58 protein-coding genes, 1 pseudogene and 1 other annotated feature (1 of these 60 running past the window's edge) are annotated in these 57671 nt (G+C 45.5%); of the genes and pseudogenes, 48 read left to right on the forward strand and 11 right to left on the reverse strand.

What is annotated here, in order from left to right:
* Positions 1–271, forward strand: a pseudogene (locus ACMN7X_RS01620) (hypothetical protein); the annotation flags it as partial.
* A 54-nt stretch (positions 272–325) separates the two neighbouring features.
* Here the strand turns inward: ACMN7X_RS01620 and aroA are convergent.
* Positions 326–1603: a 3-phosphoshikimate 1-carboxyvinyltransferase gene (aroA, locus tag ACMN7X_RS01625; protein ID WP_418745760.1), complete on the reverse strand. Its 1278-nt coding sequence runs from the start codon at positions 1601–1603 to the stop codon at positions 326–328.
* Positions 1604–1642: 39 nt separating this feature from the next.
* On the reverse strand, positions 1643–2896 hold the full coding sequence (locus ACMN7X_RS01630; RefSeq protein WP_418745761.1) for a prephenate dehydrogenase: 1254 nt from the start codon (positions 2894–2896) through the stop codon (positions 1643–1645).
* Positions 2852–3107: a binding site (T-box leader), on the reverse strand. (Overlaps the previous gene by 45 nt.)
* Positions 3108–3301: 194 nt before the next feature.
* Here ACMN7X_RS01630 and fusA point away from each other — a divergent pair.
* The 8 genes from fusA (at position 3302) to ACMN7X_RS01670 (ending at position 12790) form a co-directional block, all read left to right on the forward strand.
* A complete protein-coding gene (gene fusA / locus ACMN7X_RS01635; RefSeq protein WP_418745762.1) occupies positions 3302–5383 on the forward strand; it encodes an elongation factor G in 2082 nt (693 codons plus the stop codon).
* Positions 5384–5472: 89 nt separating this feature from the next.
* Positions 5473–6357 carry an ABC transporter ATP-binding protein gene (locus tag ACMN7X_RS01640; protein ID WP_418745763.1) on the forward strand — a complete coding sequence of 295 codons (885 nt, stop codon included), beginning with the start codon at positions 5473–5475 and terminating at the stop codon, positions 6355–6357.
* A gap of 19 nt (positions 6358–6376) precedes the next feature.
* Entirely contained in the window at positions 6377–7618 is a 1242-nt protein-coding gene (locus ACMN7X_RS01645) for an ABC transporter permease (RefSeq protein WP_418745764.1), read from the forward strand.
* 84 nt (positions 7619–7702) lie between these two features.
* Complete coding sequence (leuS, locus tag ACMN7X_RS01650) at positions 7703–10114, forward strand: leucine--tRNA ligase (RefSeq protein ID WP_418745765.1); 2412 nt, start codon at positions 7703–7705, stop codon at positions 10112–10114.
* Between the two features lie 152 nt (positions 10115–10266).
* Entirely contained in the window at positions 10267–10734 is a 468-nt protein-coding gene (locus tag ACMN7X_RS01655; RefSeq protein ID WP_418745766.1) for a VOC family protein, read from the forward strand.
* Positions 10727–11548, forward strand: a complete 822-nt coding sequence (locus ACMN7X_RS01660; protein ID WP_418745767.1) for a DUF4241 domain-containing protein — start codon at positions 10727–10729, stop codon at positions 11546–11548. Before ACMN7X_RS01655 ends, ACMN7X_RS01660 begins: the two co-directional genes overlap by 8 nt.
* 1 nt (position 11549) lies before the next feature.
* Complete coding sequence (locus ACMN7X_RS01665) at positions 11550–12530, forward strand: GNAT family N-acetyltransferase (RefSeq protein WP_418745768.1); 981 nt, start codon at positions 11550–11552, stop codon at positions 12528–12530.
* Positions 12531–12559: 29 nt separating this feature from the next.
* Complete coding sequence (locus ACMN7X_RS01670; protein WP_418745769.1) at positions 12560–12790, forward strand: hypothetical protein; 231 nt, start codon at positions 12560–12562, stop codon at positions 12788–12790.
* Between the two features lie 77 nt (positions 12791–12867).
* On the opposite strand, the gene ACMN7X_RS01675 is transcribed toward ACMN7X_RS01670, so the two are convergent.
* Positions 12868–13185: an LPS biosynthesis protein gene (locus ACMN7X_RS01675; protein ID WP_418745770.1), complete on the reverse strand. Its 318-nt coding sequence runs from the start codon at positions 13183–13185 to the stop codon at positions 12868–12870.
* Between the two features lie 125 nt (positions 13186–13310).
* On the opposite strand from ACMN7X_RS01675, the gene ACMN7X_RS01680 reads away from it, so the two are divergent.
* The 6 genes from ACMN7X_RS01680 (at position 13311) to ACMN7X_RS01705 (ending at position 18997) form a co-directional block, all read left to right on the forward strand.
* Positions 13311–14192 (forward strand): AraC family transcriptional regulator, encoded by an 882-nt coding sequence (locus ACMN7X_RS01680; RefSeq protein ID WP_418745771.1) that lies wholly within the window; start codon positions 13311–13313, stop codon positions 14190–14192.
* 202 nt (positions 14193–14394) lie between these two features.
* Complete coding sequence (locus tag ACMN7X_RS01685) at positions 14395–15135, forward strand: LytR/AlgR family response regulator transcription factor (protein WP_418745772.1); 741 nt, start codon at positions 14395–14397, stop codon at positions 15133–15135.
* The gene (locus tag ACMN7X_RS01690) at positions 15116–16471 is read left to right on the forward strand and encodes a sensor histidine kinase (RefSeq protein WP_418745773.1); all 1356 of its coding nucleotides are present in this window, start codon (positions 15116–15118) and stop codon (positions 16469–16471) included. Before ACMN7X_RS01685 ends, ACMN7X_RS01690 begins: the two co-directional genes overlap by 20 nt.
* A gap of 123 nt (positions 16472–16594) precedes the next feature.
* Entirely contained in the window at positions 16595–17323 is a 729-nt protein-coding gene (gene nagB, locus ACMN7X_RS01695; RefSeq protein ID WP_418745774.1) for a glucosamine-6-phosphate deaminase, read from the forward strand.
* A 16-nt stretch (positions 17324–17339) separates the two neighbouring features.
* The gene (locus tag ACMN7X_RS01700) at positions 17340–18044 is read left to right on the forward strand and encodes an N-acetylmannosamine-6-phosphate 2-epimerase (RefSeq protein ID WP_418745775.1); all 705 of its coding nucleotides are present in this window, start codon (positions 17340–17342) and stop codon (positions 18042–18044) included.
* Positions 18044–18997 (forward strand): ROK family protein, encoded by a 954-nt coding sequence (locus ACMN7X_RS01705; RefSeq protein ID WP_418745860.1) that lies wholly within the window; start codon positions 18044–18046, stop codon positions 18995–18997. Before ACMN7X_RS01700 ends, ACMN7X_RS01705 begins: the two co-directional genes overlap by 1 nt.
* Before the next feature lie 73 nt (positions 18998–19070).
* Here the strand turns inward: ACMN7X_RS01705 and ACMN7X_RS01710 are convergent, their stop codons facing one another.
* On the reverse strand, positions 19071–19928 hold the full coding sequence (locus tag ACMN7X_RS01710; RefSeq protein ID WP_418745776.1) for a MurR/RpiR family transcriptional regulator: 858 nt from the start codon (positions 19926–19928) through the stop codon (positions 19071–19073).
* Between the two features lie 318 nt (positions 19929–20246).
* Here ACMN7X_RS01710 and ACMN7X_RS01715 point away from each other — a divergent pair, with 318 nt between their 5' ends.
* The 9 genes from ACMN7X_RS01715 (at position 20247) to nagA (ending at position 29922) form a co-directional block, all read left to right on the forward strand.
* Positions 20247–21854 (forward strand): ABC transporter substrate-binding protein, encoded by a 1608-nt coding sequence (locus ACMN7X_RS01715; protein WP_418745777.1) that lies wholly within the window; start codon positions 20247–20249, stop codon positions 21852–21854.
* A 133-nt stretch (positions 21855–21987) separates the two neighbouring features.
* Positions 21988–22947 carry an ABC transporter permease gene (locus ACMN7X_RS01720; RefSeq protein ID WP_418745778.1) on the forward strand — a complete coding sequence of 320 codons (960 nt, stop codon included), beginning with the start codon at positions 21988–21990 and terminating at the stop codon, positions 22945–22947.
* 17 nt (positions 22948–22964) lie between these two features.
* On the forward strand, positions 22965–23852 hold the full coding sequence (locus tag ACMN7X_RS01725) for an ABC transporter permease (protein WP_418745779.1): 888 nt from the start codon (positions 22965–22967) through the stop codon (positions 23850–23852).
* 10 nt (positions 23853–23862) lie between these two features.
* Positions 23863–24891: an ABC transporter ATP-binding protein gene (locus ACMN7X_RS01730; RefSeq protein WP_418745780.1), complete on the forward strand. Its 1029-nt coding sequence runs from the start codon at positions 23863–23865 to the stop codon at positions 24889–24891.
* A gap of 1 nt (position 24892) precedes the next feature.
* Entirely contained in the window at positions 24893–25912 is a 1020-nt protein-coding gene (locus tag ACMN7X_RS01735) for an ABC transporter ATP-binding protein (protein ID WP_418745781.1), read from the forward strand.
* Complete coding sequence (locus ACMN7X_RS01740) at positions 25909–26361, forward strand: YhcH/YjgK/YiaL family protein (protein WP_418745782.1); 453 nt, start codon at positions 25909–25911, stop codon at positions 26359–26361. Before ACMN7X_RS01735 ends, ACMN7X_RS01740 begins: the two co-directional genes overlap by 4 nt.
* 29 nt (positions 26362–26390) lie before the next feature.
* On the forward strand, positions 26391–27308 hold the full coding sequence (locus ACMN7X_RS01745) for a dihydrodipicolinate synthase family protein (RefSeq protein ID WP_418745783.1): 918 nt from the start codon (positions 26391–26393) through the stop codon (positions 27306–27308).
* Between the two features lie 8 nt (positions 27309–27316).
* Positions 27317–28780 carry a hypothetical protein gene (locus tag ACMN7X_RS01750; protein WP_418745784.1) on the forward strand — a complete coding sequence of 488 codons (1464 nt, stop codon included), beginning with the start codon at positions 27317–27319 and terminating at the stop codon, positions 28778–28780.
* On the forward strand, positions 28780–29922 hold the full coding sequence (gene nagA / locus ACMN7X_RS01755; RefSeq protein ID WP_418745785.1) for an N-acetylglucosamine-6-phosphate deacetylase: 1143 nt from the start codon (positions 28780–28782) through the stop codon (positions 29920–29922). Before ACMN7X_RS01750 ends, nagA begins: the two co-directional genes overlap by 1 nt.
* Positions 29923–29990: 68 nt before the next feature.
* Here the strand turns inward: nagA and ACMN7X_RS01760 are convergent, their stop codons facing one another.
* Together ACMN7X_RS01760 and ACMN7X_RS01765 are read right to left on the reverse strand one after the other, a co-directional pair.
* Positions 29991–30722, reverse strand: a complete 732-nt coding sequence (locus ACMN7X_RS01760) for an MgtC/SapB family protein (protein WP_418745786.1) — start codon at positions 30720–30722, stop codon at positions 29991–29993.
* A gap of 18 nt (positions 30723–30740) precedes the next feature.
* Positions 30741–32210: a cation:proton antiporter gene (locus tag ACMN7X_RS01765; protein ID WP_418745787.1), complete on the reverse strand. Its 1470-nt coding sequence runs from the start codon at positions 32208–32210 to the stop codon at positions 30741–30743.
* Positions 32211–32326: 116 nt separating this feature from the next.
* Here ACMN7X_RS01765 and ACMN7X_RS01770 point away from each other — a divergent pair, with 116 nt between their 5' ends.
* From ACMN7X_RS01770 to ACMN7X_RS01790, 5 genes are all read left to right on the forward strand, one after another.
* Entirely contained in the window at positions 32327–33238 is a 912-nt protein-coding gene (locus ACMN7X_RS01770; protein ID WP_418745788.1) for a LysR family transcriptional regulator, read from the forward strand.
* A gap of 47 nt (positions 33239–33285) precedes the next feature.
* The gene (locus ACMN7X_RS01775; RefSeq protein ID WP_418745789.1) at positions 33286–33957 is read left to right on the forward strand and encodes a response regulator transcription factor; all 672 of its coding nucleotides are present in this window, start codon (positions 33286–33288) and stop codon (positions 33955–33957) included.
* Positions 33958–33973: 16 nt separating this feature from the next.
* Complete coding sequence (locus tag ACMN7X_RS01780; protein WP_418745790.1) at positions 33974–34957, forward strand: sensor histidine kinase; 984 nt, start codon at positions 33974–33976, stop codon at positions 34955–34957.
* 113 nt (positions 34958–35070) lie between these two features.
* Positions 35071–35835, forward strand: a complete 765-nt coding sequence (locus ACMN7X_RS01785) for an ABC transporter ATP-binding protein (RefSeq protein WP_418745791.1) — start codon at positions 35071–35073, stop codon at positions 35833–35835.
* Entirely contained in the window at positions 35832–37874 is a 2043-nt protein-coding gene (locus tag ACMN7X_RS01790; RefSeq protein ID WP_418745792.1) for an ABC transporter permease, read from the forward strand. The genes ACMN7X_RS01785 and ACMN7X_RS01790 overlap by 4 nt, the downstream gene beginning before the upstream one ends.
* A gap of 81 nt (positions 37875–37955) precedes the next feature.
* Here the strand turns inward: ACMN7X_RS01790 and pdaA are convergent, their stop codons facing one another.
* Positions 37956–38780: a delta-lactam-biosynthetic de-N-acetylase gene (gene pdaA, locus ACMN7X_RS01795; protein WP_418745793.1), complete on the reverse strand. Its 825-nt coding sequence runs from the start codon at positions 38778–38780 to the stop codon at positions 37956–37958.
* Positions 38781–38940: 160 nt separating this feature from the next.
* On the opposite strand from pdaA, the gene ACMN7X_RS01800 reads away from it, so the two are divergent.
* Together ACMN7X_RS01800 and ACMN7X_RS01805 are read left to right on the forward strand one after the other, a co-directional pair.
* Positions 38941–39426 carry an AAA family ATPase gene (locus ACMN7X_RS01800; RefSeq protein WP_418745794.1) on the forward strand — a complete coding sequence of 162 codons (486 nt, stop codon included), beginning with the start codon at positions 38941–38943 and terminating at the stop codon, positions 39424–39426.
* A 40-nt stretch (positions 39427–39466) separates the two neighbouring features.
* Positions 39467–39673: a hypothetical protein gene (locus ACMN7X_RS01805; RefSeq protein ID WP_418745795.1), complete on the forward strand. Its 207-nt coding sequence runs from the start codon at positions 39467–39469 to the stop codon at positions 39671–39673.
* Between the two features lie 40 nt (positions 39674–39713).
* Here ACMN7X_RS01805 and ACMN7X_RS01810 read toward each other — a convergent pair whose 3' ends face one another.
* Together ACMN7X_RS01810 and ACMN7X_RS01815 are read right to left on the reverse strand one after the other, a co-directional pair.
* Positions 39714–40190, reverse strand: coding sequence for a hypothetical protein (locus ACMN7X_RS01810; protein WP_418745796.1), 477 nt, complete (start codon positions 40188–40190; stop codon positions 39714–39716).
* A 99-nt stretch (positions 40191–40289) separates the two neighbouring features.
* Entirely contained in the window at positions 40290–40550 is a 261-nt protein-coding gene (locus ACMN7X_RS01815; protein WP_418745797.1) for a hypothetical protein, read from the reverse strand.
* Positions 40551–40654: 104 nt separating this feature from the next.
* On the opposite strand from ACMN7X_RS01815, the gene ACMN7X_RS01820 reads away from it, so the two are divergent.
* The 7 genes from ACMN7X_RS01820 (at position 40655) to ACMN7X_RS01850 (ending at position 45430) form a co-directional block, all read left to right on the forward strand.
* Positions 40655–41206 carry a class I SAM-dependent methyltransferase gene (locus ACMN7X_RS01820; protein ID WP_418745798.1) on the forward strand — a complete coding sequence of 184 codons (552 nt, stop codon included), beginning with the start codon at positions 40655–40657 and terminating at the stop codon, positions 41204–41206.
* 87 nt (positions 41207–41293) lie between these two features.
* Positions 41294–41527, forward strand: coding sequence for a helix-turn-helix transcriptional regulator (locus ACMN7X_RS01825; RefSeq protein WP_132087634.1), 234 nt, complete (start codon positions 41294–41296; stop codon positions 41525–41527).
* A 91-nt stretch (positions 41528–41618) separates the two neighbouring features.
* The gene (locus ACMN7X_RS01830; RefSeq protein ID WP_418745799.1) at positions 41619–41957 is read left to right on the forward strand and encodes a type II toxin-antitoxin system RelE/ParE family toxin; all 339 of its coding nucleotides are present in this window, start codon (positions 41619–41621) and stop codon (positions 41955–41957) included.
* An 11-nt stretch (positions 41958–41968) separates the two neighbouring features.
* On the forward strand, positions 41969–42265 hold the full coding sequence (locus tag ACMN7X_RS01835) for a helix-turn-helix domain-containing protein (protein WP_418745800.1): 297 nt from the start codon (positions 41969–41971) through the stop codon (positions 42263–42265).
* Between the two features lie 155 nt (positions 42266–42420).
* Complete coding sequence (galE, locus tag ACMN7X_RS01840; protein WP_418745801.1) at positions 42421–43440, forward strand: UDP-glucose 4-epimerase GalE; 1020 nt, start codon at positions 42421–42423, stop codon at positions 43438–43440.
* A 221-nt stretch (positions 43441–43661) separates the two neighbouring features.
* Entirely contained in the window at positions 43662–44105 is a 444-nt protein-coding gene (locus tag ACMN7X_RS01845; protein WP_418745802.1) for a MarR family winged helix-turn-helix transcriptional regulator, read from the forward strand.
* Entirely contained in the window at positions 44102–45430 is a 1329-nt protein-coding gene (locus ACMN7X_RS01850) for an MATE family efflux transporter (RefSeq protein ID WP_418745803.1), read from the forward strand. Before ACMN7X_RS01845 ends, ACMN7X_RS01850 begins: the two co-directional genes overlap by 4 nt.
* 79 nt (positions 45431–45509) lie before the next feature.
* On the opposite strand, the gene ACMN7X_RS01855 is transcribed toward ACMN7X_RS01850, so the two are convergent.
* The gene (locus ACMN7X_RS01855; RefSeq protein ID WP_418745804.1) at positions 45510–46433 is read right to left on the reverse strand and encodes a S8 family peptidase; all 924 of its coding nucleotides are present in this window, start codon (positions 46431–46433) and stop codon (positions 45510–45512) included.
* A 130-nt stretch (positions 46434–46563) separates the two neighbouring features.
* Here ACMN7X_RS01855 and ACMN7X_RS01860 point away from each other — a divergent pair, with 130 nt between their 5' ends.
* From ACMN7X_RS01860 to ACMN7X_RS01870, 3 genes are all read left to right on the forward strand, one after another.
* The gene (locus ACMN7X_RS01860) at positions 46564–47772 is read left to right on the forward strand and encodes an NADP-dependent isocitrate dehydrogenase (protein ID WP_418745805.1); all 1209 of its coding nucleotides are present in this window, start codon (positions 46564–46566) and stop codon (positions 47770–47772) included.
* A 166-nt stretch (positions 47773–47938) separates the two neighbouring features.
* Entirely contained in the window at positions 47939–49333 is a 1395-nt protein-coding gene (locus ACMN7X_RS01865; protein ID WP_418745806.1) for a 2-isopropylmalate synthase, read from the forward strand.
* An 11-nt stretch (positions 49334–49344) separates the two neighbouring features.
* Positions 49345–50004 (forward strand): GntR family transcriptional regulator, encoded by a 660-nt coding sequence (locus tag ACMN7X_RS01870; protein WP_418745807.1) that lies wholly within the window; start codon positions 49345–49347, stop codon positions 50002–50004.
* 91 nt (positions 50005–50095) lie between these two features.
* Here the strand turns inward: ACMN7X_RS01870 and ACMN7X_RS01875 are convergent, their stop codons facing one another.
* Complete coding sequence (locus tag ACMN7X_RS01875) at positions 50096–52063, reverse strand: ABC-F family ATP-binding cassette domain-containing protein (protein ID WP_418745808.1); 1968 nt, start codon at positions 52061–52063, stop codon at positions 50096–50098.
* 234 nt (positions 52064–52297) lie between these two features.
* Between ACMN7X_RS01875 and ACMN7X_RS01880 the strand changes: the two genes are divergently transcribed.
* The 7 genes from ACMN7X_RS01880 to ACMN7X_RS01910 form a co-directional block, all read left to right on the forward strand.
* Complete coding sequence (locus ACMN7X_RS01880) at positions 52298–52951, forward strand: redox-sensing transcriptional repressor Rex (protein ID WP_418745809.1); 654 nt, start codon at positions 52298–52300, stop codon at positions 52949–52951.
* A gap of 10 nt (positions 52952–52961) precedes the next feature.
* On the forward strand, positions 52962–53330 hold the full coding sequence (gene acpS, locus ACMN7X_RS01885) for a holo-ACP synthase (RefSeq protein ID WP_418745810.1): 369 nt from the start codon (positions 52962–52964) through the stop codon (positions 53328–53330).
* On the forward strand, positions 53327–54826 hold the full coding sequence (locus ACMN7X_RS01890; protein WP_418745811.1) for an NAD(P)H-hydrate dehydratase: 1500 nt from the start codon (positions 53327–53329) through the stop codon (positions 54824–54826). The genes acpS and ACMN7X_RS01890 overlap by 4 nt, the downstream gene beginning before the upstream one ends.
* Positions 54827–54847: 21 nt before the next feature.
* Positions 54848–56026 carry an alanine racemase gene (alr, locus tag ACMN7X_RS01895; RefSeq protein ID WP_418745812.1) on the forward strand — a complete coding sequence of 393 codons (1179 nt, stop codon included), beginning with the start codon at positions 54848–54850 and terminating at the stop codon, positions 56024–56026.
* 95 nt (positions 56027–56121) lie between these two features.
* A complete protein-coding gene (locus ACMN7X_RS01900; protein ID WP_418745813.1) occupies positions 56122–56463 on the forward strand; it encodes a type II toxin-antitoxin system PemK/MazF family toxin in 342 nt (113 codons plus the stop codon).
* Between the two features lie 31 nt (positions 56464–56494).
* Positions 56495–57352, forward strand: coding sequence for a hemolysin family protein (locus ACMN7X_RS01905; protein ID WP_418745814.1), 858 nt, complete (start codon positions 56495–56497; stop codon positions 57350–57352).
* 57 nt (positions 57353–57409) lie between these two features.
* On the forward strand, positions 57410–57671 hold the 5' end (the start) of the coding sequence (locus ACMN7X_RS01910) for a YebC/PmpR family DNA-binding transcriptional regulator (protein WP_418745815.1). The gene runs 467 nt beyond the window's last position; 262 of the gene's 729 nt are visible here — the first part of the coding sequence; the start codon lies at positions 57410–57412; its stop codon lies beyond the right edge, outside the window.

Genomic DNA, 57671 nt, shown 5'->3' on the forward strand with positions numbered 1-57671 from the left:
ACATAGTGTACGGATTCACAGGCTCCATCAGCGTGTGTGTAAGGTGAAGGCCAGCGAGAAAGTGGGTGTGCGTTATATGCAGGCATGGGAAGAACGCTATTATGACCGGGAAGAAGGCAGAATCGAAGGCAGAATCGAAGGCAGAAACGAGGGCCGTAAACAAGCAAAACAGGAATTGATTGCCAATATGCGCAAAGAAGGTCTTTCGGATGAGCTCATACTGCGCGTCACAAAGCTTACAAAAGAGGAATTAGAAAAGATAAATGAGTAAAAAAGTATTCTCCGGGAGTGTCGTTTTAAGGCATCCCCGGAGAATACTTTTTATTTAGTCGGCTAATCTGAGTAAATCCTGATAAAATGTCGGATAGGAAATGTTTACACAGTCGCTGCCAATAATTTTTGTTTCACCGTCGCTGGCCAGGGCGGCCACTGCAAAGGACATGGCAATGCGGTGATCGAGGTGGCTTTGAATGACTGCTCCATGGGGCATTTTTCCGCCATTGATGATCATGCCGTCTTCGGTTGGAGTGATATCTACACCCATGGCGCTGAGATTTTCAGCCATGACAGCGATGCGGTCCGATTCTTTAACCTTCAGTTCGGCAGCATCGCGGATAATGGTCTGCCCTTCGGCGAAAGCTGCCATGACGGCGATGATCGGAAGTTCATCGATAAGGGACGGTATGATGGCTCCTTCTACAATTGTCCCATGGAGGGCAGAATTGCGAACGACAATGTCGGCCACCGGTTCTCCGCAGACATCATGGATATTTTCAAGAGAAATATTTCCGCCCATGGCCCGGCAGACTTTCACCATGCCGTCGCGGGTCGGATTGATCCCCACATTTTCGATACAAATTTCTGAACCGGGTACAATAAGTCCGGCAGCCATAAAGTAGGCAGCGGAAGAAATGTCTCCGGGAACAATAATTTTCTGGGCCTCCAACCGGTTGACCGGGCGGAGAGTGGCAGTTGTTCCTTCCGAGCGGATATCGCCGCCGCAGGCGCCGAGCATTAATTCCGTATGGTTTCGAGAAAGCACCGGTTCAGTGACACTTGTTTCGCCGTCGGCATAGAGGCCGGCCAAAAGAATGGCGGATTTGACCTGGGCGGATGAGACCGGTGAATCATAATGAATCCCGTGAAGCTTTTGCCCTGTGATTTTCAGAGGCGCGCAGTCATTGCCGCGAAGACTTTCAATCGAAGCGCCCATCAGAGACAGCGGTGTCATGATCCGCCGCATCGGGCGGGATTGGATGGAAGCATCTCCATTAATGACACAGTCAAAATTTTGTCCGGCAAGGATACCGGACATCAATCGGGTGGTTGTTCCGCTGTTCCCGGTATCCAGGGTGCTTTCCGGGCGTTTTAAGCCATGAAGGCCCCGTCCGTGGATGCGGACGATATCACCGTTGTTCTCGATATCAATGCCCATCTGACGGAAGCAGGCGATGGAAGAGAGGCAGTCGGCCCCCTGAAGAAAATTATGGACTTCCGTTGTTCCCTCTGCGATCGAACCGAGCATGACGCTGCGGTGGGAAATGGATTTATCTCCCGGGATGGAAACCCTTCCCTTTAATCCTTTGATTCGTTTTATTTTCATTGAAACATCTCTCCTGTGTATATGTAATTAAATGGTCATCTATTTGCGAAGATGAATGACATAATGGAAACGATTTAAGAGTTCAGTGGCCTTTTCGGCGGACTCTCCGTCATAAAATTCAATGTGAAGCACGCCTTCCTGAAATTCACGGTTATGGACAATGCCTATATTTCGGATACTGATGCCGTTTGTTGCAAGAATGGTAGCAATCGTAGCAATGGCGCCGGATTCGTCGACTAAATCCACAAACATTTCGTAAGATGGAGGCAGAAGGCTTTTTGCATGGCTTTGAGGAATATCATCTCTGTATTCTTTCGCTGAAGCAAAGGTTTTTAAAAGCTTTTGCTCATCATTGCTTTGGATGGCTTCGCCGATTTCATTCATTCGTTTAATATAAAGATGAAGTATATTTAAAATCTGAGTCTGATTTTCAGCACAGATCTGCTGCCACATTTCCGGCGATGAAGAGGCGATTCGAGTGATATCCTTAAAACCTCCGGCGGCCAGCATCCGCATCATCCCATCCGGGTTGTCCGAATCTTTAACCAGATTTACCAGTGTGTAGGCAATAATGTGGGGCAGATGAGAAATGGCAGCGGTGACACGGTCATGCTCATGATAATCCAGGGTTACGGGAATTGCGTGAATATCCTTTGCGATCTGAACCATTTTTTCGAGCATTTCATCTGTTGTTCCTTCGCCGGGCGTTAAAATATAGTAGGCATTTTCGAGTAAATGGATTTTAGCGCTGCTGTATTTTGTTTTTTCGGAACCCGCCATTGGGTGGCCGCCGATAAAATGCTCAGCCATGCCGAGACGGGTGACGGCTTCGTGAATCGTTGTTTTGACACTGCCGACATCGGTTAAAATGCAGCCGGGTTTAATAATAGGCTTTAATTGTTCCAGACAGCGTATGTTCACGCTGACCGGCGCGCATAAAAAGATAATATCGCATTCGGAAAATCCCGGACCGATGGTGTCCATGGCATGATTGATGGTTCCATCAGCCATAGCTTCGATCAGGCTGTCCTTGCTGCGGTTATATGCGATCAGAGTAATCTCCGGGTGCTTAGCACGCAGAGCTTTGGCAATGGAACCGCCGATTAAGCCCAATCCGATAAATCCTATAGTTTGTTTATTCATTGCTGTGTCCTCCTGAAACTTTTGTCTTATTATGAATGTGGGACATTTCCGCAAATATTTCCGCTTGGCTCGTGCCTTCGCGAAAAAAAAGCTTTCGTCCCTGCTGTAAAGGACGAAAGCGAAATCTTCCGTGGTACCACCTTTATTCACCTGCACATCACTGTACAAATCTTATAGAGTACGTCAATCCGATTGATTATACTCCGGCAATATAACGGTTGCAACCGGCACAGCCTACTGTCAAAGAGTTCAGCCTGCAGCTCAGGGATGTATTCGGGAATCTGTTTTATGCACCTCTCATCAGCCGGTAACTTTCTGTATAAACAAAAGAATCCTTACTGGTTCCCATCATAGCTTTTTCGTTAGTCCTAATAATAGCATTGTTGAAAAAAAAAATCAAGCTTTTTTTCAAAGCCTTCTTTTTCCGAAGAAAATTGAGAAAAAACAGGAAAAACTTGTATATTTTCTATAAAACTCTTGAAGATGGAAAGATTTTTTAGTAAAATATATCCATACCCATGCGGGCGAGTAAAAACGTAATTGGAGGAATAAGACATGAAGGTTTACAAAACACAGGACATACGTAACGTCGCAATTTTAGGCCATGGCGGCTGTGGAAAAACATCTCTTGTAGAAGCGATGGCGCATGTTACAGGAGTTACAACACGTCAGGGACGCATTGAGGATGGAAATACCATCAGCGATTATGATAAAGAAGAAATCCGTCGTAAATTCTCAATCAGCACATCCGTTATTCCGATTGAGTGGAAATTCTGGAAAATTAATCTTCTGGATACACCGGGATATCTGGATTTTGCCGGTGAAGTGGATGAAGCTCTGGCTGCGGCTGACGGCGCTATTATTGTGATCAATGGTAAAGCGGGCGTTGAGGCAGGTACGGAAAAAGCCTGGGATTACTGTGAAAAGTATGGTATTCCGAGAGTTTTCTTTGTAACAAACATGGATGATGAGCATGCAGATTACATGAAGGTTGTTGAACAGCTTCGTGAACTCTATGGCAAACGTATTGCACCGTTCCATCTGCCGATTCGTGAAGACCATAAGTTTACCGGCGTTGTCAATGTAGTTACCTTAAAGGGCCGCCGTTTTATCGGCGATGGTAAATGGGAAGAAAGAGATGTTCCGGAAGATGTACAGGATGATCTGGAGCCATGTCGTGAAGCGTTGATGGAAGCGGTTGCTGAAACAAGCGAAGAATATATGGAGCGCTATTTTGACGGTGATGAATTTACCGTGGATGAGATCATTGATGCTCTCCGTGTAAATGTCAATGAAGGTTCGGTTGTTCCGGTACAGTGCGGTTCCGGCACGATGGCCTACGGTATTGAAGGCCTGATTGAAACATGTGTGGAATTTCTTCCTTCACCGATTCGTGATCATATTAAGATTTTTGGTAAAGACCCTCGGACAGATAAAGAATACAATGTGGATTATGATTCCCGTCGTCCATTTTCCGCTTATGTATTTAAGACGATCGTTGACCCGTTCATCGGCCGTTATTCTTTGATCAAAGTATGCTCCGGCGAATTAAAGTCGGATTCTGTGATTTATAATTATGAGAAAGAGACGGAAGAGAAACTCTCCAGAATTTATATTTTGAGAGGAAAAGAAGCCATTGAAATGCCGGAATTGAAGGCCGGCGATATCGGTGCGATCGCCAAATTATCCAATACAGCCACGGGCGATACCCTTTCCTTAAAGGCAGACCCGCTGGTATTTGATAAATTTGAGGTTGAATCTCCATATACATATAAGCGTTATGAAGCTGAAAATAAAGGGGATGAAGATAAAGTATCCCAGGCTCTTCAGAAGATGATGGAAGAGGATTTGACCCTGAGAGCTTTCAATGATAAAGAAAACCGTCAGTCGCTCCTTTATGGTATGGGCGATCAGCATTTGGATGTTGTTGTCAGCAAGCTGGAAGCAAAATATAAAGTAAAAATCAATCTCTCCAAACCGAGAGTTCCATATCGTGAAACCATTCGCAAGAAAGTTTCCGTTCGCGAAAAATATAAAAAACAGTCCGGCGGACATGGACAGTATGGCGATGTCGCTATGGAATTTGAACCATCCGGCGATCTGGAAACACCTTATGTATTTGAAGAACGAGTTGTCGGCGGTGCCGTACCGAAGAACTACTTCCCGGCAGTTGAAAAAGGTATTCAGGACTCCGTTCTTAAAGGACCTATGGCCGGATATCCGGTTGTCGGCGTGAAAGCAACATTGTTTGATGGTTCCTATCATCCGGTAGACTCTTCCGAAATGGCGTTTAAGACCGCAGCGCGTCAGGCTTTCAAGAGTGCATTTATGCAGGCAAATCCTGTGATCCTTGAGCCGATCGTTTCTCTGAGTGTCATTGTTCCGGACAGCTATACCGGTGATATCATGGGCGATCTGAATAAAAAACGCGGCCGTGTACTTGGTATGAATCCAACGGAAGGCGGAAAGACAGAAATCATTGCAGATATTCCGTTGTCCGAACTTTATGGTTATTCCACAAACCTCCGTTCTATGACCGGCGGACGCGGAAGCTACGCTTATTCCTTCAGCAGATATGAGCAGGCGCCAAGCGATGTTCAGGAGAAGGTTATTGCGGATAACGAAAAAGCAGAATAAGCACTTAATATTGAAGGTGAATGTTGTATCGAAAGCAGTCAGTCTTTTACAGGGCTGGCTGCTTTATCAATATATTAAAGGAGAAATAAATGGAACTTTCAATACATGAAATTCAAAAAAGTTTTGGCGAGAAAAGAGTTTTGAAGGGGATATCTTTTCGTGCCGCCGGAGGCAAAGCCTTTGGGCTGCTTGGCCGCAACGGCGCCGGAAAAACGACGACAATCCGCATTTTGATGGATGTATTTCCGGCGGACAGCGGGGAAATACTGCTTGATAATGAACCGATAAATTATGAAAAGGTGAAAATCGGGTATTTGCCGGAAGAAAGAGGCTTATATCCGAAAAAGAAGATTTTCGACCAGCTGATTTATTTTGCCATGCTGAAAGGAATGGGCAAAAAAGAGGCCGTGAAAGCGGTGGATTACTGGTTGGAGCATCTTGGAATGGCCGAATATCGGAATAAACGGCTGGATACACTTTCAAAGGGAAATCAGCAGAAAATCCAGTTGATCACCGCCCTGGCCCATGATCCTCAGATAGTGATCTTGGATGAGCCCTTTTCCGGGCTGGACCCGGTGAACGCAATGCTTCTGAAAAATGTTGTCAAGGAAGAGATTGCGAAGGGGAAGATTGTTCTGTTTTCCAGCCATCAGATGAATTATATTGAAGAATTCTGTGATTATATCGCCATTTTGAATCATGGAGAAATCGTTTTGCAGGGAAATCTAAGTGAAATAAAGAAAAACCACGGGCGGGACAGTCTGGCGGTGCGTTCCGATCAAAGAGAAGCGATTCAAAGAGATTTTGGGGAGACCTGTATGGAAAGTGACGGGGGAGAACTTATTATAAGGTTAAAAACTCCGGAAGAGAAGCAGAAGGTGATGCGTCAGCTTGTTGAAAATTATGATGTGGATGAAATAAGGCTGTATGAACCATCATTGAATGATATTTTTGTCCGATATGCAGGACAATAAATTAAGAAAGGACAAAATCATGAATCAGTTTTTTATCATATTGAAATTTGAACTGCAGCATTATTTTAAAAATAAAATTTTTGTGGGCATTACTATTTTTCTTGTGTTGGCCATTGGCATTGTTATGTTTTTCCCGAGAATATCCGGGCTTTTTGAAAGGGGATCGGAACCGGTCGGAGAGGAAGATAAAAAGGTGATGCTGGTAACGGCGGACACAGAGGAAGAGGCCGAAGTGTTGGGACAGGTTTTTTCGGCGGCCTTTGAGAATTATGATGTTCAGGCGACAACGGAGGGTGTGGACGTGATTAAAGAACAGATACTGTCCGGCGAGGCGGAGTGCGCATTTGTTATTACGGGGCCTGTATCCTATACTTATTATGTGAATAACCTTTCGATGTATGATGGTAATACGGCAACAGCCGATGAGCTTTTTCAGAACATTTATCGAATGAGTGCGATGATTGAAAAGGGTATTGATCCGATGGAGGCCGGAACGATTTTAAATGTGCAGATTGAGCATGAGATTCAAAATCTGGGAAAAGACCAGATGCAGAATTTCTTCTATACATATATCATGATTTTTGCATTATATATGGTGATTTTGCTTTACGGCCAGATGGTGGCCACAAATGTTGCTACGGAAAAAAGCTCCAGGGCTATGGAACTGCTCATTACCAGCGCGAAACCGTCGAGCATGATGTTTGGAAAGGTGATCGGGTCGGGACTGGCCGGGCTGACCCAGCTTGTTCTTGTTTTTGGAGCTTCTGCATTCTTTTATAATATAAATGCAGGTTATTGGGGCGGCAATGAGCTTATAAAATCCATCTTTAATGTTCCTCTGGGCCTTCTGATCTATATGCTTATTTTCTTTGTGTTGGGCTTTTTTATCTATGCCTTTTTGTTTGGGGCCATCGGTTCGACGGCATCCAAGGTGGAAGACATCAATACTTCCGTCATGCCTTTGACATTTTTATTTATTGCGGCCTTTGTTGTCGTGGTGTTTTCCATGTCCAGCGGCAACATAGATAATATGGCTATGAAAATTTGTTCTTTTGTGCCGTTTACTTCTCCGATGGCGATGTTTACACGGATTGCCATGAGCACGGTGCCGATGTATGAGATTATTCTCTCTATCGCCATTTTAATTATTTCAGCCTTCGGCATCGGCATTTTTTCGGCAAAAATTTATCGCGTCGGCGTGCTTCTTTATGGCACGACGCCGAAGATAGGTACGATATTGAAGTCGATGAAAAATGCTTAAATTCAAACAAAAGCGTTGAATTTTAGGCGGAATGTTGGTACAATAAAGGTTAGTTTAAATGAGATACAGAGAGGATGTTTAATTATGGCAACGCCTTATAATCATAAGGAGATTGAAAAAAAATGGCGTCAGAACTGGGAGAAAAATCCAATCAACGTCAATGATGGTAAAAAACCGAAATATTATTGCCTGGACATGTTTCCATATCCGTCAGGGAATGGTCTGCATGTCGGTCATTGGAGAGGCTATGTTATTTCTGATGTATGGAGCCGTTATAAAATGCTTCAGGGCTACTATCTGATTCATCCGATGGGATGGGATGCTTTTGGTCTTCCGGCGGAAAATTATGCGATTAAGATGGGGATTCATCCGGCAAAGTCTACGGCGGAGAATGTGGCAAATATTAAACGCCAGATTAATGAAATCGCAGCGATTTATGACTGGGATATGGAAGTTAATACAACGGATCCGAATTTTTATAAATGGACTCAGTGGATTTTTGTAAAAATGTTTAAAGAAGGTCTGGCCTATGAAAAGGAGATGCCGATCAACTGGTGTCCTTCCTGTAAGACAGGCCTGGCCAATGAAGAGGTTGTCAACGGAAACTGCGAGCGCTGCGGTTCCCCTGTCACAAAGAAGAATCTGAAACAGTGGATGCTGCGTATTACAAAATATGCGGACCGTCTGCTGGAGGATTTGAATAAACTGGATTGGCCGGAAAAGGTTAAAAAAATGCAGACGGACTGGATCGGCAAATCCTACGGTGCGGAAGTCGATTTCCCGGTTGACGGAAGAGATGAGAAGATTACGGTTTATACGACCCGTCCGGATACACTTTACGGCGCAACCTTTATGGTATTAGCGCCGGAACATGCTTTGGCCGCATCTCTGGCTACACCTGAAAACAAGGAAGCTGTGGATAAATATATTTATGAGGCTTCTATGAAGTCAAATGTGGACCGTCTTCAGGATAAAGAGAAGACCGGTGTATTTACCGGCAGCTATGCGGTTAATCCGCTGAATGGCGCAAAGACGCCGATCTGGATTTCTGATTATGTATTGGCGGATTATGGTACAGGGGCAATCATGTGTGTACCGGCCCATGATGATCGAGACTTTGAATTTGCTACAAAATTCAATATTCCGATCATTCAGGTCATCGCAAAAGACGGCAAAGAAATTGAAAATATGACGGAAGCTTATACGGAAGCAGCGGGAACGATGATCAATTCCGGCGAATGGAACGGCATGGAATCTGCAGTGCTCAAAAAAGAAGCTCCGATGATTATTGAAGAAAAAGGTTTTGGACGCAAGACAGTGAATTATAAGCTGCGTGACTGGGTATTCAGCCGTCAGCGTTATTGGGGTGAACCGATTCCGATCGTGCATTGTCCGAAGTGCGGCTGTGTTCCTGTGCCGGAGGAAGAACTTCCGTTATTGCTGCCGGAGGTTGAATCCTATCAGCCGACAGGCACCGGCGAGTCTCCATTGGCGGCCATTGAATCCTGGGTGAATACGACCTGCCCTGTCTGCGGCGCACCGGCGAAGAGAGAAACCAATACAATGCCTCAGTGGGCCGGTTCTTCCTGGTATTTCCTGCGTTATGTGGATTCTCATAATAATGAGGAACTTGTATCCAGAGAAAAAGCAGATAAATATTTACCGGTAGATATGTATATCGGCGGTGTGGAACATGCGGTACTTCATTTGCTCTACTCCCGTTTCTATACAAAATTCCTCTATGATATCGGCGTGATCGACTTTGATGAACCGTTCCATAAACTGTTCAATCAGGGCATGATCACCGGTAAAAACGGTATCAAAATGAGTAAATCCAAAGGAAATGTTATTTCGCCGGATGATCTGGTGCGCGACTATGGCTGCGATTCTCTGAGAATGTACGAGCTGTTTGTTGGTCCGCCGGAACTGGATTCCGAATGGGATGACCGTGGTATCGACGGTGTATATCGTTTCCTTAACCGTTTCTGGAATATGGTTCTTCAGAATAAGGATAAGAATGTGAAAGAAACGAAGGAACTTGTCAAGCTCCGTCATAAGATGGTTTATGATATTACAAGCCGTCTGGAATCCTTCAGCCTGAACACTGTTATTTCCGGTTTTATGGAATATAACAATAAGTTGATAGAAATGACAAAGAAGGGCGGCGTTGATAAGGAGACACTGGAAATGGCTGTCATCCTGATTGCTCCGTTTGCCCCACATGTTGCGGAGGAACTGTGGGAACAGCTCGGGCATGACACTTCTGTATTTAAAAACACATGGCCGTCCGCTGATGAGGAAGCCATGAAAGATGATGAAGTGGAAATTCCGGTTCAGATTAACGGAAAGACAAAGGCTGTCATGAGCATTTCCGCCGATGAAGCGAAAGACGCAGTGATTGCCAAAGCCAAAGAAGTTCTCGGCGATCGCCTGAACGGCACAATTGTCAAAGAAATTTATGTACCGGGCAAGATTGTCAATATTGTGCAGAAATAATTTTAAATATTGAATTATTTAAAAGCGGTTAATCCGGAGTGGGTTAGCCGCTTTTTCAGTGGTATGGCGAATATGGTTTCGAAAGTTTGAAATGACAGTTCAGGGCGTAAATGATATAATAAAAGAAATCAGAAGATACGGAGGGTGGCTGTATGCATCTTAAAAATATTTTAATTGTTGTTGAAGATATTGAGATATCAAAAAAGTTTTATAAGGAGCTTTTCGGCCTGGAGGTTGTCGCGGATTTTGGCGAAAATGTGGTTCTCACGGAGGGGCTTGCCCTTCAGCAAAGGAAACTTTGGGAGACATTTATCGATAAAAAAGTTATCAGGGGCGGCAATGATGCGGAACTATATTTTGAGGAAAATCATATCGATGCTTTTCTGGAAAGGCTGGACAACAGTACATTTGATATAGAATATTTGAACCGATGCAAGGAGCATGACTGGGGGCAGAGAGTTATCCGGCTTTACGACCCGGACAGGCATGTGATCGAAGTCGGAGAAGAGATGGAATATGTTGCCCGCAGATTTTTAAAACAGGGAATGACGGCGGAGCAGACGGCAAAGAAGACCCAGCTGCCGTTGTCCAAGGTGGAGGCGTTGATTGAAAATGTTTGATTTTTTTAAGAAAAATAAAAAGAAATCTTCGGAGGCCGAAGAGAAAAAAACGGTAGAATCTAAAACAAATGAACCTAAAACAGTTGAAACAAAACCGCCGATCCAACTGGCCTTTGAGAAGAATCTCTCATTTCTTCGGAAAGATACATTGGAGAAGGAAACAGTTCAGAATCTTTTTACAAACAGGGAATTAATAGAAGTTATTCAGATTGGAAAGACAACCTTTCCAACGGGAGAGATTGTGATTGCGGATCCACTGGTCTATCTGGGAAATGACAGATATACGGATTTGCTGAATCGGCAGATTCCTGTCGGAGAATATCCGGTGGAACTGTCCATTTGTTATTCGCCGATTGCCGGAGTGCGGATCGCAGCGGCCAGGCTGAAGGTGAGAGAGGAAACTCCAGCCCGCTATGAAATCACCATGCCGAAGGGAAAAACGGTTAAAGATTATAATACGCCGGGGGTTTTGACCGGCTTTGGAGTGGATGCGGGGTTAGCTTGTTTTTGTGATGGGATAGTGGCGAAGGAATTTGATGCTTTTCAATCAAAATGGCAGCAGGAGCATCCGGGAGGAAATTTATATGACGATTATTTTGCGGAGATTTTCGCTCAAAGCTATGAGCAGCATCCGGAGGTACAGCGCGAGGGCGGCGATTTTATAACATGGAGGATTCCGGGAACAGAGCACATTTTTTCAATGTTTGCCAGCGGATTGGGCGATGGCTTTTATACCGGTTTCTGGGGATTGAATTCAGCGGATGAAGTGTGCGAACTCGTAGTTCCTTTTATGAATCCGGAGTATTTTATTTGATATGGCGATGACTGAGAAAGAAAAAATGCTGGCAGGTCTGCTCTATGATGCCAATTATAATGAGTCTTTAATGGAGGAACGATTAAAATGTAAAGATTTGTGCTATGAATTTAACCAATTGCGGCCATCAGAAATTGAGGCCCAAAAAACGTTGATTCGCAAAATATTCGGAAAGACGAAAAAATCATTTTATGTGTTGTCACCTTTTTGGTGTGATTACGGATATAATATTGAAATTGGTGAAAATTTTTTTATGAATCATAACTGTGTCATTCTGGATTGTGCGAAGGTCTGTTTTGGTGACAACGTGTTTATTGCGCCGGATTGCGGATTTTATACGGCGGGTCATCCGTTGGATGCAGAGCAGAGAAACAGAGGGCTGGAATATGCGCGGCCGATAAGCATCGGAGATAATGTTTGGATTGGCGGCGGTGTACAAGTAATGCCGGGAGTGACCATTGGTGATAACACGGTGATTGCCGGTGGAAGCGTTGTCACTAAGGATATTCCCTCCTATGTGCTGGCCGGTGGAAATCCATGCCGGGTGATTCGGCCGCTGGTGCAAAAATTCTGTGCCGATGATTTGGAGCAGATTATGGGAATATGGGTTCAGACAAATATCCGGGCCCATAGCTTTATTTCAGAGGATTATTGGAAATCCAATGTGGAAGCTGTGCGCCGGATGATGCCGGAGGCAGAAATTTATGTCTGCAAAGAGCATCAGCGGGTGACGGCATTTATCGGCTTGATTGATGATTATATTGCCGGAATTTTTGTCGAAGAAGGAAAACAGTCTAAGGGACTCGGAAAAATACTTTTAAATCATGTGAAACAGATAAAAGAACGATTAACTTTACATGTGTACAAAAAGAATGAAAGAGCTGTCAGTTTTTATATCAGGGAAGGTTTTCAGATAACAGACAGCCAGATTGACGAAAATACCGGCGAGGCCGAACTGTTGATGGTGTGGGAAAAAATATGACGTTTATAAAAACAAGGTGAAAAGGCAAAATGAGGAATAGAAAGGGAATGGATATGAACGAAGAATATGTGATGACTCCCTATGAGACACGGGAAATCCTGTTTTATAAAACGGATAATGGCGAGTTGGTGGAAAAAGCAGTTATTTCCAAAATGGAAACAACTGCAGCGAACGCCGATTCTATCAAAAAAATACAGATATCTATTCCCAATGTAGAAAAAATATCTGTCAATGCAAGCGATTATTCTGATAAAATATAGTAAGTTACATTTATGCTATTGACCATAGAAGAATCCAGCGAAAACATCGGTGATATCCGGTGCCTTCGCTGGATTTTTTAAAGCGCCTCTTTTGGCGGTTTGATTTCATAAGCAAGAGTATGCTCCGTGAGCTCAGATAAAAGCTTAAGTTTCCGGTTGATCAGAGGCCGCATGCAGTTTGGAACATGTTCGCCGTGGGCCCGATGGATGGCCACACATTCTTTGCAGTTTCCGTGATAACGGCAGGCTTTTTTGCAGGGACAATGGTCCTTTTCTTTATATTCCCGGCGAAATTCGGAGGCAAATTCCTCCTGAATTTTTAATCCTTCAGCCTGGCGTCCGGCGTGGAATGCTTTCATAGCCTCTTTTTCTGTTGGGTTACCGTCAATAATCATCAAGATTTCCTCCTTTACTATACACAAATAGAATCATATGACAGAAAAACATTGAATAATAGCTAAATCCTACCTATAATTTATAAATAAATAACCAAATGAGGAAGAAAGGATATGAATTCACTATGGAAAATGCAATGCCGATTTATTCTCATAATCCCTTTGATGCCACAAAATTTCCGCTTCTGGTTTTAGATGTGGAGCAGCAGATATGCAGGCCGGAAAATGAAGGATTCCGGGTATTTCATTGGCATGAGGAAGTTCAGTTTGTCTATATATTAAAGGGGATTGTTCATTTTCGAATTTATGATGATGAGGTTGACCTGAAAGCAGGTGATGGCATGTTTATCAATCAGGCTGCTCTTCATCAAATTATGGAAAAGGAAGATTGTCATTATCACAGTTATATTGTCCCGATAAGAATGTTCTCTTTTTTCTCAGGAAGTATCATGGAGGAGAGGGATGTTATGGCGGTGGTGAAACATCCGTCTTTTACCTGTTTCCCAATGAGAAGCGGGGATGGCAGGTGCCGGCAGGCGTTGGAAGCCCTTCAGAAATTGGATAGCCTTTATTTTAAAAAGGAGGTTGTAAAGTGTTCGGAATACCGGATATCCATCCAATTAGCAAGAGTATGGCTGGAATTGATATCTATTCTTCCGGAATTCCCGAAAAGTATGCCGGTGTTGGGACATGAGCGGATACGCAGGCTTATTTCCTTTGTCCATCAAAATTATGATAAGGATATTTCATTAAAAGATATTGCCGGTGCAGCCAATATCAGTCAAACGGAATGCCAGAGGTGTTTCCGTACTTATGTCCAATGTTCTCCTTATCAGTATTTAATGAGGTATCGGCTGGAGCAGAGCGCAGTCATGCTAAAATCTTTAAACCGTACAATTACAGAGATTGCCGTCAATGTCGGCTTCAATTCTGTCAGCGCTTATATTAAATACTTCAAAAAATTTTATGGAGTGACGCCGTCGAAATTTCGGCACAATAAATTTTAATGTACAAACGTAATTTCTTTGATCAGAATCTCAAAAAATTGTGCAATAATACCAATAAGAGCAGCATAAATGGAAATTGAGATTGACAGGATAGACTGAAATGCAGAAAAAAGACACGGAAAATTAAGCGTACAGATTTTAGATAGGTTATAATTAATATATACAATTGTGCGTAATTTGAGATGACTGGAGGAAAAATAAAATGCAGTTGATTTTATGTGAGGATAATATAGCGGATGCAAAACAGATTGTGAATTATCTGTATGCGGAAGGCCAGTCATTAAATGTGGAGGTTTGTGTGGAGGTTTGTACCCGGTCGGACGATTTATTAGAGAAACTGAAAAATGGACGACGGTATGATGCCTATATATTGGATATATATTTGCAGGAGATGAATGGGGTAGAGTTGGCAAAAAAGATACGGTTAATGGATGTATTAGCCCAAATTGCTTTTGTGACGGCCAGCCGTGAATTTGCGGTGGAAGCTTTTTCCCTTCGGGCGGTTCATTATCTTGTAAAACCCTTGACAGAGGCTGAGGTGCGGGAACTTTTGGTACGAATACTGTCCAGGTCAGATAAAGAAACACCGATGTTTACTCTTTACAGTGGAAAAAATCCGATACAGTTTAAGCAGGAGGAGATTACAAAGATAGAAAGTTATCGGCATGGTGTTCTTATTTATAAGCGGGGCAGAGAAGAGCCTTATTGGTTTCGGATGCTGTTTATCGATGTTGAAGAACAGGCTTCCGAAAAATATTTTGCAAAAGCCAGTCGGGGAGTGATAGTAAATTTCGCGGATATTGATAAGGTGGAAAAGAACTCCTGCTATCTGAAAGACGGGGCTTATGTATCCATTAGCCGTAATCATATACAAAATTTTAAAAAGGGATATATGAATTATTTGTTTTCAGAGATAGATGGTGATGTCGATGACAATGTTTGAGGCTATCATACAGTTTTGCGGATATATTAGTCAGACATTTCCAATCTTGTTTCTTATTATTGCTTCTGTGCCGGAATCCTGTTGGAAAAAGCCGATGTCTTACATATGGAAACGTTTCACAATAATTAATGTGACAATGGGAATTGTGTTCGTCGGAGTTTTGTATTTTATTTGCAGAGATATGACGAATGTAAGCGTGATTCAGATGATTGCCAATACGGTGGTGTTGGCAGCAGTCATCATTGTATTTATAGAATATTCACGTTTTACAAAATTAAATGCAGTTATCAAGGCGTTTCTTGTGGTTATGAACATACATTATGCGGCGATGGTTGTTGCAGTAAACGCCTTTATATGCACTTATTATTTGAAGGTCAGACTGATTCAGTGGGAGATGGTATGGCCGTATCAGGTATGGAATTTAATCGGAGTGTTGTGCATTTATTTGGTGACGATTCCTTTAATTTATTTTTTTATAAAAAAGAAAGTCATTCCTGTGATTCCTTTGATGGAAAAAGATATGGCTTCTAACGGCCTGGTGGTTACCAGCATTGCTTTGTGCGTTTTTTGCGTATGCGCCTTTATATTTAATGTAACCTGTTTGAATAGCATCCTGTCTCTTTTCATGGCCGGATTATTGGTAAGCGATCTGATTGTTTACTATTTTTTCTTCTCGCAGATTCGCATTATGAAACGGCAGGAGGAAATAAAACATCAGGATAGATTAAGCCAGATGAGGTATCAGAATTTGATTCAGAATATGGAAGAAACACGCCGGATCCGGCATGATATGCGTCATCATTTGAATACAATCAGTGTTCTTTTAAAGGAAGAAAAGTATGAAGAAATGTCTGAATATCTGGAGGCTAATCAGACAATATATGATGCGTTGGATATGGAAGTATATTCTAAAAATCTGATGATTGACAGTGTTTTGAAATACTATATAAACAAGGCAAAGAGGTTGCATATTGATGTTCGAAGTCGGATAGAAGTCGGTGACGTGGATATTGATAAGACAGACTTGGTGGTTATTTTGGGAAATTGTATTGAAAATGCCATTCAGGCTTGTGAGGAAACAGATAATCATCCGGAGATTGAGATAAAAATGTCGGTAGTACAGCAGATGTTGTTGATACAGGTAAAAAATACCTGCGTTGACACATCGCGGGTTTCCGACGAATTTGTCAGCTACAAAGCATTTCCATCGACTAAAGGAGGTGGTGAGGGCCTGAAAAGTATTCATATTTCAGCTCATAAATACGGCGGTAGTGCATTGTTCAGACAGTCAAAGGGTTACTTCACAGCCAGAATTATGTTAAAGATTAAAAATTAAAAATGTATATTTTTTTGAATTTAAATATATGTTGAAAATTATTTTCACTATGGTATAATGAGGGTAGAAAGTATCAATGTCTGGTTGAAATTCTGCGGTATAGCAGAAAAGGGGGAGTTGCATATGCGTATTTATCGGGCAAAAGATTATCAGGATATGAGTCGGAAAGCGGCAAATATTATTTCAGCGCAGGTGATCATGAAGCCGAACTGTGTATTGGGTCTGGCGACAGGGTCAACGCCGATCGGAGTATACAAACAGTTGATCGAGTGGTACCGCAAGGGGGATCTGGATTTTTCTGAGGTAAGAACAGTGAATCTGGATGAGTATAAAGGACTCCCGAAAAGCCATGACCAGAGTTACTATTATTTTATGTACACAAATTTTTTCAAGGATATCAACATCGATATGGCGAATACAAATATTCCTGATGGCATGGAGATGGATAGTGATAAGGAATGTGAACGTTATAACCATGTGATTGAAAAAGTCGGCGGCATTGATATGCAGCTTTTGGGACTCGGGCATAACGGACATATTGGTTTTAATGAGCCGGGTGCCGTTTTTGAGAAGACGACCCACTGTGTGGATTTGACGGAAAGCACCATAGAGGCTAATAAGCGCTTTTTTGCCTCTGCAGAGGATGTGCCGCGTCAGGCCTATACGATGGGGATTAAGACAATTATGCAGGCAAAGAAAATATTGCTTGTCGTCAGCGGAGAAGACAAAGCGCAGATTTTAAAAGATTCTCTCTATGGCGCAGTAACTTCCGCCGTACCGGCTTCCATATTGCAGATGCACAATGATGTGACGGTTGTGGCAGACGAGGCGGCTCTGAGTTTGATTAAATAAAAGGAGTGTGGCGATTGTGACAAAGCAGGAGATACTGGATGCAATCCATGGTAAAATGATCGTATCATGTCAGGCAATCCCGGGTGAACCTTTATATATGGAAGATGATTCGGTGATGTATCTGATGGCCCGGGCTGCAAAGAGGGCCGGAACTCCGGCGATTCGTACAAGCAGTATCCGTGATGTTGCGGCTGTAAAAAAAGAAACCGGGCTTCCGGTTATAGGGCTTGTAAAGATTAATTATCCGGGGTATGACAGCTATATCACCCCAACAATGAAAGAAGTCGATGACCTGGTGGTTGTTGGCTCGGATGTGGTGGCACTGGACTGTACTCTCCGTAGGCGGGGTGACGGTACAACCATCAATGAATTTATTGCTCAGATTAAAGAAAAATATCCGGACATCATTTTGATGGCTGACATTTCCAACTATGAGGAAGGTGTCAACGCATGGAAATGCGGCGTGGACATTGTGGGAACAACGATGAGCGGTTATACCGATTATACGTCCAAAAAGGATGAGCCGGATTATGAATTGATGCGCCGGTTGTCGGCGGATTTGGATATCCCGGTGATTGGCGAGGGGAAGATTCATTATCCGGAGCAGGCGGTCAAAGCGCTTCAGACGGGCGTGTGGGCCATCGTTGTCGGCGGGGCTATCACCCGTCCGATGGAAATTGCACAGCGTTTTATAAAAGCCATTGATGAGGGTGTGAAATGATGAGAATTGCAGTACTGGATATTGGAGGAACTTCGATCAAATCGGGTATCTGGGATGGAAATCGGCTTGATGAGTTCAAAGAGTGGGATACAAATGCAAGCCGGGGCGGCGGCTATCTGATGGAGCGCGCAAAAGAAATCCTGCATATCTATGGGGCATTTGATGCCATTGGGATTAGTACTGCCGGACAGGTGGATGATCAGGCAGGAAAGATTTATTATGCCAATGACAATATTCCATATTATACAGGGATGGAAATTCGTGCTGTTTTGGAAAATGAATTCGGAGTTCCTGTTGCCGTGGAAAATGATGTCAATGCGGCGGCTATTGGGGAGCTTTATTTTGGAGCGGCCCGGGGCAGGGAGAATTTTCTGTGTCTGACTTATGGAACCGGAGTCGGCGGGGCCCTTGTTTTGGAGGGCAGTATATATAGAGGCGATACCTTTTCAGGGGCGAGTTTTGGCGGAATTGTCGTTCATCCTGAGGCAATTCAGGAAAATGTAGAATTCAGCGGGTGCTATGAAAAATATGCCTCCACGACAGCCCTTGTTCGGAGAGTTATGGCAGTGGATGCATCGCTGGATAACGGACGGAAGATTTTTGAAGCTTTCGAACGTCCGGAGATTCGGGCGGAAATTGACGGTTGGATTGATGAAATTGTTTATGGATTGATCACGCTGATACATATTTTCAATCCTTCAGATATTTTGCTTGGCGGCGGTATTCTGGAACAAAAGTATATTATCAGAGAGGTTCGCCGGCGTGTGAATAAAAATTTGTCCGACGGTTTCCGAGGGACGGAGATCCGTCAGGCAAGGCTTGGAAATCAGGCAGGACTTTTGGGGGCGGCGTGGCTTGCATCGAACCTTATACCTTGTCGCGCGGAGCCTGACGAAGCGCGCCCATGCGGAGCATCTGACATACGGGATGCCCGAATGGGTGGGGAAAAATAAAGAGAAATAAAAAACAGTCGTTTTGATCGATCGCTTTTTGCGGTAGAAAAACGGCTGTTTTTTGTAATAATGCTTATAATAATTTTTTTGCAATGGCCTGCGCCGTTGCGGAACGGGCCGATGAACGGATCTCGGGATTCCTTCGACAGTAGCCGTAGAAGAGACATTCAATTAAGAACATTTGCCCGACTTTGGCGGCAATTGACCCGGATTGAAGCGGGCTTTCATTGTAACCGCATTGAAGAACAATATCAGCAAATTCGGCGGCACGGGATTTGGGAAAGTGAGTGACGAGAATGATCGGTGTTTTCCGTTCTTTTGCCAGCTGTAAAACTTCTTCCATATCTCTGGTGGAACCGGAATAGGAGAAGAAGAGAATGACATCCTGAGGAGTGGCCAGTGCAGCAGCCATTGTCTGCATATGGGAATCTTCGATGTGAATGAAATTTGATGTGGTTGTGGAAAAACGGGCCCATGCTTCCATTGCCGTAACCATGCTGCCTCCCTGTCCGAAACAGTATACGTGCCGGGCAGCGGCGAGTAGATCTACAGCCCTGGTCAGCCTGGCTTCATCCAGATGTTCCATGGTCTCATTCAGAGAAACCATATTTGAAGCGAGCAGCTTATGGCACATGGTGTAAAAATCATCCTCCGGTCTGACAGTCTGAGGGACATCTGACGGATCGCCGAGATCGCTGATGCGTTCGCATTTTGCCAGAGCAAGTTTGAAATCATTGTAACCGGAGAGGCCGAGACCGCGGCAGAACCGGGTAATCGTTGCTTCAGATACGCCGCAGCTTTCTGCCAGGGAGGTAATGGACATATACTGTGTGCTGGATGTGTTGGCGAAGATATAGTCTGCCAGTTTTTTCCCGGAACGGGTCAGAGAGTTGTACTCCTTTGTAATCGAATCCAGTATATTTTCAACCAAGAAAAACGCCTCCTTGCATATTTAAAAAATCTATTTTGATTATAGAACAATTTAATAGCTAACGCAAGAAATGTTTCAAAAACTTTTTAAGCGCAATGATAAAAATTTACATTTTTGTGAATACGTTTTAAAAAATCGCCAAAAAAAATACTGTTTTTACTAAATTTAAAAAGACAAAATTCGAAGCGTATTATGCAACATGCATAAAAAATAAATGAATTTTCATCTATTTAAGATATTGAAAATTATTTTCAGAGAAGGTATGATAAATACAACGATGAGCATGCGAATGCTTAGTGCAAAAAGGAGGAAGTTACTATGAAAAAAATGTTGGCCGCCTTATTGGCAACCACGCTGGTTGTCGCTTCTCTGGTCGGATGTGGTTCAGGGAACAAAGAGACAACAGCGGCAAAATCCGACGAAACAACAGCAGAAAGTACGGCAGAACCGGCTGCTGTTGACGGCGGAACTTTAAAATTGTCTGTAACGACAGGTGATGGTTCCACAACAGATGATAAGATTCCGACACCATGGTATAACCGCATCATGGCAACGAATCTGATGTTCCGTGCCCTGCTTATTGCAGACAGTGATCTGACGAATCCACAGCCGGATCTGGCAGATTCTGTAGAGATCAGTGAAGATGGCCTCGTATATACCATTACTATGAAGGATGGTTTAAAATGGTCTGACGGCGAGGCTCTCACGGCAGAGGATGTGCAGTGGTCGATTGAAACGGCATTAAAAGCTGCGACATGTAACTCCATTTACACATCTGCCTTCAAGAAAATCGACAGCATGGCTATCGATGGCAGCACGCTCACAATGACATTGTCAGAGCCTTACGCTTCAATGAAAGATGTCCTTGCTCAGTTTGCGATCCTGCCAAAGCATTGTCTCGAAAATGCCGATCCGCTGACACTTGAATCCGACGCGTTTTGGACAAATCCGGTTTGCTCCGGAATGTATACGTTGGATGAACTGAATGTAGGCAATTATTTCACGTTAAAAATCAATGAAAACTACGAAGGAACAGCGCCGAAGATTCAGTCCATCATCTGTTATTTCGTACAGGATTACATCACAGCAGCCCAGGCCGGACAGGCAGATTATGTGTTTGGCAATGCCGCCGACCTTGTAGAAGCGCTGGAAGGTATGCCAAACTACACAGAACATGAAGTTGACGTGTTATTCTATAAATATTTCCTGTTTAATATGAAGGGCGTTGACGGTAATGAAAACGAAGCGATGCAGAGCGTAGAAGTCCGTAAGGCTTTGATCGAAGCCATTGACCGTGCGACACTGGCAACACTTTATCCGACAGCTTCTGTTTTGAACAGTGGTGTTCCAAACAATAATGAGGCTTACAACGGATTTGAATATACCTTCGATGCCGAAAAAGCAAAAGCGGACCTTCAGGCTGCCGGGTATGATATGAGCCGTACATTGAAAATCTGCTATTATAATAATGATCAGACCTCCATCGACCTGATTCAGACAGTGGTTCATTATCTTGAACAGACAGGCCTGACGGTTGAGGCAACATTGTCCAATGATGGAACGACTGATTTGTTTACAACACGTAATTACGATATCGGCTTCAAAGGAAAGAGTTCATTCTCCATTGATGAATGGTATACCGAATATCAGAGTACAGATGCCTTGTTTGCAAATGTATTCGGCGGCGGCGATGAATTTGATGAATTGGTAAACAACCTGTTCAAAGCAACAGATTCCGTAGCAAGAAATGAAGCTTTGAAAGCGCTTCAGGATAAGGAGCAGGAAGTCGTTTATAAAGTTCCAGTGTTCACTGTCGGTACATATGTATTCACAAGTGATAAGGTTATTGTTCCGGAAGGTGTAACATTCTGCAATCCGCTGTACATGTGTGATCTGAAGTTTGCTGACTGGGAAATGGCTCAGTAAGACAATAATTTAAAATCAGACAAGGATTCAATGATGAAAGGGGGAGACGGGAGAGATGATTTCGAAAGTCTCCCCTTGTTTATGGGAGGTTTGAAGTTTTTGTTTGATGCTGCTTTAAGAATGGGGTGATAGAATGTTAAAATTCATCATTAAAAAGCTGCTCATGATGATTCCGATGCTTTTGGTTATCAGTTTTATTGTATATTATGGTTTGCAGCTGACAGGTATTGATCCGATTAACTTTATGGTCAGCCCGGAGATGCTCTCTTCAAATAAAGAAAATGTTGAAGCGCTGCGGGAATCTCTCGGATTGAATGACCCGTTGATCGTACAGTATTTCCGCTGGCTTGGAAATATCCTGCATGGTGATCTCGGATATTCCTTTGACGGCTCTTCCATTGCTTCCGTGATCGCGGTAAGACTGCCATATACCTTTGAACTTGCCGGGTATTCCCTGCTGTTCTCAACGATTATCGGTATCGGCATCGGTATTATTTCCGCGGTACGTCAGAATGGTATTATTGATTATGTTGGCCGTGTCCTGGCTGTTTTGGGACAGGCGGTCCCTCAGTTCCTTGTTGGCATTATATTGATTCAGATTTTTTCAATTAAACTCGGATGGTTCCCGGCGAGCAATCGTGTCAGCCCGGATGCGACAAGCGCTTTTTCGGATGCCTTTTTCCATCTTTTCCTTCCAGTGCTCACTCTGACTATCGGTATGGTTGCCGTTTTGATGCGTTACGCCCGAAACACCATGCTGGATGTATTGAACAGCGATTATATTAAAACCGCCCGTTCCAAAGGTATTCCGGAGTGGAAGGTTTATCTGAAGCATGGATTCAGAAATGCCATGAAACCGGTTTTGGTTATCCTGGTATTCCGTATTCCGGCGCTGATCGGCGGTTCCGTTGTTATTGAAACCGTGTTTTCCTATCCGGGGATCGGTTTAACGATGACAAATGCGATCGTATCCGGCGATTATCCGGTAGTACTGGTTACAACATTGATCATTGCGGCCACCATGTTGATCTGTTCCTTCATGGTTGATGTATTCAATGCATTGCTGGATCCGCGTGTACGCCTTGGCGAATAAAGAAGGAGGAAGAACTTATGGGTGAAACAACGAGTATTAAAGCTTCGAATAAAAGCGCATCTTCTTCTTTATTTAAGCGAAATGTGCGGAAATTTATGAATAATAAACTGGCTGTGCTCGGCCTGGTTATTATCGTGGTTATTACGGCTGCATGCATCATTGGCATGATCACCGGTGTGGATTACGGCACGCCGGTGCTGACAGATATGAAACAGGCGCCGGGAAACGGACATCTTTTCGGTACAGACACCATTGGCCGTGATCTGTTTTCCAGAGTGCTTGTCGGCGGATGCTATTCAATCCTTATCGGCGCCTTCTGCGCGGTGATGAGCTCGGTGATCGGCGCGATTCTGGGAGCTCTTGCCGGATATTTCGGCGGAAAAGTGGATATGGTTCTTATTCGTATCTCTGAAATTTTCCAGGCCTTTCCACAGCTTGTGCTTGTCATGATGCTCGTGGCTATCGTGAATAAACGGGGTCTCGGCAACCTGTTGTTTATTTTTGTATTTACCGGCTGGATGACGACTTTCCGTATGGTGCGCAACGAGTTTATGAGCCTGAAAAATGAGACCTATGTTAAAGTCTGTGAGGCTTTTGGAATGAAGAAAAGCAATATTATGTTTAAGCAGATCCTTCCGAATGTAATGAGCCCGGTGATCGTTTCCACAACAACAAACGTTGCCTTTTTCATTTTGCAGGAAGCGGCGCTTTCCTTCATCGGCCTTGGTGTTGCCGACAGCACGCCGACATGGGGGAATATTTTAAATGCGGCGAAATCCGTATCTGTTGTAACCAATCAGTGGTGGATCTGGGTGTTCCCGGGTCTCGCTATCAGTCTTTTTGTCCTGGCAATCAACTTCTTCGGTGACGGTCTGCGGGATGTGCTGGATGCAAAACAGCAGTAAGGAGGGCCTCATGGATAGTAAAGAATATATTTTAAATGTTGAAAAATTAAATACAAGTTTTATTTCTGACAGAAAAGAGATTCAGATCGTTAAGGACGTTTCCTTTAGAGTGCGCCGTGGAAAAACGATGGCTGTTGTCGGTGAATCCGGCTGCGGGAAGAGTGTCACCATGAATTCCATTATGCGTTTTACCGGCAGAAATGCGATCGTCAAAGCGGACAGTATCCAGTACAATGCGCTGCGAAACGGAGGAATCGTCGAATATCATCTCGAGAGTATTAAAGAGCCGAACGGCCCGGAAATGCGGGCGCTGCGCGGCCCGGATATGTCCATGGTATTTCAGGATCCGATGTCCAGTCTGAATCCGGTGTATAAAGTCGGAGATCAGGTGGCTGAGGGGCTTCTTCAGCACAATAAGGGAATGAAAAAAGCGGAAGCGCGCGAAAAAGTTCTTGAGATGTTCCGCAAACTCGGTATTCCGGATCCGGAGGAACGAATTGACTGTTATCCGCATCAGTTTTCCGGCGGCATGAAACAGAGGGTAGTTATTGCCATTGCCATGATCTGTAACCCGGAGCTGATCATCTGCGATGAGCCGACGACGGCCCTCGATGTGACGATTCAGGCCCAGATCATGGACCTTTTAAAAGAGCTTCAGGTAAAAGAGGGCAAGTCCATTATTCTGATCACCCATAATATGGGACTTGTAGCCGAGATGGCGGATGAAGTCTGTGTTATGTATATGGGACGTGTGGTTGAATTCGGCAGCCTGGAAGACCTTTTTGACCGTACAAGCCATCCGTACACACGGGCGCTGCTTCGGAGCGTGCCGGTTCTCGGCCTGGCTGACGGACAGAAGCTGGAAACCATTCCGGGGGCCACGCCGAATCCGGCAGATCTGAAAGGCGGCTGTGAATTTGCGGACCGTTGTTCCGAGTGTACGGAGCGGTGCCGGGAGAAAACCATACCGATGTTTGAAATTTCCCCGGGACACCGGGTACGTTGTCTGAAATTTGATTCTTATCCGGAGGTGGACTGATATGAGTACAGAGAATAAAGAAATTATCTTTAAGATCCGGAATTTGCAGACATGGTTTCCGATTACAAAGGGTTTTATGAAAAAAGTCGTCGGACACGTTAAAGCGGTGGATGATGTCAGCCTGGATGTCTATAAGGGAGAGACTCTGGGAATTGTCGGCGAATCGGGCTGTGGAAAGTCAACTTTTGGCAAGACAGTGATGATGCTTGAAAAGCCGACAGGCGGACAGGTGTTATTTGATTATGACGGTGAATATAAAGATATTACAAAATTCAATAAAGAGGAAATGTTTGAATTCCGTAAAAAGGTTCAGATGGTATTTCAGGATCCTTATTCTGCGTTAAATCCTCAGAAAAAAATTTACTCTTCCTTTGAAGAACCGTTAAAGACCCATGGCATTACTTCCGTGGAAGAACGGGAAAAGATGATGCAGCGCGTATTAAAAATGGTAAATATCCAGCCGGATTATCTGCTGCGTTATCCTCATGAGTTTTCCGGCGGACAGCGGCAGCGCCTTTGTATTGCCAGAGCGCTGGAGGTTATGCCGGAAGTATTGATCTGCGATGAACCCGTATCTGCCCTGGATGTATCCATTCAGGCCCAGGTATTGAATCTGATGAAAGAGATTCAGAAGGAACTGAATCTGACCTATCTTTTCATCGCTCATGACCTTTCCGTTGTTCAGTACATGTCTGACCGTATTATGGTGATGTACCTCGGAAAGATCGTGGAGGTTGCGGACTCCCGGGCACTTTATGAAGAACCGCTGCATCCGTATACAAAGGCATTGCTTTCGGCGATTCCTGTGGCGGATATACATAACAAAAAGCAGCGTCAGATTCTTGAAGGCGAGGTTCCGAGTCCGATCCATAAGCCGAGCGGCTGCGCTTTCCGCAATCGGTGTCCGCATTGTATGGACATTTGTAAAGAGCAGGATCCGGCGCTTCGGTATCATGGAAAAGAAGGTCATATGACAGCCTGTCATTTATATGACGGAGAAGAAAGTGGAGACAGCGAATGATTTATACTGACATGAATAATTTGGTACATTATCGCGGTATGGCGCCTCATTTGGACACGGCCATTGATTTTTTAAAAAGTCATGCCCTGACGGAGCTTCAGGCCGGAAGAAATGATGTGGACGGTGAAAATGTGTTTATCAATCGTTTTGGTTATGAGACGATGGAAGAAAAGAAAGCTGTTTTCGAAGCCCATGAATTTTATGCGGATATCCATCTGGTATTATCCGGACAGGAGTGGATCGGCGTGACAGACATGGAAAAAATGACAGTCACGGCTGTCGATAAAGCAACAGATACGGTGGATTGTGACGGCCCGGTGGAAAACCGGCTTTATATGGCGCCGGGGAAGGTGCTTATCGTGCTTCCTGAGGATGCTCACAAAGTTAAGATCGCCGTGGACGGCCCGGAACGGGTGGAGAAGGCAGTAGTAAAAGTGCAGATGAAATAGCAGACAGAATTGAAAGGAAAGCAATAATTATGAAAAATATTTCAAAGTATCAGGGAATCATTCCGGCATTTTACGCATGTTATGATGATCAGGGAGCTGTCAGCCCGGAGCGGGTGGAAGCACTTACAAAATATATGATTAAAAAAGGCGTTAAGGGTGTTTATGTCGGAGGCTCTTCCGGTGAATGTATTTATCAGAGTGTGGCGGAGCGAAAACTGGTTTTGGAGCATGTGATGAAGGCGGCTGAAGGAAAATTGACGGTGATCGCCCATGTGGCCTGTAATAATACGGCGGACAGCATGGAACTGGCCGCCCATGCCGAGAGTCTTGGCGTTGACGCTATTGCGGCGATTCCGCCGATTTATTTTCATTTGCCGGAGCATGCCATTGCCCGGTATTGGAATGATATTTCTTCCGCAGCGCCGAATACAGATTTTGTTATCTATAATATCCCCCAGTTGGCAGGGGTGGCGCTGACGATATCCTTATTTAGGGAAATGCGCAAAAATCCAAAGGTGGCCGCTGTAAAGAACAGTTCCATGCCTGTCCAGGATATTCAGATGTTCAAAATGGAGGGCGGCGAAGGTTTTGTTGTCTTTAACGGGCCGGATGAACAGCTTGTTTCCGGACTGGCTATGGGCGCCGACGGAGGAATCGGCGGGACTTATGCCGTTATGCCCGAGCTTTATTTAAAAATTGAAGAACTTTTGGGTGAGGGGAAAGTTGTGGAAGCCCAGAAAGTTCAGTATGCGGCGGATGAGATTATCTATGCCATGTGTGAATGCTGCGGAAATCTTTATGCGGTGATGAAGGAAATTCTGAGAATCCGGGAAGGACTGGATATCGGCGGTGTCCGCAGACCATTACCGGATTTGTTTCCGGAAGATATGACGCAGATAAAAAAATGTGTTATTATGATTGATGAAGCAATCAAGACATATTGTTAGGAAACGGGGTGGAGGCTTTGTCAAAATATTTAATGCTTGACCGAAGAATTTTAAATCCCCAGGCTATGGAAAACGTTTTGATACAGATAACGCCGCCGGAAAAGGATGTGAAAAATAATCCTCTGATGGTGCAGGATAAGCCCTGGGAGATACGGATTGACAATGGCTATCCCAATGTAATTTATGATAAAGAGAAAGAAGTATTCCGCTGTTATTACACGTTGTTTACGGATGATCCGGATACAGAAGGGACGACCGTTGAAGAACGGTCATCCAGAGATTATGTGCCGGGACCGGACAGGGTAACATCCTTGGCCTATGCGCAGAGCAGGGACGGTATTCACTGGGAGAAGCTCGCCCTGAACCGGGTGGAATGGCGTGGGAGCAAAGCAAATAATATTCTCTTCCTATTTGCTCATGGGACCGGGGTTATGCTTGATGAGCATAGCTCCGCTCCTGATAAAAAATATAAAATGGTAACAAAGGTCGATATTCTCGGGCATGGCGCTCATATGGCTGTGGCTTTTTCGCCGGATGGCCTTAACTGGTCAGAACTGATTCCATGGCCGGAGTATAATCCGCCGGCAGACAGTCACAATCTGCCTTTTTGGGATGAAAAAGAGGGCTGCTATATGCTTTTGTCCCGCATATGGAAAGACGGTATTCGAATGACGACGCTGAGCCGCAGCGATGATTTTATTCATTGGAGCGAGCCGAAGGAAACCCTTCGGGGGCGGGGCTTTGAGGCGCAGGTCTATTCGATGCCCGTATTTTTCTGGAATGATCTTTATTTGGGACTGGCTTCTATTATTCATGAAGGGGACCGGACAGACGGAGATTTTGATACGGTGGACTGTGAGTTGACATGGGCGGCGGAACCGGAGCATTTTGATTTTGTGGCGCCGGGACAACCGCTGATTCCGAGAGGCCGGGGCCGGTATCCGACGGGAGATTTTGACTGCGGCTGTATTTACGCGTCACAGCCGGTGGCTGCGGCCGATGGCGAACTTTGGCTCTATTATATGGGCGGCAACGGGCGGCATACGAATTTCCGCGAAACGTCGCTGGCGAGGGCGCGGTGGAAGCCGGACAGGTTTGCGGCTTTAACGCCAAAGCGCGGAGAAGAAAACAGTTTGATAACGACCTGCAGGATGAAGTTTGATGGAGGCGCGTTGGAAGTTCTGGCAGAAGCGGTGGATCAAAGCCGGCCGGTCTATCTGGCGGCTCAGGTGCATCGAGTCTGGACAGAGGCGCCGGTTTCGGGATTTACTTTTGAGGAAAGCCGGGCGCTTGACATGGAAGACGGATGGAGATCGCTTCAATGGCCGAAGGGCCTTGACAGTCTTGCGGGAACGACCGGTTGTATAAAATTGAAATTTAGAAACTTGAAAATCTGGGCAGTTCGGGGTGATATCTGTTCGGATGGACACCGCCTCTGGGAAGGCGCAGACATGGAAAACGAGGGATCATAATGATTATTCAGAGCAAAAGAGTCTGGATCGGCGGACAGTTTATGCCGGCTCAGATAGAGATTTCAGGAGATAAAATTCAAAAAATCTATGCTTATGGTGAGAAGCCGGCAGAAGAAGATTATGGCGATAGAGCGATTCTTCCGGGCTTTATCGATATTCATACCCACGGTTCCTATGGCTTTGACACAAATGACGGTGAACCGTCCGGGCTGAGAGACTGGATGGAACGGATCCCGGAAGAGGGTGTTACATCCATCTTGCCGACAACGGTAACACAGATGCCGGATGTTCTCATAAAAGCCGTGGCAAATGTGGCCGCTGTGATTGAAGAAGGCTATAAAGGCGCTGAAATTCTCGGCATACATTTTGAGGGGCCCTATCTGGATATGGACCATAAAGGAGCTCAGCCGTCGGAAGCCATTGCCCGGCCTTCCGCAGAGCAGTTTAAAATGTATCAGGAGGCGGCAAAGGGATGGATAAAATATATCACCGTAAGTCCGGAACACGATAAGGATTTTGAGCTGATCCGCTACTGTGCGGGAAATGGCGTGGTGGTCAGCATGGGACATTCCTCGGCAACCTATGAGCAGGCGCTGATGGCCGTAGCCAACGGCGTCACCTCCATGACTCATGTTTACAATGGTATGACGCCGCTGCATCACCGGGATCCGGGGCTTGTCGGCGCGGCTCTGCGTATCCGGGATATTTACGGCGAGATCATCGGGGACGGACATCATTCCCATGCGGCCGCTCTGAATCTGTTTTTTCAGGCCAAGGGTCGGGAACGGGGTATTTTGGTCACCGATTCTCTGCGGGCAAAACATTGTCCGCCGGGAGGTGATTATCAGCTCGGCGGCCATGACATCGAAATCGGCGGGGACGGTCTGGCGCGATTAAAGGGAACGGATACCATTGCCGGAAGCACCCTGCAGATGAATCAGGGCCTTCGAATTCTCATTGAGGAAGCCGGTGTGCCGGTGGATACGGCGATCAATGCCTGTACTTTAAATCCGGCGCGGTGTCTGGGGGTCGATGACCGGAAAGGAAAAATCTGCGCCGGATATGATGCGGATCTGGTTGTTCTGGACAGAGATTACTCGGTTGTTCAGACCTGGTGCCGGGGAAGGACATTCATAAAATAATAAAAAACGTTCGGAAATCTGAAGCGTCTGCCCGGAGGCGGACAAGCAAATTTCCGGACGTTTTTTATTTACATCATTTCCTCGATGTGGGATACATATTCCAGCGTGGATAGGGCTTCGATAATCTCATGATGCTTCTTATATTTTTTTAATTCTTCTTTTGTGATCGTAAAGGATATGGAATAAACGCTCAGGCCGGAATTCATATAGGCCGGGTTGATCTCAATATCATCGATCGTCATTCCGAGTTTTCGGATCGTCGTTATAAAATCCTGAAGATTACTTTTGTTTTTTAATTCCAGATGGACTTCGAAATGATTGGACTTGTCTTTTAAATAAAGTTCTGCCGCAGGCAGCAGGGAAAGACAGATCATGGTTGCGGCAAAGCTGAGCAGGGCGGCCGTGTAAAATCCGCCGCCGATGGATAAGCCGATAAATCCGCTGGCCCAGAGGGCAAACCCGGTGGTCAGCCCTTTGATCTGATTTCTTGAGCTGTACCAGAAGGAGTTTTCACTGATAATGGCAATGCCGATGATCGACGCTGCGGAGATGATGGGGAGCGCCATCCCCCGGACTGCGTGACAATAGCTGTCGAGCATCATCGCCGAGGCAGAAGCCGTGTAGACAATGATGAATGTCCGGAGACCGGCAGAGTGGCGTTTATGGGCTCGCTCGCAGCCGATAATGGTGGCGCATATGAAGGCCAGGGCCAGCCGGAAAAGGATGGAATAATAATTCAGATCGGCGGTCCAGGGACCGAGAAATTTCGTGATCGGGTCTATATAGGATGTTAGATCCATGGGAAAATACCTCCTTTATTATTTTAAGTTTAAGAAATGGCCTTTGCTGTATGTACCGTAAGTGCCATAGGATTCATACTGTTCTTCGGCGGCCTGCGTAAAGGCCTGTTCTTCATCATTTTCCATCATGAGATGGGATGGCAGCTCTTCCTGAATCTGCTGCAGACGTTCGATCAATATTTCAACCTGAGTTTTCGGCGTGCCCGAATCCGTAGTTTCCGACACTTCCGTCAGATTTTCCAGAACATCCGAGTAGGAGTGAGACAGATAGAGGGCCAGTTTGGCACAGCCCGGTCCGATGAGTTCATAGAGAACGCTGGAAGCCAGTATGATTGTCTGAAGGCTGACGCCAACGTCGTTTCCGAGGGAACGGACGCAGAGGGAGGCCAGCCCGATGGCAACGCCGGCCTGAGGGATCAGAGCCAGCCCCAGGTAATTGCGTACATCCGCCGATTTTCCGGTAATAAGGCAGCCGAGAAAGGCACCGGCGTATTTGCCGACAATACGGGTGATAAAGTAAAGAATACCGACAGTCAGCACGGAAACACTTCCGACAAGGCTTCCGCTGCCCGTTAGAATTCCCAGATTAAAGCTGACCCCTGAGCGGACAAAAAACAGGAGAAGAATCGGCGGGTTAAAATAATTGAGCTGTTTAAATAATTTATCATCCTCTGTAATATTAATATAGACCATGCCCATGGCCATGCAGCCGAGGAGCGGCGATACGTCCAAAACGGCGCATATGCCGCAGAAAAGGAATAAAATGCTGACAGAGATGATCAGACGGTTATCCGTGGAACGTTTGGTTGAAATCAGCATTTTCATTAAAAAAGCGAAGGAACCGCCAAGCGCCAGAGCAAAAAGATTGGTGAGGATCGGCAGCAGCATGGTTTCAAAAACATTCCCGGAGGATGTGCCGGACAGGCTGCTGACAGCAATTGAGATGGCAACGCTGTAAGCCACCAGTCCGACGACATCGTCCATGGCGACAACCTGGAGGAGTGTATCAACAAAGTCGCCATGAGCTCCGGTCTGACGGATAGTCATTATGGTTGAGGCCGGGGCGGTAGCCGAGGCCAGCGCGGCAAGGACTATGGAGAAAGCCATATTTAAATGGAGGATAAAATAAGTCATTATAAAAACGGCCAGCGAGGCCATCAACGCTTCAAAAAGTGTAATGACGGCAGATTTTAATCCATTCTTTTTTAATGTGGACAATTTGAAAAATTCGCCGACGCTGAAAGCGATAAAGGCCAGGGCAATGTCCGCCAGGAAATCGCTTCCCTGAATAAAATTTGATGGAATAAGATTCAGGCAATAAGGGCCGATAAGAATCCCGGTGAGAATATAGGCGGTCACATTCGGAAGCCGGAGCTGCTTAGTGATCCGCGTCATACAGAATCCCAGAAAGAGCATCAGAGCGATAGGGATGATCACCGTTGTGACGGCCGACGTAGTGCCTGCGTGATAATAAATTTGATTTAACATTGTTCTGTTCCTCCTTGAAAATACCATGCTTTGTATGATATACTTCTTTTATAAAAAAATAAAATTATATTATTTTTTCAAACTATAAAGATAATTTATAATTAAGGGATGTAGCTATGATAGACGCAAAAGTATTTTCATTATTGGCGGTGGCGGAACTGAAGAATATTACAAAGGCTGCGGAGATGTTGTCTCTGACGCAGCCGGCGGTCAGCCACCATATCAGTCAGCTGGAAAAGGAGCTCGGAGTGACGCTTTTTATACGTGGGAAAGGGCGCCTGGAGCTGACGGAATCGGGAAAAACAGTGGTAAAATATGCCAAAATGATGGTATCGGCCCAGGAACGTCTGAAGGTGGCCCTGTTCGATGAAGGGCGGCATTTGACGCGGCTCCGCATCGGTATCACCCACACGGCGGAGAGCAATATTATCGTGGAGGTTCTGGCAAAATACGGCAATGATAATCCGAATGTTATTATTACGATTATCACTGACACTATAAAAAATCTTTATACTATGCTGGAAAGCTATGAGCTGGATTTAGTCATTGCCGAGGGGCGTCCGAACAGTAATTCAATGAGTTCCCTTCTTTTGGATACGGATTATCTTGTCTGTGCCGTGGCGAATGAAAACCCGATCTCGAAGAAACCGATGGTTACCATCAGCGGCCTGAAAAATCAGAAGATGATCATGCGTCTGCCGGAATCGGGAACGGTCAATCTGTTTGCGGCCAGCCTGGAGAGTATCAACGAATCCATCGATGATTTTAATATTATTCTGGAGGTGGATAATATTGCGACGATTAAGGATCTGATCCGAAAAAATCTCGGCGTTTCCGTATTGCCGAAAAGCACCTGCATGGATGAGGCGCGCAAGAAAAAGCTGACGCTGCTGCCTATTGAGAACATGAGCATGCTCCGGGAAACGAATATTATCTATCAGAAGGATTTTTCCCACCCTGAGGTTTTGCAGGATATAATGTCCATTTATAAAAAGGCCATCAAGGCCAAGGTCAAGCTGAGAAACTGATGGCTTTGCCGGCAGAATAAAAAGAGGATGGAACGGGAGGAAAGAAAATGTATCGGATATTAATTGTAGAAGATGACATGGGAATTGCATCGGCCATGAAAAAACAGATCGAGATGTGGGATTTGGAAGCCCGCTGTGTTGAAAACTTCCGGGATGTGATGAGTGAATTTTCTGAATTTAATCCCCAGCTTGTCCTTTTGGACATTTCCCTGCCTTTTTATAATGGTTATTATTGGTGTACAGAGATACGGAAATTTTCAAAGGTGCCGATTATTTTTGTTTCCTCGGCATCGGATAATATGAACATTGTCATGGCGATGAATATGGGCGGCGATGATTTTATTGCAAAGCCCTTTGATCTGAATGTGCTCACGGCAAAAATTCAGGCGATATTGCGGCGGACTTATGATTTTGGGGGCCAGATGACGATTCTGCAGCATCGGGGAGCTCTGCTGAACACCTCGGATGCCAGTCTGACCTATAATGGGGAGCGCATTGAGCTGACAAAAAATGATTATCGGATACTGAGGACTCTGATGGAAAATAAGGGAAAAGTCGTCAGCCGTGATACCCTGATGGAGCGGCTTTGGGAGACAGACAGTTTTGTGGATGAAAATGCCCTGACGGTCAATATTGCCCGGCTTCGTAAGAAGCTTGAGCAGGTGGGGCTTTCCGAATTTATTGTGACGAAAAAGGGTATGGGCTATTTGATCGGATAAGGAGGCTGAGGACAGAATGGTATTTGAGTACATAAGACTTCATAAAAAAGCGGTTGGGATGTATTTTATATTTGCACTGATTTTCGGGATCATATTTGCTATGTGGAAACTTCCGGTGATCTCAGTGTTTTATGGAACGGTCCTGGGCCTGTTTGCCGCCGTGATTTTCTGCGGGAAGGATTATGCCCGGTTTTGCAGAAAGCATATGGAGCTGAGGGCATTGGCAGAAAATATTAAATTTTCGGATAGCTGTCTTCCGGAGACAGACGGCCTGATCGAGGCGGATTATCAGGAGGTTTTGCGGACGCTTTATGATGAAAAACAGAAAGTGACGAATCAGATGTCGCGCCAGTATTCGGATATGGTGGAATATTACACCATATGGGCCCATCAGATCAAAACCCCGATCTCTGCCATGCGCCTTCAGCTCCAGGGAGAGGATAATGAAAACAGCCGGGAGCTTTTGGAGGAGCTGCAGCGGATCGAGCAGTATGTGGAGATGGTGCTGACCTATCTGCGGCTGGATTCCGGTTCGACGGATTATCTTCTCAGGCGGTATGATCTGGACGGCATCGTGCGTCAGGCTGTGCGAAAATATGCCTCCCAGTTTATCCGCAAAAAGATCCGGCTGGTATATGAACCTCTTTCCTGCCAGGTGCTGACCGATGAAAAATGGCTCCTATTTGTCATTGAACAGGTGCTGTCCAATGCCTTAAAATATACCCGTTCCGGGGAGATTTCCATCACGCTGGAAGCTCCGCAGACATTGTGTATCCGGGATACGGGCATCGGGATCGCAGAGGAGGACCTGCCGAGAATCTTTGAGAAAGGGTTTACCGGCTATAACGGGCGCAGCGATAAAAAGGCCAGCGGTATCGGACTTTATCTCTGCCGGAGGATCTGCGGCCGCCTGAATCATACAATCTCGGTGACATCCCGGGTGGATGTGGGGACAGAAGTGCGCATTGATCTATACCATCGGGCAATGGAAGTTGAATAGGAATATTTCAAAAATGTAAGGTTGGATCGGGGAAATGTAAGCCAAAGCGATGGCAGCACATTTCCCTGTTTTGCTACAATATACTCGTAAAAGATGAGAAGGAGGAAATCCAAATGGCAATTTTGGAAGTCAGTAATATCAAAAAAATTTATACAACACGGTTTGGAGCCAATAAGGTTCAGGCCCTTTCAAATGTGACCTTTAGTGTGGAAAAGGGAGAGTATGTGGCAATTATGGGAGAATCCGGTTCGGGGAAGACGACACTTTTAAATATCCTGGCCGCATTGGACCGTCCAACCTCCGGCAGCGTCTGTCTGGACGGCAATGAACTTTCAAAAATCCGTGAGTCAAAGATTGCGGAGTTTCGGCGGGATAATCTTGGGTTCGTTTTTCAGGATTTTAATCTTCTGGATACATTTACTTTAAAGGACAATATTATGCTTCCCCTTGTTCTGGCCGGAAAACATTACGGGGAAATGCGGGCAAAGTTGACGCCGATCGTGCAGAAACTCGGCATCGAAGGCCTGATGGGCAAATATCCCTATGAAGTATCCGGCGGTCAGAAGCAGCGGGCGGCGGTGGCCCGGGCTTTGATCACCCATCCGAAGCTGATTCTGGCCGATGAGCCGACGGGTGCCCTGGATTCGAAATCCACCGATGAATTATTGGAATTATTCAGTAAGATCCATGAGGAAGGCCAGACAATTCTGATGGTGACCCATTCGGTAAAGGCGGCCAGCCATGCGAGCCGGGTATTATTTATTAAAGACGGTGAAGTTTTCCATCAGATTTATCGGGGAAGCAGCTCCAACGAGGAATTATATCAGAAGATTTCGGATACCCTGACAATTTTGATGACAGGTGGTGAGCGGCGATGAGACTGGGATTTTATCCAAAGCTGGCGCTGACCGGCATTGCCAAAAACAAGAAGACCTATTTTCCTTATATTTTAACGGGAATCGGCATGGTGATGATGCTTTACATTGTGACATTCCTTGCGAAAAGTGACGCTGTCGGCGCCCTGAGGGGAGGCCAGACGGTTCAGGGCTTTCTTCAGCTGGGAGTTTTCGTTATCGGCGTTTTTGCGACTATCCTTTTATTTTATACCAATTCTTTTCTGATCCGCCGGCGGAAAAAGGAATTTGGTTTATATAATATCCTCGGTATGGGCAAGGGGAATATTGCCAGAATAGTTATCTGGGAAAGCCTGATCATTGCAGTGGTATCCATTGTTCTGGGGCTTGGCTGCGGCCTGCTTTTTTCCAAGGCTGCGGAGCTTTTCGTATCGCGGATCATGAACAGTACGGCCGGATTTGGGTTCACCATCGATAAAAATGCGCTGCTTACAACATTGAGTTGGTTTGGACCTATTTTTCTGTTGATCCTTTTGAACAGCCTCCGGCAGATTTATATGTCAAAACCGGTAGAATTGATGAAAAGTGAGGCGGAGGGTGAAAAACCGCCGAAAGCCAATTGGATCCTCGCTTTGGCCGGTATTCTTCTTTTGGGCGGCGCTTATTATCTTGCCATAACGATTGATGACCCGGTGACGGCCATGGTTATGTTTTTTGTGGCGGTGGTTATGGTTATTCTGGCAACTTATCTGCTGTTTATCGCGGGCTCTGTTACCCTTTGCCGTCTGCTTCAGAAGAATAAACGTTACTATTATAAGACGAATCATTTTATATCCTTATCATCCATGGTGTATCGGATGAAGCGGAACGGCGCCGGTCTGGCCTCCATATGTATTCTTTCAACCATGGTGCTGGTTATGGTTTCTTCCACCTCCTGCCTGTATATCGGCGGGGAAAGTATGCTGCGGCAGCGCTATCCGCGGAATCTGATCCTGAATGTCAATGCGGACTGTTCGGACTATGTGGACTATGCGCAGCGGGTTTTTGACGATACACTGGATAATTTTCAGCTGGAAAAGGAAAATACGGTGCACTACCGGTATTTGGATGTGGCGGGCGTGATGGAGGCGGATACCGTATATTTTGATGATAGTAAGATCAAGGATTATTCCAATATATGGCAGCTGATCATCATACCTCTGGAGGATTACAATCAGACAGTGGGAGTCTCCGAGACACTTGCGGAAGGAGAGGCTTTAATCTATGCGACGAAAAAGGACTATAAATACGATGAGATTACTCTGGATGACATCGGAACTTTCCGGACAAGGGAAGCGGAAAAAGAATTTTTATCGAATGAAATTGACGCGATGCAGATTTTTCCGACACTTTACATGTTTGTGCAGGATGTGAATACTGTCCGGGATCGGATTAATGATGTGATGATTCAGATTGGTGAAACAGACAGGGCTTATGTTACGGATTATTACGGCTTTGATCTGGCCTGTGACGAGGAGCAGCAGGCGGCGGTTTATCAGCTGATGAATGAACAGATATCGAAGCAGACCATGATGGATAAGTTTGGCATGACCGAAGAGGAGGTCTCCGAGCTCCATGTATCCTTTACCTGCGCGGCCCTGGAGAGGGATGATTTTCTTGTCCTCAACAGCGGATTCTTTGCCCTTGGATTGATTTTGGGACTGGTATTTATCTGCGGTGCCGTGCTGATCATGTATTATAAGCAGATCATCGAGGGTTATGAGGACCAGTCCCGGTTTGAGATCCTTCAGAAAGTGGGTATGACAAAGCAGGAGATCCGAAGGAGCATCAATTCTCAGGTGCTGACCGTTTTCTTTGCGCCGCTGATCATGTCGGGAATCCATATGGGATTTGCTTTTCCGTTGATTTCCAAACTTTTGCTGCTCTTTGGCCTGATGAATACCCGGCTGCTGATCATGATCACTCTCGGCTGTTTCTTTATATTTGCTGCATTTTATATCCTTGTGTATCTGGCAACGTCCAGGGCATACTATGGAATTGTCAGTGAAAATAATTTAGATTAAAATCATTTGCGTCAAATAAAAATCCCTTTCTTACCCATGTCGGGCGGGAAAGGGATTTTTTTGCACAGGCCGGGGATGGGTTCAGGCCCGGGGTTGGCTGACCAGCTCATTCAGGCTTTTAAAGGTGTAGCCCATTTCTTCCCATTTGCTCAGAAGCTCATCGAGAATTTCCGCGTTGGTGGAAGAAGTGCTGTGAAGAAGAACGATGGCGCCGGGATGAATACGCCCTAAAAGTTTTTCAAAGGCTTCTTCTTTGGACGGCTGATCGTCAACATACCAGTCCACATAGGCCAGACTCCAGAAGAAGGTTTTATAGCCCAGATCCTTTGCCATCTGAAGATTCATCTCACTGTATTTGCCCTGAGGCGGACGGTAATATTTTGTCATGGCCTGACCGGTGATTTTTTCATAAAGCTTTTCCACGCCTTCCAGTTCCTGAGTGAAGGTTTCTACCGTGGAAATTTTTGACATATCCGGGTGACTGTAGGTGTGATTCCCTACCGTATGGCCTTCCGCCACCATGCGCTGAATTAAATCGGGCTCACTTTCAATAAAATTTCCGACAACAAAAAAAGCAGCCGGGGCCTGATGCTTTTTCAGAGCATCCAGAATGGCTGGCATATTTCCGTTTTCATAGCCGGCGTCAAAGGTCAGATAAAGGACTTTTTCATCCGTCATTTCGGCATAATAAGCGTCATACTTTGCCAGCTCTTCGGCGGAGGCATTGGCTACCGGCGGCTCTCCCTCCTGCTGAAAACTCAGTCCCCAATTGCCGTCCGCGGAAACTTCGACGGCTTCCGGTTTGAAGTGGTCTACAGTTACGGCGCTGAAGTGGCCAAAGAGGTAGGCGGCGACAAAAAGCATGCCTATTTTGACCACAGTTATGTATTTAGGTTTATGTTTCATAGAAAACCTCAAAAAATTTTTCCATAAATTGTATGTTAAGAAAGTGGAAAATATTCTTAAAAAATCCGGAAAACAGCCTTTGAAAATTTGACAAATATCCTTAAGTGACTTATGATAGAACCTGTATAAATATGATTTACATCGAAGGGGGCACACGTGTATGGGATTAGTTATAACCATGAGCCGAAGGTACGGTACGGGCGCAAGCACCATTGCGAAGGAATTATCGGAAAGACTGGGACTTCCGGTTTATGACAAGGTAGATGTTGAGCAGGAAATTCGTAAGAATGCTTTTGAGACAGAGGCTGAGGCGATTCGTGGATTGGCTGAACAGCCGTGCATCATTCTCGGGCGGTGTGCGTCGGAAATTTTAAAGGATCAGTCCAATGTTTTTAATATTTATGTGTGCGCTGATAAGGAAGACCGGATTCACCGGGTGATGGAGAGGGATTCTCTTTCCTATGAAGAGGCTGTGAAGCGTATCGATGAGACAGATGCGGAGCGGGAAAAATACTATTATCAGCATACCGGAAGAACATGGGGCGATGTGAGCGATTATCACATTATACTGGATACATCGGAATGGGGCATAGAAAATTGTGCGGATGTATTGATTCGCTATTTTGAGCGGATGCAGTATATTTGAGAAATACATAGTTGCTGGAATTGTTGTGGAGGTAAAATTAATGAAAATTGTAGTTGGAGAAGTGATGGAAGATATTATTGTCTGTGAAACAGATAATGCGACGCTGAGACTGCCAAGGGAGCTTTTCCCGAGACGGATTTTTCCGGGAGATGTGGCGGAATATGAAGACGGCATTGTTACCATGTGGGATGAAGAAGACCAGGTGGATGAAGAGCAGATGGCGATGCTGTTTAAAATGCTTATGTAAAAAACAGGGGATGGCGCAGACGGGCGCCATCCCTTTTATCTTAATCATTTTCTTTTTCGGAAGCGACGGATTGGGCGCGCATCAGCGTCTGGATCATTTGAATCTGTTCCGGAGTGATATTCATGTTTTTCATTTGATTCATCTGATTCATCATATTGGAAAAATCAGCATTTTTTGTCAGCTCGCTGTACTGGTTATAAAGCCGGACGGCGTTTAAAATGTTGAGAAACTGGTCGATCTGTTCAGCCTCCGCGGGAGCGCAGTATTTGCGGATATCCTTGAGAATTTCCTCGATTCCGGGACGGTGTCCGTCCGTCGGAACAGAACAGATGGAAATCTGTTCCTGATTAAAAAGATTGATGGTCTGCTTCAGTTCCAACATTCGGGCAAGCATGGCCAACATTTTCCCGGAGGAAGGGTCCATATAGGTCACAGCGGCCTTGAGCATTTGGGATGTACCCTGAAAGGACTGGCGGTCCAGCTCAGTTAAGGGAATATATGTTGTCTCATCGGACACGATTTCACCTCCAATTTTATAGAATAAAACAGATTACCGTGTTTGGCATATCATAATATGGGGGACGCCCGAAGGCGCCCCGTCTTTTGTTATCAGAAATTAGCAGCAGCCACAGCCGCCGTTGCCGTTGCCTGTAAAGCAGGACAGAAGAATGATCAGAAGGAGCCAGTCACAGCTGGAACCATTGGTGAATCCGCCGCAGCCGCCGTTGTTACCGCAGCCGCCGTTGCCGAAGCAGCTTAAAATAAGAATCAGCCAAATCAGAGAGCAACTGTCGCCTCCGTTGAAAAATCCAGTATTATTTCCACAACCACAACCACAATCGTTGTTACCGCAACCGGTAGCAGCTAAATCACTCATTATTTGCCTCCATATTTTTAATATTTACTTTTGATTTATATTATGTGGCATGACTTGTCTGGTTTCACATTTTAGGATAAAATTTATTTCAGGGAGGGAGACATATGCAGATGGTAGAACGGGTCCACCGGATATTGAGTGAAAGATTAAAGCCGGGAGACCGGGCAGTGGATGGAACTGTGGGAAACGGCTGGGATACATTGAAGCTTTGTGAACTGGTCGGCCCGGCGGGAAAGGTTTATGGATTTGATATACAGGAGGAAGCTGTTTTAAAAACAAGAGAGCGTTTGACCCGGGCCGGATATGCGGAAAGAGCTGAGTTGTTCTGTTGTTCTCACAGCGAGGCCGGCATACGGATAAATGAAAAAATTCAGGCGTTTACAATGAATTTGGGGTATCTTCCGGGAGGTGATAAACAGATCGTTACCCGGAGAGAATCTACTATTGAGGCATTAAGGGCGCTGACGGAGCTTTTAAGTCCGGGAGGCCTGGGGATTGTTCTCGTTTATTACGGACATCCGGGAGGACCGGAGGAAAAGGCGGCTGTCGAAAATTTTATGGAAGAAATGCCATCCGGCTGGGGTGAAATTTTACGGACAGAAATTGTCAATAGAAAAAATTGTCCGCCAATTTTATACATAATGGAGAAAAAATAAAATTTTATTTCCTCGTCAGGATTCGACAAATTTTGAAGGAGGTTCGTGATATAATCGGGGCATATCTTTAAATGAGGAGAATGACTTATGAAAACAGATGAACACAAGATGACCCAATTGGGATATGCTCTTCGGGAATACCGGGTCAGACATAATATGACTCAGCAGGAACTGGCAGAAAAACTGGGCGTGAGTACGAATACAATTCACCTTTGGGAGACAAAAGTGTGTAAGCCTTCGATGGGGTCGCTGCTGCTGTTGTCAGATTTATTGGAAATATCACTGCTGGATATCATTTCAAAGGCAAAAAAAGACTATTGAGTACATACACGGGCATATTATTGAAAGATTTTAGGGCTTTATTGACATTACAACAAATATGTTGTATATTAACTGAAAGAGAAAGTAAAATATGAATCTTCACTATTATCAGTCAAAATCAGGAAAAAACTTGATTTTGGAATATATAGATGCACTTCCGCTTAATGAGCAGGTTGATGGATATTCTGTCCTGAAATTTTTGGAAGATGGTAAATTAGGGCAAGTCCATTTTAAAAGGTGGAAGAAGAAAATCTATGAAGTATACTTTTATAAGCACAATCGCATATTTTATGTAACGATTGATGAGGATAATATGTATTTGCTCCATGCTTGTCGTAAACAAAAGAATAAGACTGAGAAAAAAGATATGAGGATTGTTGAAGCCAGAGCAAGAGAATTAGGTATTATGACTGGAAAATCGTTCATTTAGGAGGTCTGACGATGCCATTTGTGGATGTAAAAATTAATGAGGTTTTAGAGAACAAGCGAAAATCTGATTCAGAGTTTAAAAAAGCATGGGATGGCAGTCGGGAAGAATATCGCTTAATTGGCGAGATGATTTCACTGCGTAAAGAGGAAAAAGTTACCCAGGGAGAATTGGCAAAACTGGTAGGCAGTAAGCAGCAGGTTATTTCCAGAATTGAAAAAAGGGAAAACAGTCCATCGTTAAGAGGCTTTTGCAACATACTAAATGCACTGGGATATGAATTGAAGATTGTAAAAAGAGGAAAAATATAAGGCAATCTACTGTGCAGGAGAAGAGTCTGCAGCATAGGGCATATTATTAGTGTTTCAGAAATCCGGAGAATGTGGTATACTGTGAACAGTTAGCGACATAAGTTGACATGGTATACTGTGAACAGTGTGAATAACAGATGAAAAGGAGAAAGAATATGGCTATATTGGTTACCGGCGGCGCCGGATATATCGGAAGTCATACCTGCGTTGAACTTCTGAATGCGGGCTATGATGTTGTTGTTGTTGATAATTTATGTAATTCCTGTAAGGAAGCTTTGGACCGGGTGCAGGAGATTACCGGAAAAACTTTAAAGTTTTATGAAGTGGATATTTTGGACAAGGAGGGGCTGACAAAGGTATTTGATGAAGAGCAGATCGATTCAGTCATCCATTTTGCCGGTTTAAAGGCGGTCGGCGAATCTGTGGCAAAACCTCTGGAATATTATCACAATAATATAACGGGGACTTTGGTGCTCTGTGATGTCATGCGAAGCCATGGCGTGAAGAATATTGTATTCAGTTCCTCGGCAACGGTTTATGGCACTCCGGCCTTTGTTCCGATCACAGAAGAATGTCCGAAGGGAACATGCACGAATCCTTATGGCTGGACGAAGTCGATGCTGGAACAGATTCTTACGGATTTGCATACCGCGGATCCGGAGTGGAAGGTGATCCTGCTTCGTTACTTTAATCCGATCGGCGCCCATGAGAGCGGCCGTATCGGCGAAAATCCAAAGGGTATTCCGAATAATCTTGTGCCGTATATCACTCAGGTGGCTGTCGGAAAGCTGGAATCGCTGGGCGTATTCGGCAATGATTATAATACGCCGGACGGCACAGGCGTGAGAGATTATATCCATGTGGTTGATCTGGCTATCGGGCATGTGAAGGCCATTGAAAAGATGGCGCAGATTCAGGATGGCGTTCTCATTTATAATCTGGGAACAGGAATTGGCTACAGTGTTCTTGATATTGTTAAAGGCTTCGAAAAAGCTGTCGGAAAGCCGATTCCATATACCATCAAGCCGAGACGTCCGGGAGACATTGCGACATGTTATGCCGACCCGTCTTTGGCAAAAAAGGAACTCGGATGGGAAGCTGTCCGTGATCTGGATAAAATGTGTGAAGACTCCTGGCGGTGGCAGAAAAATAATCCGGAAGGATATGAAGCATAAAACAGAATATATGAAGTCAAAAAGCCTTCTCTTTAAAGTCTTAAGCGGGTTTTACGGGGAAGGCTTTTTCATGTGGAAAAATGGAGAGTAGAATTGTTAAAGACAGTCGTATTATATAGTCCGCCGATACCGCTTGACTTTAGTATGAAATCGGACTATAATACCAGCTATATGTGTTTATGTGTATTGGGTGAGGATAGTACTCAGGCAGGAGGCGTTCTATGGGCGATTATATGAATCCGGAAGTGAAACGGTTTAATTATTTGTTGAGTGAAATTAATGCGGCCTATCATATGGCGGCAGTAAAATTGGGACTGTCAGATACGGGAATGACGATTCTCTATACGATTTGTAATTATGGAGAAAAATGTCTCTTGAATGATATCATTCATCTGTCCGGGATAAGTAAGCAGACGGTGAATTCCGCGCTGAGAAAGCTGGAGGGTGAAGGTATTGTATATTTGGAGAAGTCCCGGGGGAGAAGAAAAAATGTGTGTCTTTCAGAGAAAGGAAAAGCTTTTGTGAAGAACACGGTTTTTCATGTAATCCAGATTGAAAATGAAATTTATGATTCCTGGTCTGAGGAGGAATTAAGGGTTTATATGGAGCTCGAAGAAAGGTATCTTCATACGTTTACAGAGAAAGTTGAGGAGTTATTACCGTGAATATTCAATTATCGGAACATTTTAATTATAAAAAGCTGCTGAGGTTTACGCTGCCTTCGATCGTCATGATGATCTTTACATCCATTTACAGCGTGGTCGATGGTTTTTTTGTTTCTAATTTTGTGGGAAAAACGCCCTTTGCCGCAGTGAATTTTATTATGCCCTTTCTTATGATCCTCGGCGCTTTCGGTTTTATGTTCGGCACCGGCGGAAGCGCTTTGATCTCAAAAACAATGGGAGAGGGCGATAACGAGAAGGCAAAGCGTATATTTTCACTTTTGGTGTATGTATCTATAGGCTGCGGCGTTGTTGTTGCCGTTCTGGGCATTATCTTTATACGCCCTGTGGCGGCGCTGCTCGGTGCACAAGGCGTCATGCTGGAAAATTGTGTGCTTTACGGGCGGATTATTTTAGCGGCCCTTCCGGCGTTTATGCTTCAATATGAATTTCAGAGTTTTTTTGTCACCGCGGAAAAACCCCATTTGGGGCTGGTTGTGACGGTCGCGGCGGGAGTGACCAATATGGTGTTGGATGCCCTGCTGGTTGCCGTGTTTTCTCTGGGACTTGTGGGCGCGGCGGCGGCAACAGCCTTGAGTCAGTGTGTCGGAGGCCTCGTGCCATTAGTCTATTTTGGATGCAAAAACTCCAGTGCTTTGAGGCTGACGCGTACAAAATTTGACGGGAAAGTCCTGTTTAAAACCTGCACAAACGGCGCCTCAGAGTTGATGTCCAATATATCCGCATCCATTGTCGGTATGCTTTATAATATCCAGCTTATTAAATACGCGGGAGAAAACGGCGTGACCGCTTACGGTGTGCTGATGTATGTCAACTTTATATTTCTGGCGGTATTTATCGGTTATTCTGTGGGGACGGCGCCGATCATCGGTTATAATTACGGTGCGGGTAACCACAGCGAACTGAAAAACCTTCTGAAGCGAAGCCTTTGGATCATAGGGATCTGTTCGGTGGCCATGGTTTTTGCGGCGGAAATCCTGGCCCGGCCGTTGGCAACGATGTATGTGGGCTATGATATCGAACTGTTTGAACTGACGCTTCGGGGCTTTAAGATTTATTCTCTTGCATTTCTTTTTGCGGGAATGGCTATTTTTGGCTCGTCTTTCTTTACCGCTTTAAATAATGGACTGATCTCTGCACTGCTCTCTTTTTTGAGGACCATAGTTTTTGAGGTGTCCGGTGTCTTTTTGATTCCGATAATTTTCGGAATTGACGGTATATGGATGGCTATTGTCGTTGCGAATGGGCTGGCTGCGGTTGTGACGATTTTGTTTTTGCTGGCAAATCGAAAAAGGTATCATTATTAAATCAGGGAGAGTTTCCATGGAAATTCAGGGAAACTCTCCTTTTTAAATTTGCAGCGGCAGGGCCGGAATCATAATAGAGCTACAGTCCGGGGGCCAGAATAAATCGTTCCACATTCAGCAGCCCGTATCCCTGCTGATTGCGGGGGAGATGGAGATCCGTGGCCGTATTTTGGAGATAATACTTGATTTGCTCATTTGTCATTTCCGGATATTTGCTCAAAAAAAGGGCAGCGGCACCGGAGACGATGGGAGTCGCCATGGAGGTGCCGCTACGGGCGGTATAGCCGGAGGAATTGCCGTAATAGGGCGGGCAGCAGGAAATGATATCGGAACCGGGAGCAACGATGTCCGGTTTGGGGATCATCCGCCTTGTCGGGCCCCGGCCGGAATAATTGTGAATTCTGCTGCCGCCGAGCATGACGGCTTTGTCGTCATCGGAGGAGCCGACGGTAATAACTTTTCGGCTGATTCCGGGGGATGTCACCGACATCCGTTTGGGACCGTTATTTCCTGCGGCCACGATGACAGTGATCCCGTTATCCCAGGCCGCGTTGACGCTTTGGACTAAAATGGATTTTTCCTCGTCCACATCGGTGCTCTCTGAGCCGACGGAAATATTGAGGATGCGTATATTATAGAGTCGGCGGTTGTCGATAACCCAGCGTATGGCATCGAGAATATGGGGAATCGAGCCGTTTCCCGAGGAATCGAGGACTTTTCCAACGATCAGATGGGCGCCCGGGGCGATTCCCCGGTATCGGCCCTCCGAGCGTTTTCCGCTGCCCGCGATAATGCCGCAGACATGGGTTCCATGACCGTTATCATCGTAACATTCCGGCCGGTGGTGAATAAAATCTTTAAAGGCAACAATTCTATTTGAAGGGAAAATGAAATCTTCATGGGGATAAATGCCGGTATCCAGGACGGCGACACCTATGGACTTTCCTGTATAGGACTGAAGCCGCGGACTGTCAGCGTGAATAATTTTACGTGATAGATACATAGAATCGCCTGTTTTTTTATATAATATATGTCATTTGGCATAAAAATTGAATGTCTTAAAAAATATTCTTGCATAATCTATCAAGTTATTATATGATTGGGGTTAGAATTCAAGTCAGGAGGAAGCACATATGGACAAAATTAAAATGACGACACCATTGGTTGAGATGGATGGCGACGAGATGACACGTATTCTCTGGAAAATGATTAAAGATGAATTACTGATGCCATTTGTAGAATTAAATACTGAGTATTATGATCTGGGGCTGGAACATCGTAATGAAACGGATGATCAGGTGACTGTGGACTCCGCAGAGGCTACGAAAAAGTATGGCGTTGCCGTAAAATGTGCGACGATCACTCCGAATGCGGCCCGTATGGATGAATATCATCTGAAAGAGATGTGGAAGAGCCCGAATGGCACTATCCGCGCGATTTTGGACGGTACGGTTTTCCGGGCGCCGATCATTGTAAAGGGTATTGAGCCGAACGTAAAGACATGGACAAAGCCGATCACGCTGGCAAGACATGCCTACGGCGATGTTTATAAAGGAACGGAGATGAAGATTCCGGGAGCGGGTAAAGTGGAACTGGTCTATACAGCCGCTGACGGAACGGAAACCCGGGAACTGGTTCATGAATTTGATGGACCGGGTATTGTGCAGGGCGTACATAATGTTGAGAAATCCATTCGAAGCTTTGCCCATAGCTGCTTTAAGTATGCGTTGGATACGAAACAGGATTTGTGGTTCGCGACAAAAGATACAATTTCTAAAAAATATGATCATACATTTAAAGATATTTTCCAGGAAATTTATGATGCGGATTATGCAGAGGCCTTTGAGGCGGCCGGTCTGGAATACTTCTATACATTGATTGATGACGCGGTAGCCCGCGTGATGAAGTCGGAAGGCGGTTACATCTGGGCCTGCAAGAATTATGACGGCGATGTGATGAGCGATATGGTGTCTTCGGCCTTCGGTTCTCTGGCAATGATGACTTCCGTGCTTGTATCTCCGGAAGGATATTATGAGTATGAGGCGGCTCATGGCACCGTGCAGAGACATTATTATAAATATCTGGCCGGCGAAGAGACATCCACCAACTCGGTGGCAACCATTTTTGCATGGACCGGGGCGCTCCGCAAACGCGGCGAACTGGATGGCAATCAGGCCCTGATGGAATTTGCGGATAAACTGGAAAAGGCAACGGTTCAAACGATTGAATCCGGAAAGATGACAAAGGATTTGGTCCTTCTGACAACTCTTGATGAAGTTACCGCACTCAGCAGCGAAGGCTTCATTAAAGCAATTCGTGAGAACCTGGAAGCCATGCTGTAAATTAAATTATTGAAGCAGAAAATCCCCCTTGGCGGCTATCGATGTCGATAGAACGAGGGGGATTTTTATATTGACAGAAACTGTATAATTGTATACAATTATACATAGACGTTCACAAATTAATTAGTTAAAGCAATTAAGTGAGACAGGAACAGGAGTGTGAATTATGGATAATCGTAATGTGGTCATGAATCCTCATGACAATCTGTTGACTTTGGAAGAGCATTTTTACGCCCTTCAGGATGTGAAGGAGCCGAATGTTTTCAGAAATCTTTTCCCGTATGAAGAGGTGCCGAAGATTGTGTTTAATCATCGTGTCGTACCTCCGAATATGCCGGAGGAGATCTGGATAACGGATACGACTTTCCGTGACGGACAGCAGTCCCGGGCGCCTTATTCCACGGAACAGATTGTCACATTATTTGATTATATGCACCGCCTGAGCGGTCCGAAGGGAATTATTCGGCAGAGTGAATTTTTCCTTTACAGTGAGAAAGACCGAAATGCGGTTTATAAATGTATGGAACGGGGCTATGAGTTCCCGGAGATCACTTCCTGGATCCGGGCAAATAAAAAGGATTTTGAGTTTGTTCGTGAGATGGGTATTAAGGAGACGGGGATTCTGGTCAGCTGTTCGGATTATCATATTTTTTATAAGATGAAGATGACGCGAAAGCAGGCGATGGAGCATTATCTGAGTGTTGTCCGGGAGTGTCTGGAAACGGGTGTGCGGCCGAGATGCCATTTGGAGGATATTACCCGCTCGGATATTTACGGTTTTGTTATTCCGTTTTGTCTGGAACTTCAGAAGCTGGGTGAAAGCTATGGTATACCGATTAAGATCCGGGCCTGCGATACGATGGGCTATGGCGTCAACTTTACCGGCGCAGCCATTCCGCGTTCGGTTCCGGGGATCATTTATGGTTTAAATGTTCATGCCGGCGTGCCTTCCAATATGCTTGAATGGCATGGGCATAATGATTTTTATAAGGCGGTCGTCAATTCTTCGACAGCCTGGCTTTATGGCGCCAGTGCGGTCAACTGTTCTCTCTTTGGTATTGGAGAGCGTACAGGGAACACGCCGCTGGAGGCTATGGTTTTCGAGTACGCACAGCTTCGCGGAACGCTGGACGGTATGGATACGACAGTGATCACTGAGATGGCAGAGTATTATGAAAAGGAAATCGGCTATAAGCTGCCGTCCAGGACGCCTTTTGTCGGCAAGAACTTTAATGTGACCAGGGCGGGTATTCACGCCGATGGTCTGCTTAAAAATGAGGAGATTTATAATATTTTTGATACGGAGAAATTTCTTAACCGGCCGGTGATGGTGGCTGTTTCCAATACTTCCGGGCTGGCAGGTATTGCCCATTGGATTAATACATATTTCCGCTTAAAGGGCGATAAATGTGTGACGAAATCGGATCCGCTGATCGCCTATGTCAAAGAATGGGTGGATAAAGAGTATGAGAGCGGCCGTGTGACATCGCTGACAGATGAGGAACTTTTAAAGGTGATTGACGAGGGATGCAAAGCCTGCAACTATACGATCGGGGCTTAGGAGGCCGCATTATGTTGAAAAATGAATATTCGCTGACGGAAAAGGTTTATCAGAATCTTCGTTCCGACATACTTTCGGGGACATTCAGGGATCAGGAGGAGCTGAGAGAGACCGCGTTGGCGAAAACTTATGGTGTGAGCCGGACGCCGGTGCGGGAGGCCATCCGCCAGCTGGCGTTGGAGGGCCTTGTGGATACGATCCCGAACAGGGGCGCTTATGTACACAATATTCACGGTAAGGATGTGAAGGATGTCTATGCGATTCGTTCACTTCTGGAGGGCCTGGCGGCCCGGTGGGCCGTTGAAAATATTACGGATGAGCAGATTGAAGCCATGGAAGAAGTGCTGTACATGTCCGAATATTATCGAAAGAAGGAATTGTGGGAACAGGTTTACCGGTGTGACAATCAATTCCACGATTTAATGTATGCGGCTTCAGGAAGTCATCTTTTGGAACATATGCTGCGAACTTTCCATGAATATGTTCAGCAGGTCCGCAAGTCTGCGCTTCAGAATGAAAAACGGGCGAAAAGTTCCTTTGAGGAACATGCGGCGATATTGGAAGCTATAAAAAAAGGTCGGGCCGACGAGGCGGCAGACCTGGCAAAACAACATATTGATAATGCGGTGGAGAGCTGGAAATCAACGGATGCGATTCATGCGGTGGAATAGTAAAGGTACATCCGATGCAGCAGGAAAATAAATAGGGCCGGAATCTGTCAAAGGGTTCCGGCCTTTTAAAATGTGTTTGGAGAATGCACATTTATCCGTCGATTAATGTTTCCCATTCTTCCATGAGTTCGAGCAGTTCTTCATCCAGCTGTTCATGTTCTTCATTGATTTCCATGAGACGTTTGACATCGGTGGCGACATCCTCCCGGGTGAGCAGTTCATCCAGGGCGTTGATGCGGTTTTCAATTTCACTGATACGGGTTTCGATGCGCTTAATCTGATTCTGGCGTTTTCGCTCTTTCGCCTGTTCTTCCTTTTGGCGCAGATAGTCGTCTTTTCCGGCTGTTTTTGAAGGAATATCGCCTGCCTGGGATTCGGAGCCGGAAGCAGAAGGGAAGCTGCCGGAAACCGTGGATGGAGCATTTTTAAATCCTCCGGAGGAATCGATGGAAGGATGCTCCTTCTTTTCGAGATAGTCATCATAGTTTCCCATATAGCTGTTGAGTCCGCCGCCGGTCAGATCAAGGATCCGGGTGGCTGTCTGATTGATAAAATAACGGTCATGGGAGACATAAAGGACAGTCCCCGTATAATTCTGAAGTGCTTCCTCAAGAATCTCCCGGGACTGGATGTCCAGATGATTCGTCGGCTCATCCAGAATAAGGAAATTGGCGTGGGAGAGCATGAGTTTTGCCATGGATACACGGCCCCGTTCACCGCCGCTCAATGTTTTGACAGGTTTAAAAACATCATCCCCCGTAAAGAGAAAGGCGGCGAGAACATTTCGGATTCTTGTGTTATTTAATGTCGGATAGTCATCGGATATTTCTTCAAAAATCGTTTTTTCATCGTGGAGCACCTGGTGTTCCTGGTCGTAATAGCCGATATGTACCTTTGCGCCCAAACGAAGTTCACATGTGTCGGCGGGGAGAAGGCCATTGATGATTTTTAATATGGTGGTCTTTCCGGCCCCATTATCGCCGATGAGTGCGACCCGCTCGCCGCGGCGGATATCCATGGAAATATCCCGGAATAAATAAGTGCCGTCAAAACTTTTAGTCATATGCTCAATAAAAAGGACGTCATTTCCGCTGACAGTATCCGGTTTTAATAGAATACGCATACCGGATTCTTCCTCAAAAGGTTTGTCGATCACTTCCATCTTATCCAGCATTTTTTCCCGGCTTTCTGCGCGTTTGATGGATTTTTCCCGGTTGAAGGAGCGGAGTTTCTGAATGACAGCCTCCTGATGGGCGATTTCCGCCTGCTGATTCAGCCAGGCTTTGCGCTGGATATCGCGGATCTGAGCTTTCTTCGCGGCGTAATCCGTGTAATTTCCCTTAAAAACGTGTCCCTCATGATGATCAATTTCGATAATTTTTGTCACAACTTTGTCAAGAAAATAACGGTCATGAGCCACGATGATCACTGAACCCTTATAATTCATGAGGAAGGTTTCGAGCCAGGCCGTTGAATTCATATCCAGATGATTTGTCGGCTCATCCAGCAGAAGAATATCCGGTTTTGCCAGGAGAAGGCGGCCGAGGGCCACCCGGGTTTTCTGACCGCCGGAGAGGAGATGGACTTCCTTATTAAATTCTTCTTCTTCAAATCCCAGTCCTTTAAGTACTCCGATAACCTCACTTCGATAGGCATAGCCGTTTTGATCTTCAAAGGACTGACGCAGCCGGGCGTAGGTTTTTAAAAGACCGTCCAGCTCTTCGCCCTGCGCGTCTTTCATGGACAGCTCTACCTCAGCCATCCGCTGTTCTACGGCGATAACGTCTTTCTTTACATCCAGCAGTTCTTCATAAATCGTGCGATGGGAATCTCTGGAATGGTGTTGGGCCAGATAGCCGATGGTTTTTCCTTTAGCCAGAGTGACCGTTCCCTCATCAGGGCTCAGCTCTTCCATGATAATTTTGAGAAGCGTGGACTTTCCGGCGCCGTTGATGCCCACAATAGCGGCTTTTTCATAATCTTCAATATGAAAAGATATATCATTAAGTATCACGTCAGTTCCAAAGGCTTTGGAAATGTGGTGACATGCAAGTATCATATAAATTTACATTCCTTTCTGTGGATAAATGACAGTGAAATGCACCGTCTCACTCCTTTAAAGCTTTTGTGTCCGCCATCTATTTTAGCACAGAAGAAAAACTGTGTAAACTGCATAAAAATTAACAAAGAAAGTTTGACAACTTAAAAGCGATTCGTTATAATAAGTAAAAAGTCTGCTATGATTATTATTTAACAATTAGCGTTATAAAGTTATGAGATAGGGTGTTGAATTATGAAACAAAGGGAAATTTCGGCTGCGGTGATTCGCCGTTTGCCACGATACTATCGATATCTGGGAGAATTGCTCCAGAATGATGTCGTGCGTATTTCTTCAAAGGAGCTGAGTAACCGGATGCGGGTGACAGCTTCCCAGATTCGTCAGGATTTGAATAATTTCGGAGGTTTTGGACAACAGGGCTATGGCTATAATGTTGAATACCTTCATAATGAGATCGGCAAGATTCTGGGACTGGATGTACAACATAATATGATCATTATTGGTGCAGGTAATCTGGGACAGGCTCTGGCAAATTATAATTTTGAGAAGGTAGGTTTCCATTTGATCGGTATTTTTGATACGAACCCGCGGTTAAAGGGTGTTTCCGTGCGGGGTATCGAAATTTATATGATGGATATGCTGGATGAGTTTGTCGCAACCCATCAGGTGGATGTGGTTACATTGACAGTGCCGAAGCGTCAGGCGGTGGAGATCGGCCACCATCTGGAAAAGATCGGCATCAAAGCCATCTGGAATTTTGCGCCGACAGATTTGAATGTTTCTGAAAATGTCTGTGTGAAAAATGTTCATTTAAATGAGAGTCTGATGACACTTTCCTACGAATACAGGGCCATGCATACCCAGGGTGAAGAGAACGGCCGGGATTGAGTTGGTAACTATGATTATAGGAATCGGAATCGATTTAGTAGAGATAGAACGCATCAAAAAAGCCTGTGCGAAAGAGGCTTTTTTGTTGCGTTCTTTTACTTTGCCCGAGATTGAATGTATTGGCGGCCGGGCGGAGCGGGCGGCGGGCAATTTTGCGGTGAAGGAAGCGGTCTCGAAGGCAATGGGCACCGGGTTTCGGGGCATGTCCCTGAATGAGATCGAAGTGCTTCGGGATAGCCTCGGAAAGCCCTGTATCCATCTTTATGGACGGGCTGAGGCAAAGGCGGAAGCCCTGGGCATCTCCCGGTGGCATGTGTCCATCAGTAATACAAAAACACTGGCAACGGCTTATGTGATCGGCGAAGGAGTGGAAGAATGAAAACAGTAGTGACCGGCAAAGAGATGAAAGCAATTGATACCTATACAATTCAGACTCTTGGTATTCCGTCCCTTGTCCTTATGGAACGGGCGGCATTGTCCATGGTTTGCCGCATGAAAGAAAAAATTCATAAATCGGATAAGATTCTCTGTCTGTGCGGCGCGGGAAATAATGGCGGCGATGCGGTGGCCGTAGCCCGTATTCTCTTCGGACAGGGCTATCCGGCGGCCGTCTATATGGCCGGGAATCCGGAAAAATGGACGGAGGAAACAAAAAAACAAATTCAGATAGCAAGAAATGTGGGGGTACCTGAATATAATGAATTAGACCTCACCCATGTCCGCGTTGTTGTGGACGGCCTTTTTGGTATCGGACTGTCAAAAAATGTCCGCGAGCCTTTTCACACATTGATCGAGGCGGTGAACGAGTGGCGGGCGAAAAAGCCGGAGCGGAGTGTCTGGGCCGTGGACGTTCCTTCAGGCCTGTCTTCGGATACCGGACAGGCTTTAGGCTGTGCTTTGCGTGCAGATTATACGGTGACTTTTGGCTATATGAAACGCGGAATGATTTTGTATCCGGGCCGGGAGATCGCCGGAAAATGTTATGTGGAGGATATCGGATTTCCGGAGAAGTCACTGGCAGTTCATCCGGCGGCGGGATTTACCTGTGATGTACAGGATTTTGAACAACTGCCGGAAAGAAAAAATGATTCGAATAAGGGAACTTATGGTAAAATATTAATAATTGCCGGAAGTAAAAATATGAGCGGCGCCGCTTATTTTTCCGGGCGGGCCGCTTATAGTACCGGCGCGGGGCTGGTGCGTATTCTGACGCCGGAGGCAAACCGGGTGATTCTTCAAAGTCAGCTTCCCCAGGCAATGATTTCGGTTTGGGAGGAAATGGATGAAAGTCAATGGACGGATATCCTGTCCTGGGCAGATGCGCTGGTGATCGGCCCGGGGGTGGGAACCCAGGCTGTGATGGCGGAGCGGCTCCGAAAAGCTCTGACGGGAAGCCGGTGCCCGGTGATCATGGATGCAGATGGGTTGAATCTTCTGGCGCAGCATGGGGAGTGGTATTCGATGCTGGCCGGACGGGCCGTATTAACGCCCCACATGGGTGAGATGTCCCGGCTGACGGAAAAATCTATTGGAGAGCTGAAAGCCGACAGGGCAGAGGCGGCCGCGGATTTCGCGGAAAAACACGGGGTCATCTGTGTACTGAAGGACAGTTCTACGGTTGTCTCCGACGGTAAAAAGCTGTATCTTAATCAGACGGGAAATCATGGCATGTCTACCGGCGGTTCAGGCGATGTTCTTGCGGGAATTATCGGCGCGCTGGCCGGAGCGGGCGCGAACCTTTTTGAGGCGGCCTATATGGGCGTATTTCTTCACGGAAGCGCCGGAGATGCGGCGGCGAACCGGTTTGGAGCAAGGGGAATGACCAGCGTGGAAATTATTGAAGGCCTTTGGGAAGTATTGAAAAGGCCGGATTGAGAAACCGAAGGTGAGATTAAATTGAACAAGAGTGAAAAGGGCAGTATCTATCGGATCTATGCAAAAATCGATTTGGATGCTTTAAAATATAACGTAGACGGAATAAAAAGGTGCAAAGCGGAGAATGCCATGCTGATGGGCGTGATCAAGGCGGATGCCTATGGGCATGGATCGAAGGTCTTTGCCCATGAGCTGGAACAGATGGGGTTTGACTGGTTTGCCGTTGCGACGGCAGATGAGGGGATCGAACTGCGCCGGGACGGCATTAAAAAACCGATCCTGGTTCTCGGATACAGCTGTGAGGATCAGTATCCGGAAATGGCGGCATGGGATATAACCCCGACAATATACAGCTTTGATATGGCAAAGGCGTTTGATGCGGCAGCGGAGGCAGCCGGAAAGACTGCCGATATACATATAAAAATTGATACGGGCATGAGCCGGATCGGTTTTCTGCCGGGCGAGGAAAGTCTGGCTGAGATTGAGAAAATTCATGGGCTGAAGCATCTTCGGATCCAGGGGATGTTCACCCATTTTGCCTGCGCGGATATGAGGGATAAGACCCATGTGGGACATCAGATCGAAAAGTTTCACAGGATGGTTGACGGCGTTCAAAAACGGGGAATCCCTGTGGAGATTTTTCATTGTTCCAACAGTGCCTCTATCATGGAGCTGCCTTCGGAGCATATGAATATGGTGCGGGCAGGAATTATTCTTTACGGCCTTTATCCATCCCATGAGATGGCGGAGGAAAGGCTGCCTTTAAGACCGGTGATGTCGCTGTACAGCCATGTGGTTCATATTAAGGACGTGCCGGAGGGTGTTACTGTGGGGTATGGGGCGACCTACACAACAGAGCATCCGACACGGATAGGAACGATTCCTGTGGGATATGCCGACGGTTATCCGAGGGCACTGTCAAATCGTGCTTCCGTGCTGATCCGGGGCCGCAGGGCGCCGATCATCGGACGGGTATGCATGGACCAGTTTATGGTGGATGTGACCGATATTCCGGAAGTGTCTGTGGGAGATGTGGTGACATTGGTTGGAAGGGATGGAACAGAGGAAATTTCTGTGGAGGAGATTTCCGAGATGGCAGGTTCTTTTAATTATGAGTTTGTCTGCGATGTGTCCAGGCGGGTGCCGAGAGTATATGTTAAAGATGGAGAGCCTGTGAGCATCCTGAATTATCTGCGTTAGACAGCCTGTCCGGCAGAAACCTGGAACCCCTGATGAATATACTTAAGATAAATGGGAATAATTCATCTTAGAGATTTATCAGGAGTGTGAATTGTGTGGTTATTAAGCGGGGAGATATATTTTATGCCGATTTAAGACCGGTTGTCGGTTCGGAACAGGGCGGCGTGCGGCCGGTTCTGATCATTCAGAATGATACCGGAAATAAGCACAGTCCGACCGTGATCTGTGCGGCGATCACCTCACGAATGAATAAAGCAAAGCTCCCGACTCATGTGGAGCTGGATGCATCAAAATACCAGTTAGTGAAAGATTCGGTCGTGCTGCTTGAGCAGGTGCGGACCATTGATAAAAAACGTCTGAAGGAAAAAGTTTGTCATTTGGATGTGGAGATTTTAAAAAAAGTAGATAAGGCGCTGAGTATAAGCCTGGAACTATAGGACAGCATACAGAAAAGGAGAAGAGAAAGGTATGGATGAAGGTAATCCCTGGAGAAAAACTTTTGGCAGATGGTTCAGAAATGATCCGGATGATGAAAAACAGGAAGAAAAGATGGAAGAGGAAATCATTCAGATGGTCAGCGAGGGGCATGAGCAGGGGGCGATCGATGCTCAGGAGGCCAAGATGATCAGTAATATCATGGAATTTGATGACAAGGTGGCCTCGGAAGTCATGACACACCGGAGGAATATTTCGGGATTTGACGTTGAAATGCCGCTGCGGGACATTGCCGTACAGATGGCGGACGACAGATATTCGAGATATCCGATCTATGAAAATGATGTGGATAATATCGTGGGTATTTTACATATCAAGGATGTTTTAAAATCGCTGCTGGCCTGTCCGGAGGGGAAGCCGATCCGGGAGGTTATGCGTCAGCCTTATTATGTTCCTGAGACACAGAATATCAGTCATCTTTTTCGTGAAATGAAAAATAAATCGGTGCATCTGGCTGTGGTCATTGATGAGTATGGCCAGACGGCGGGCGTCATCTCCATGGAGGATATTCTGGAAGAGATTGTGGGAAATATTCTGGATGAGTATGATGTGGATGAACATTTTATCCAGGAAATTGACGATCATACATATTTAATCAAAGGCCTGACGGAATTATCGGAACTGGAGGATGTTCTTAACATTGAGTTTGACGATGATTTCGACACGCTGAATGGTTTTCTTATATCGCGGCTGGAGCATATCCCTTCAGAAGATGAAAAGGCCAGCGTGACCTACAGGGGATATCATTTTCAGGTCATCGCCGTGGCGGATAACACCATCCAGATGGTAAAAGTCATGCGGCTTCCAAACAAGGCCTTGCCAGAATCCTAAATGGATGATAGAATATTTAAGTTAGTAATGAATTAATCAAAGATAAGGAGTGTTATTATGTCAGGACATTCAAAGTTCGCCAACATAAAACATAAAAAAGAAAAAAACGATGCCGCAAAAGGTAAGATTTTTACAATTATAGGGCGTGAAATTGCCGTAGCTGTGAAAGAGGGCGGTGCAGACCCTGCAAACAACAGTCGTCTCCGCGATGTTATCGCCAAGGCTAAAGCCAATAATATGCCGAATGATACCATTGATAGGGGAATCAAACGCGCTGCCGGTGATGACGGCTCCGTCAACTATGAAAATGTTACATATG

The organism is Frisingicoccus sp. (genome assembly GCF_048388605.1).
In the GTDB taxonomy this organism is placed as follows: Bacteria; Bacillota; Clostridia; order Lachnospirales; family Lachnospiraceae; genus Frisingicoccus.

Excerpts from the sequence above, each read along its gene's own strand:
- ACMN7X_RS01715 (WP_418745777.1), top strand. The coding sequence starts at position 20,247 with ATGAAAAAAATGTTGGCCGCCTTATTGGCAACCACGCTGGTTGTCGCT.
- leuS (WP_418745765.1), top strand. The coding sequence starts at position 7,703 with ATGGCAACGCCTTATAATCATAAGGAGATTGAAAAAAAATGGCGTCAG.
- ACMN7X_RS01740 (WP_418745782.1), top strand. The coding sequence starts at position 25,909 with ATGATTTATACTGACATGAATAATTTGGTACATTATCGCGGTATGGCG.
- ACMN7X_RS01815 (WP_418745797.1), bottom strand. The coding sequence starts at position 40,550 with ATGAGTGATTTAGCTGCTACCGGTTGCGGTAACAACGATTGTGGTTGT.
- ACMN7X_RS01865 (WP_418745806.1), top strand. The coding sequence starts at position 47,939 with ATGGATAATCGTAATGTGGTCATGAATCCTCATGACAATCTGTTGACT.
- ACMN7X_RS01870 (WP_418745807.1), top strand. The coding sequence starts at position 49,345 with ATGTTGAAAAATGAATATTCGCTGACGGAAAAGGTTTATCAGAATCTT.
- ACMN7X_RS01745 (WP_418745783.1), top strand. The coding sequence starts at position 26,391 with ATGAAAAATATTTCAAAGTATCAGGGAATCATTCCGGCATTTTACGCA.
- ACMN7X_RS01825 (WP_132087634.1), top strand. The coding sequence starts at position 41,294 with ATGAAAACAGATGAACACAAGATGACCCAATTGGGATATGCTCTTCGG.
- nagA (WP_418745785.1), top strand. The coding sequence starts at position 28,780 with ATGATTATTCAGAGCAAAAGAGTCTGGATCGGCGGACAGTTTATGCCG.
- ACMN7X_RS01765 (WP_418745787.1), bottom strand. The coding sequence starts at position 32,210 with ATGTTAAATCAAATTTATTATCACGCAGGCACTACGTCGGCCGTCACA.
- ACMN7X_RS01665 (WP_418745768.1), top strand. The coding sequence starts at position 11,550 with ATGGCGATGACTGAGAAAGAAAAAATGCTGGCAGGTCTGCTCTATGAT.
- ACMN7X_RS01845 (WP_418745802.1), top strand. The coding sequence starts at position 43,662 with ATGGGCGATTATATGAATCCGGAAGTGAAACGGTTTAATTATTTGTTG.
- ACMN7X_RS01680 (WP_418745771.1), top strand. The coding sequence starts at position 13,311 with ATGGAAAATGCAATGCCGATTTATTCTCATAATCCCTTTGATGCCACA.
- ACMN7X_RS01780 (WP_418745790.1), top strand. The coding sequence starts at position 33,974 with ATGGTATTTGAGTACATAAGACTTCATAAAAAAGCGGTTGGGATGTAT.
- nagB (WP_418745774.1), top strand. The coding sequence starts at position 16,595 with ATGCGTATTTATCGGGCAAAAGATTATCAGGATATGAGTCGGAAAGCG.
- ACMN7X_RS01890 (WP_418745811.1), top strand. The coding sequence starts at position 53,327 with ATGAAAACAGTAGTGACCGGCAAAGAGATGAAAGCAATTGATACCTAT.
- aroA (WP_418745760.1), bottom strand. The coding sequence starts at position 1,603 with ATGAAAATAAAACGAATCAAAGGATTAAAGGGAAGGGTTTCCATCCCG.
- ACMN7X_RS01730 (WP_418745780.1), top strand. The coding sequence starts at position 23,863 with ATGGATAGTAAAGAATATATTTTAAATGTTGAAAAATTAAATACAAGT.
- ACMN7X_RS01785 (WP_418745791.1), top strand. The coding sequence starts at position 35,071 with ATGGCAATTTTGGAAGTCAGTAATATCAAAAAAATTTATACAACACGG.
- ACMN7X_RS01760 (WP_418745786.1), bottom strand. The coding sequence starts at position 30,722 with ATGGATCTAACATCCTATATAGACCCGATCACGAAATTTCTCGGTCCC.
- ACMN7X_RS01640 (WP_418745763.1), top strand. The coding sequence starts at position 5,473 with ATGGAACTTTCAATACATGAAATTCAAAAAAGTTTTGGCGAGAAAAGA.
- ACMN7X_RS01690 (WP_418745773.1), top strand. The coding sequence starts at position 15,116 with ATGTCGATGACAATGTTTGAGGCTATCATACAGTTTTGCGGATATATT.
- ACMN7X_RS01705 (WP_418745860.1), top strand. The coding sequence starts at position 18,044 with ATGAGAATTGCAGTACTGGATATTGGAGGAACTTCGATCAAATCGGGT.
- ACMN7X_RS01880 (WP_418745809.1), top strand. The coding sequence starts at position 52,298 with ATGAAACAAAGGGAAATTTCGGCTGCGGTGATTCGCCGTTTGCCACGA.
- ACMN7X_RS01725 (WP_418745779.1), top strand. The coding sequence starts at position 22,965 with ATGGGTGAAACAACGAGTATTAAAGCTTCGAATAAAAGCGCATCTTCT.
- ACMN7X_RS01800 (WP_418745794.1), top strand. The coding sequence starts at position 38,941 with ATGGGATTAGTTATAACCATGAGCCGAAGGTACGGTACGGGCGCAAGC.
- ACMN7X_RS01790 (WP_418745792.1), top strand. The coding sequence starts at position 35,832 with ATGAGACTGGGATTTTATCCAAAGCTGGCGCTGACCGGCATTGCCAAA.
- fusA (WP_418745762.1), top strand. The coding sequence starts at position 3,302 with ATGAAGGTTTACAAAACACAGGACATACGTAACGTCGCAATTTTAGGC.
- acpS (WP_418745810.1), top strand. The coding sequence starts at position 52,962 with ATGATTATAGGAATCGGAATCGATTTAGTAGAGATAGAACGCATCAAA.
- ACMN7X_RS01685 (WP_418745772.1), top strand. The coding sequence starts at position 14,395 with ATGCAGTTGATTTTATGTGAGGATAATATAGCGGATGCAAAACAGATT.
- ACMN7X_RS01735 (WP_418745781.1), top strand. The coding sequence starts at position 24,893 with ATGAGTACAGAGAATAAAGAAATTATCTTTAAGATCCGGAATTTGCAG.
- pdaA (WP_418745793.1), bottom strand. The coding sequence starts at position 38,780 with ATGAAACATAAACCTAAATACATAACTGTGGTCAAAATAGGCATGCTT.
- ACMN7X_RS01670 (WP_418745769.1), top strand. The coding sequence starts at position 12,560 with ATGAGGAATAGAAAGGGAATGGATATGAACGAAGAATATGTGATGACT.
- galE (WP_418745801.1), top strand. The coding sequence starts at position 42,421 with ATGGCTATATTGGTTACCGGCGGCGCCGGATATATCGGAAGTCATACC.
- ACMN7X_RS01830 (WP_418745799.1), top strand. The coding sequence starts at position 41,619 with ATGAATCTTCACTATTATCAGTCAAAATCAGGAAAAAACTTGATTTTG.
- ACMN7X_RS01645 (WP_418745764.1), top strand. The coding sequence starts at position 6,377 with ATGAATCAGTTTTTTATCATATTGAAATTTGAACTGCAGCATTATTTT.
- ACMN7X_RS01805 (WP_418745795.1), top strand. The coding sequence starts at position 39,467 with ATGAAAATTGTAGTTGGAGAAGTGATGGAAGATATTATTGTCTGTGAA.
- ACMN7X_RS01770 (WP_418745788.1), top strand. The coding sequence starts at position 32,327 with ATGATAGACGCAAAAGTATTTTCATTATTGGCGGTGGCGGAACTGAAG.
- ACMN7X_RS01905 (WP_418745814.1), top strand. The coding sequence starts at position 56,495 with ATGGATGAAGGTAATCCCTGGAGAAAAACTTTTGGCAGATGGTTCAGA.
- ACMN7X_RS01720 (WP_418745778.1), top strand. The coding sequence starts at position 21,988 with ATGTTAAAATTCATCATTAAAAAGCTGCTCATGATGATTCCGATGCTT.
- ACMN7X_RS01875 (WP_418745808.1), bottom strand. The coding sequence starts at position 52,063 with ATGATACTTGCATGTCACCACATTTCCAAAGCCTTTGGAACTGACGTG.
- ACMN7X_RS01820 (WP_418745798.1), top strand. The coding sequence starts at position 40,655 with ATGCAGATGGTAGAACGGGTCCACCGGATATTGAGTGAAAGATTAAAG.
- ACMN7X_RS01835 (WP_418745800.1), top strand. The coding sequence starts at position 41,969 with ATGCCATTTGTGGATGTAAAAATTAATGAGGTTTTAGAGAACAAGCGA.
- ACMN7X_RS01660 (WP_418745767.1), top strand. The coding sequence starts at position 10,727 with ATGTTTGATTTTTTTAAGAAAAATAAAAAGAAATCTTCGGAGGCCGAA.
- ACMN7X_RS01675 (WP_418745770.1), bottom strand. The coding sequence starts at position 13,185 with ATGATTATTGACGGTAACCCAACAGAAAAAGAGGCTATGAAAGCATTC.
- ACMN7X_RS01655 (WP_418745766.1), top strand. The coding sequence starts at position 10,267 with ATGCATCTTAAAAATATTTTAATTGTTGTTGAAGATATTGAGATATCA.
- ACMN7X_RS01860 (WP_418745805.1), top strand. The coding sequence starts at position 46,564 with ATGGACAAAATTAAAATGACGACACCATTGGTTGAGATGGATGGCGAC.
- ACMN7X_RS01855 (WP_418745804.1), bottom strand. The coding sequence starts at position 46,433 with ATGTATCTATCACGTAAAATTATTCACGCTGACAGTCCGCGGCTTCAG.
- ACMN7X_RS01775 (WP_418745789.1), top strand. The coding sequence starts at position 33,286 with ATGTATCGGATATTAATTGTAGAAGATGACATGGGAATTGCATCGGCC.